This window comes from Nonomuraea sp. NPDC051941 (genome assembly GCF_044593615.1).
The window spans coordinates 1-52880 of the sequence record NZ_JBIUCF010000071.1 but is presented as its reverse complement, the minus strand read 5'-3'; the positions used below and the strand labels follow the sequence as shown (position 1 = coordinate 52880).

Genomic DNA, 52880 nt, shown 5'->3' with positions numbered 1-52880 from the left:
CCAGGCCGTCGCGATCGGGCCGGTCGTGAGGCTGAAGAGCAGGGCGAGCCCGGCCGTAAGCACCCCTCTGGTTCTCATGCGGATACCTTTCTGCGGGCAGCGAGGGGCGATGCCCGCCGGAGCCGCGAATCTTGTCCGTTAGATCTTCCGAAGCGCTCTTGCTGGGGATCAAGATTGCGAGTCCGGCATACAAAGAACATCCAAAATCGGTATAAAGGCCCTTCCAGCTTGAACGCTTCACCAACGGACGCCCTCGCACGGCGCCCAGCTCAGGAGAACGCGCGGTCATGGTGGTTGAACAGCCCGTATTCAGTGTTCTTGGGCCGCTGCAGGTCCGGGTCCCGGAAGGGCCCCTACGCATCGCGGGCAGGAAGCCCAGGCTCCTGCTCGCCTCGCTGTTGCTGGAGGCCAACGAGGTGGTCAGCTCGGAGGCGCTCGTCGAGGTGCTGTGGCCCCGGACGCAGCCGTCGTCGGCCGTGGCCAACCTGCGCACCTACGTGAGCACGCTGCGCTCGGCCGGCGTCCAGATCGAGGCCCGGCCCTCCGGTTACGTGATGCAGCTCGACACGGGGCGGCTGGACGCCCTGGAGTTCGAGGACCTGGTGGCCAGGGCGCGGGCGGCGGGGCGTACCGAGGAGGCGGCGGAGCACTTACGCCGGGCGCTGGCGTTGTGGCGCGGCACCCCGCTCGGCGACCTGCCCGCCAGCGCGCTGTGGGACGGGCGGCTGCGCGCGCTCACCCAGGCCCGGCTGGCCGCGGTCGAGGAGTTGGTGGGGCTGAAACTGGCCCGAGGCGAGCACGCCGCCGCGATCGACGACCTGCGCGACCTGATCGGCGAGCACCCCTACCGCGAGGACCTGTGGCAGCAGCTGATCCTCGCCCTGCACCACAGCGGCCGGCGGGCCGAGGCCCTGAACGCCTACGCCACGATCAGACGGCAGCTCGTGGACGAGCTGGGCATCGAGCCGGGGCAGGAATTACGCGACGTGCACGCGTCCGTGCTGGCGGGCGACGCCCCGCCCGCGCCTGTCGCGGCGGCGCCCCACCAGCTCCCCGCGGACGTGCCGGACTTCACCGGTAGGGCGCAGGACATCGCGGCCGTGACGCGCGCCCTGTCCCCCGAGGCCCACCGGCCGGACGGGCCGCCCGCGATCGCCGTGGTGACCGGACCGCCGGGGGTGGGCAAGTCCGCGCTGGCCGTGCACTGCGCCCACGCGTTACGGGCGGGCTACCCCGCCGGCCAGCTCTACCTGTGCCTGGGCGGCACCGACTCCGAACCCGCCGACCCGCTCGCCCTCCTGGCCGAGGCGCTGCGCGCGCTGGGCGTCGCGGAGCCGGCTCTGCCGCCGACCGTGCGCGAGCGGGCCTCGCTGTACCGCTCCTTGCTGTCCGAGCGCCCGATGCTGGTCCTCCTCGACGACGCCGCCGACACCGCCCAGGTACGCGCCCTGCTCCCCGGCAGCGGCAGCGCGGTGCTCGTCACGAGCCGACGGCGGATCGCCGAGCTGCCCGGCGCGCTCCAGCTCGAACTCGACGTGCTGCCGCCCGCGGAGGCCGAGCAGCTCCTGGGCCGGATCGTCGGCCCCGAGCGGGTGGCCGAGGAACGCGAGGCCGCCCGGGCGATCGTGCGCTCCTGCGGCCACTTACCGCTGGCCGTCCGCGTGGCCGGGGCCCGGCTGTCCGGACGGCCCGGCTGGTCGCTGGGCGTGCTGCGGCAGCGGCTGGAGGACGAGGCCGGCCGCCTCGACGAGTTACGCGCCGGCGACCTGGAGGTACGCGGCTCGTTCGAGCTCAGCTACCGGCGGCTGTCCGACGACGCCGCCCTGGCCTTCCGCGCGATCGGCCTGCTCGGCGAGCAGTCCGTCCCCGGCTGGGTGGCCGACGCCGTGCTCGACCGGCCCCGGGCCGACGCCGTCGTAGACACCCTGGTGGACGCGAACCTCCTGCGGCTGGCCGGCACCGACCACGTCGGCCAGCCCCGCTACCGGCTCCACGACCTGATCCGCTGCGCCGCCAAGGAGAAGGCGGGCGGTGACGAGCGGCACGCGCTGGCCCGGGTGCTCGGCGGCTGGCTGACCGCCGCCGAGCACGCCTCCCTGCGGCTGCCCACCACTCTCTTCGGGCTGACGTCCGACCTCGCGCCCCGCTGGAGCCTGGAGCGGGAGACCCTCGGCCGCCTGACCGCCCGGCCGCTGTCGTGGTTCGACGCCGAGCGGGAGTCCCTGGTCGAGGCCGTACAGCTCGCCGCCGGCGCGGGCCTGGCCCAGTCGGCGTGGGGACTGGCCGCCACCCTGGTCCCGTACTTCGACCTGCACTGCCTCCTGGACGAGTGGCAGCTGACGCACCGCCTCGCCCTCGACAGCGCCCGCGCGGCCGGCGACCGCCTCGGGGAGGCCGCCATGCTGCGCGGCCTGGCCCAGGTCTGCCTCTACCAGGACCGGTACGCCGAGGCCGAGGACATGTTCAGGCGGGCCCGCGCCATCTTCCACGAGCTGGGCGACACGCGGAGCGAGGCCATCTCGATCTGCGGGCTGGCGGCGGTCAGCCAGTTCTCCAACCGGCATCTCAAGGCGCTCGCGTCCTTTCGGCAGGCGCTGGCCATGTTCCTGGCCATCGGCGACCGCAGCGGCGAGGCGTACGCGCGGCAGGCGATCGGGCGCGTCTACCTGTCGCTGCGGGACCTGCAGCAGGCGTCCCGGTGGCTGGGGGACGCGCTGCGGCTGGCCGAGGAGCTCGGCGACGCCCACCGCGAGGGCTGCGTGTCGATGCAGCTCGGCCGCATGTACGACCTGTTCGCCCAGTCGGACCGGGCCATGCGCTACCAGGGGCACGCGCTGGGCATCTTCGAGGCGCTCGGCGACCGCCACTGCGGCGCGTACGCCATGCGGAACCTGGGCGGGCTCCAGGTGGCCAGGGGCGACCGTTCGGACGGCTCCGACCAGTTGGAGCGCTCCCTGGTGATCTTCCAGCAACTGGGGGACCGCAGCGGGGAGGCGGACACGTACCAGACGCTCGGCGAGCTGTACCGCTCGTCCGGCCGCACCGCGCTGGCCACCCATTACCTCCATCAGGCCCGTGAGCTGCGCAGGGAGCTCAGCGAGTCGTTCGCGTGAGCTGCGGCCGGAGCCATTGTCCCGTGGGCCAGGTCTCCAGGCGCCAGGCGCTGTCCCAGAACATCCACTCGTACTCGGTGGCCCGGCAGAACGCCTCGTCCATCGCCCGGCGCGTCTCGGGGTCGGCGCTCTCGGCCAGCCGGTCGGTGATGGCCTTGGCCTGCTCCACCGAGGCGGCGAAGGCGGGGTCGGAGTAGGTGCCGATCCAGGTCCGGTACGGGTGGTCGGCCGCGCCCGCCGTACGTTCGAGCAGCGCCGCGCCGACGTCCTGGTAGACCCAGAAGCACGGCAGCACGGCGGCGGCGAGCACGGGCAACGGGGCGGCCAGGGCCGTGGCCTGGAGGTAGGAGGAGTAGGCCAGGCAGGTCGGCGAGGTGGCGACGGCCGCCGTCTCGCCGGCCGTCAGCCCGAACTCCTCCAGATAGCCGGTGTGCAGGGCCCGCTCGACGACGAGCGCCGTGTGCGCGCTCTGCGCGAAGAACGCGGCGTCGGCCGGGGAGCCGGCGCGGGCCGAGGCGGTCGCGAGGACCTTGGCGTAGGCCACCAGGTAGCGCCCGTCCTGGACCAGGTAGAACGCGAATCGCTCGCGATCGAGGGTGCCGTCGCCGAGCGCGGCGTTGAACGGGTGGTCGTGGATCGCCTCGAGCAGCGTGGCCGTGCGCGCCCAGATTTTCTCACAGAAGGTCACCGATGACGTCCCTTCGCTAGTGCGAACTAGATCAGGTTCGACGGGTGTGATCTCAGCCCGGCAGCCCGGGCACCCCGCGTCACGGCCAACGCTAGCAGAAGGCCCGGCCCGGTCGTGCGGCCGGTCGTGTCAGGCGGGGATCAGCTCGTGCAGCGTGCCCGGGGTGTAGACCCGCGCCCCCTCCGGGAGGCCGGTCGGCGCCTCCAGCCCGATGTAGGTGGTGGGCCCGGCCGGCGTGCTCTTCGCGCGCAGCAGGTCGGCCAGGTAGCGGACGCGCAGGAAGTCGCGTTCGACGATGGAGCGCACCAGCAGGGAGGCGCTGACGCGGTTGCCCTCCACCTGGTTGAAGCCGGGGTGGCCCTTCAGGTAGAGGTGCAGCCACTTCACCAGCCAGCCGCCGTCGGCGCCGCGCAGGAAGACGAGCGGCAAGGCGATCCGGCCGGAGCCGCGCAGGTCCGACTTCATGCGCACGGTACGCGGCTCGAACGGCCTGCCTTCCTGCGCGGCGTCCCTGGTCATGTAGCCGAAGAACGCCTCGGCGGCCTCGTCGAACGCTTCCCCGTCGTAGATGTTCACCTGCGGGATGATGATCGGCTGGGTCGCGGCGGCGAGCCGGATGTCGATGAACTCGGACGCGCCTTCGGGCGCCTCGGTGAGGTCGCCGGAGTAGTGGGCGAAGTCGTTGGTGTAGTTCGTCCAGGAAATGTGCGTCGGGTCGTCGTAGGAGGCGTCGAGCATGAGCGCGGACAGGTCGTAGTCGGTGCGCTGCCGGGCCTCGCGCCAGTGGACGAAGAACCTGAGCAGTTCGCCGTCCACCGCCGACACCGAGCCCCGGGGCAGCAGGCCCAGCCCGGGCACGACGGCCTTGCCGGACAGCGGCAGGGCGACGTCGAGCACGTCGGGGTCGACGATCAGCTCGCCGGGGTCGGGGAGGCGGCGGGCGATCTCCTCGTCCAGGATGGCCAGCGCCCGCGCCAGGGCCTCCTCCTCCAGCGGCGAGCGGGAGTCGGGGGCCGCCCACGCCCTGCCCTGCCGGTTGACGAAGACGCGGCCCGCGACGGGGGCGAGCCGGTTCTGCAGATGCTCCCGCAGCGACAGCAGGACGCGGCCGGAGGCGCCCGAGGCGGCCCCTTCCGCGGCATCCAGCACGGCCGACGTGGACAGGCCGATCCGCAGCAGGTGGTCGAGGCGGCGCAGCAGCGCGCCGGGGGCCTGCTCCAGCAGCTTCACCGCCTCGGCGGTGCGGCCCGCCGACAGGGCGGTCTCGACCCGGCCGTCCAGGCTCGGGGCCGGGCGCGTGCCCCTGGCGGTTTCGAAGACGGCCCGGGCGCGCGGGAACTGCGGGTACTCGTGGGGGTGCAGCCGTTCGCCGAGCCGCTTCCACTCCTCCCGGTGGCGCGGCACGTCGCCGAGCCTGGCCGGGGAGGCGACCGCGTCCAGGGCTCCCAGCAGGGCGCGGCGCTCGGCCCGGCGGAACGAGCGGAACCTGGTGGGCTCGGCCAGCGCGACATCGCCGCCGGAGCAGCCGCAGGCGAGCCGGAGCACGTCGGTCACGGTGTCGACCAGCAGCGGCCGGCCCTCGGCCAGCCGGACCTCGTTGACGATCGCGCGGTTCTCGCGCACGGGGACGCGCTCGGGCTCGTCGGCGCAGAACCCGGCCAGCAGGCGCAGCGCGGCCAGGTCCTCGGCGGCCAGGGGCACCTCGGAGCCCGCCAGCGAGAAGTAGAGCTCCCGCGCCTCCGACTCCAGGCTCCCGCCCAGCTCCAGCACGGTCACCCGGTCCCCGGCCAGCGGGATCAGCTCGGCGTGCGCGGCCAGCAGGTCGGCGTAGGTATGTTGGTAACGGCCGTAGCCAGGCAGGGAGAGCAGGTTGAGCGCCGAGGTCTCGACGCGGGCGGCGGCGACCGGGTCGAGCAGGGCCTCGCGCAGCAGCCCGGCCCAGAACTCCAGGGTGTCAGGCACGTTCTTGGGGAAGTCGAGGAAGTACGCGTTGTGCCGGACGTGATCACCCACGAGCGTGCGGACGGCGGCAAGGATGCGGACGCCGAGGTCGACCACGGTCTCGCCGCGCAGCCCGGACAGCCGCTCGAGCAGCGCGGCCGAGCACGTGAAGCCGACGCTGAGCAGCGCCGCGTCGAGCTGGCGGGCGGCGGTCTCCCCCCAGCCGGACCCGGATCCGGCGGGCGCGGCGCCGATGGGCACGCGCAGCCGCCGGGCGATGACGAGGCTTTCCAGAGTGTCCACGAACGGCACCATATAGCCGGGACACGCCCGATCGCGGGGGGTTTTCCGCGCCCGTGCCGAGGGTGCGGCCGGTCAGCGGCGGGGCTGCGCGAGCTCGGCAGCCGGGCCCGCCGCGCGCTCAACGGCCGGTCAGAGGTGGGGGGCCGCTTCGCGCGTACCGCCCGGGCGCAGCACGCCCGCCAGCGCCAGCGCGACCAGGACCCCGGCACCGCCCGCCACCGCGATCGCGGGCCCGGGCGCGATCACCTCTCCGAGCGCCCCGACCAGCGCCGCCCCGGCCGCCTGCCCCGTCATCAGCCCGGACGACTGCAGCCCGAACGCCTGCCCCCGCACCTCCTCGGGCACCGACTCCACGAACCGCCGCTGCAACCCCAGCTGGTACGACAGCCCCGCGGTCGCCACCGCGGCCAGCATGGCGGCCCACGCCATCCCCGGCCCGAGCGCGAACCCCACCCAGGGCACGCCGAGCAGCACCGCCAGCGGAAACGACAGCCGCTCGCGCAGCCCCGGCGCGGCGAACCTGCCCACCGCGAACTCCCCCACCGCCATCCCGCCGGCCGCCGCCGCGAGCACCACCCCGGCCTGCCCCTGCCCGCCCAGATAGGGCACGACCATGGCCTCGGCCCCGGCCAGGAACACGCACGGCAGCCACCCCGCCAGCAGCAGCCCCCGCACCCGCCCATCGGCCAGCAGCCGCCGGTTGACCCGCAGCGTCTGGCGCACCGCGCCCGCCCGCGCCGTGCCCCGGGCGGGCCGGTACGGCAGTCCGGCCCGCAGCACCACGGCGGCCACCGCGGCCAGGCCCGCGGTCGTGGCCAGCGCCCCCGAGGGCCCGGCGACGGCCAGGAACGCGCCCCCGGCCGCCAGCCCGGCGATCTGCGCGCTCGCGGAGGCCACGTTCAGGACCGACCGCCCGAGCACGAACGCGTCGCCGGGCAGCACGTCGGGCAGCATCGCCGCCCGCGCGGCGAAGAAGACCGGCGTGAACAGCCCCGTGACCAGCACCAGCGCCAGCATCGCCCAGACCGGCAACCCCGCGTAGGCCAGCAGCAGGCACGTCACCGCCCTGACCACCTCGCCGGCCACCATCAGCGCCCGCGGCGGCAGCCGGTCGGCCAGCGAGAGCAGCAACAGCCCGCCCACGATGAACGGCAGCCAGCCGGCCATGTACGCGGCGGCCGACAGGCCGGCCGAGCCGGTCCGCTCATAGACCAGCACGGACAAAGCCAGCATCTTGATCGAGTCCCCGCCGACCAGCAGCGCGAAGCTGCCGAACAGGACCCGGAACTCCTTGACGGCGAACACCTCGCCGAACGTCGCCCCATTCACGTCCACGATGGTGCGGACCGGACCGGCGAGCTGGCGACTCTTTCGGATATAACCGAAAGGTGCCCGTAAGAATCGAGGTCACCCCGCAGGACCTGGTGGCCACCAGGTTCGCGATCTCGCCGCTGATCGAGACCATGCACGCGCAGTGGGTGCTGGCGGGCCGGCTGGAGGCGGGCGTCCACGGCCGGTGGGCCGCGCGGTGGCGGGGCACGTACCGGGAGCTCGAACGTGCCCACCCCGTGCTGCGGGCCGCGGACGCGATCAGCGGCAACCGGCGCGGCACGAACGTCGCCTTCATCGCCCCGCCGCCGACGGCGGTGGACGTGCCGTTCGAGGCGGAGCTGGCCGCCATGCGCAGGACGCCGCTGGAGCAGGCGCACGCGGAGATCGCCCGGGCGCTCGCCGGGCGGCCGGCGGCGGGCGGGGTCAGGAAGCTGCTGGCGGGACCGCGGGTGGTAGGGCGGTTCGCCGACGCGTACGAGGCGCTCTGGACGGAGATCGTCTCCCACGACTGGCCGCGCTTCCGCGCGATCCTGCAGCGCGACGTCGCCCATCGGGCGGGACGGCTGGCGGCCTACGGCTGGGCGGCGGCGCTGGAGGACCTCAGCCCGCAGGTCCACTGGCGGCCCCGGGGGCAGATCGAGGTCGAGCTGACCAGCCTCCACGGGCTGCGCCGGCTCGGCGGCAAGGGGCTGCTCTTCCTGCCGTCGGCGTTCACGACCGCCGTCGGCGCCTATCTGGAGGCCGCCTGGCCGTACGCGATGATCTACCCCGCGAGGGGCGCCGCGGCCGTGCCCGCCGCGGCCGACGCCGACCTGTCGGCCCTGATCGGCCGCAGCCGCGCCCGCATCCTCGCCGAGCTGGCCGAGCCCGCCACCACCACCCAGCTCGCGGCCCTGCTCGGGCAGAGCCTGGGCACCACGGGCGGCCATCTGGCGGCGCTGCGCAGGACGGGCCTGATCGCGGGCACCCGCGTCGGCCGCGGCGTCCTGTACGCGCGCACGCCCCTCGGCGACGCCCTGGTCAACGGCTGAGCACACCCTCGCGCAAAAGAGACAAAAGCCACTAAGCATCACCTCGTGCCATATCCAGGTAAATCCTACTGATATAGTCGCTTATGTCACGAGTCCAGTGCGAAGCCCCGGCTTGCTGGACGGCAACCCTCCCACCGCGGCGGGGTGCCCCGGGTGATGACACGGTCGTCGAGCCGAATGGTGCTGCCGGCGGCAAGCGCGGATGTCGAGTCGTGCTGCCCTGCGCCCTTGGCCGGCTGCTCGAAAAGGAAAGGGAAAGATGAAGGGCGGATTCACTCGCCTCGCGGGACTGGGCATGGTGGTCGCGCTGGCGGTCACGGCCTGCGGCGGCGTCGACACGGGCGGCTCTACCGGCGGCTCCACGGGCACCGGCGGCGCGGCGAAGCAGGAGCTCACGGTGACCGCGTTCGCGGGCGCGTGGGGAGAGCTGTTCAAGAAGTCGTTCGTGGAGCCGTTCGAACGCGACACCGGCGCCAAGGTGAATCTCGTCTACGGCGCGAACGCCGAATGGCTCACCAAGCTGCGCGCGGCCGACGGCAAGAACCCGCCGTTCGACGTCATCGCGTTCACGCCGGACGCGTCGCTGCCCGCGGCCTCCGCCGGGCTGCTCCAGCCGCTGGCCACCGACGGGCTCGCGCACTTCAAGGAGCTGGACCCGGTGCTCGCCGGCAAGTCCGCGTACGACGGCAAGCAGTACGGAGTGCCGCTGACCACCGGCTCCACCGGCCTCCTCTACCGCACCGACAAGATCAAGACGCCGCCCGCGGACTGGGCGGACATCTTCGACAAGCAGTACTGCGGCCACGTCGCCCTCCCGCCGCTCACCTACAACCCCGGCCTGGAGTTCTTCTCCGCCCTGGTCACCTCCCAGGGCGGCACGCTGTCCGACCCGGCCGCCGTGGACAAGGCGTTCGACAAGCTCGCGACGCTGAAGGGCTGCGTGTCCTCCTTCCCCGCCAACGCGGGCAACGCCGCCACCGTCATCGAGAACGGCGACGCCTGGATCATGCCCTTCTGGGACGGCCGCGCCTTCGCCATGGCCCAGGCCGGCTCCCCGATCGGCTTCACCTACCCCAAGTCCGGCCCCGTCGGCGCGCTGACCTCGTACTTCATCGCCGCGGGGACGCAGAAGAGCGACCTGGCGAACAAGTTCCTCGACCACCTGACGGCCGCGCAGAACCAGAAGCCGTTCGCCGAGGGCACCTGGTACGCCGCGGGCAACGACTCGATCTCCTACAGCGAGCCGTTCGAGCAGAAGGTGAAGCACGGTCCCGACGTCTTCAAGAAGTTCATCTGGGTGGACTACGCGGTCGCCACCCCGAAGCTGAACGAATGGCAGCAGCGGTGGAACCAGATCTTCGGCTGACCCCGGAAGAAGGCGGCGGGCACGTCGAGATCGAAGGGCTCGCCGCCGGGTACGACGGCGCGCGCGTGCTCGACCTGGACCGGCTGTCGATCCGCAAGGGCGAGTTCCTGTCGATCCTCGGGCCCAGCGGCTGCGGCAAGACGACGCTGCTCAACTGCGTCGCCGGGTTCGTCCAGCCCACGGCCGGGCGGATCGTGATCGACGGCTCCGACGTGACCCGGCGGCCCCCGTACCGGCGGGGCCTGGGCATGGTGTTCCAGAACTACGCGCTCTTCCCGCACATGACCGTGGCCGCCAACGTGGCGTACGGGCTGCGCGTGCGCCGGCTCGACCGGCGGGAGCGGGACGAGCGGGTGCGGGAGGCGCTGAGCCTGGTCGGCCTGGAGGGGTACGCCGGGCGGCGGCCCGGCCGGCTGTCCGGCGGGCAGCAGCAGCGGGTCGCCCTCGCCCGCGCCCTGGCCATCCGGCCCGCCGTGCTGCTGCTGGACGAGCCGCTGTCCAACCTGGACGCCAAGCTGCGCAGGGAGATGCGGGTGGAGCTGCGCGCCATCCAGCGGCGCATCGGCACCACCATGGTCTTCGTCACGCACGACCAGGAGGAGGCGCTCGCGCTGTCCGACCGGGTGGCCGTCATGAACGGCGGCCGGGTCGAGCAGCTCGGCACCCCCGACGAGGTCTACCGGCGGCCGGCGACCCGGTTCGTCGCGCAGTTCATCGGCGCGGCCAACGTGCTGGAGGGCACGGTGACCGGCTCGGGCGCGCTCGACTCCGGCGGGATCGTCGTCGAGTGCGGCCTCCTGTCGCTGCGGCCGGGCGGGCGCGCCGTCGTCGCCGTCCGCCCCGAACGCATCCGCCTGACCACACCGGGCCCAGTGGCCGGCCCAGTGGCCGGCGGCGTGGCCGGGACAGTGGAGTATCGGGCCTTCGCCGGGGACGCCTGGCACGTGGAGGTGCGACTGGCCGACGGGCGCACCCTGAGCGTGCAGGTCGCCGACACCGGCGCGGGCGCCGAGGACCCGCCCGGCGCCGGCACGTCCGTGCTCGCGCACTGGGATCCGGCCGACGTCATCCTCCTGGAAACGGAGGCGCCATGACACGCCGGTGGGCGGGCCTGCCGTACGTCCTGCCGCTCGTCGCCTTCCTGGCCGCGCTGTTCCTGGTCCCCCTCGTTGGGCTGCTGCGGCTCAGCTTCAGCCCCGTCGACGCCTTCAACGCGGCGCTGCCCGGATTCACCTTCGGGCAGTACGCCCGGGTGTTCACCGAGCCGTACTTCTACGGCTCCCTGCTCCGGACCCTGGCCACCGCGCTCCTGGTGGCGGTGCTGTGCGTGACGCTGGCGTACCCGGCCGCGTATTTCCTGGCCCGCCGGCGGCCCGGCGTCGTGCGGACCCTGCTGTTCGTCATCGTGATCTCGCCACTGCTGACCAGCGTGGTCGTACGCACCTACGGATGGGTCGTGCTGCTGTCCGGCAACGGGCTCGTCAACCGGACGCTCGTCGCCTCCGGGCTGCGTGACCAGCCCGCCCAGCTGCTCACCAGCTACCCGGCCGTCGTGGTCGCGGTGACGCACGTGCTGCTGCCGTTCGCGATCATCCCACTCACGACGGCGCTCGGCGGGCTGGACCGCAACCTGCACCGGGCCTCGCAGACGCTCGGAGCCGGGCCGGTCAGGACGTTCCTGCGGGTCACGGTCCCGCTCAGCCTGCCCGGCGCGGTCACCGGCGCCCTCATCGTCTTCGCGCTGGCCATGGGCATCTACATCACGCCGCTGCTGGTCGGCGGGGTGACCCAGCCGCTGACCGGCATCCGGGTCTACGACCAGGTGACGACGGTGTTCGACTACCCGGTGGCGGCGGCGCTGAGCTTCGCGCTGCTCGCGCTGACGGTCGTGTCCACGGGGCTGCTGGCGGGCGTGTTCCGGATCTGGGAGAGGCGCCTTCATGGGTGAGCGGGGTTACGACAGGATCGTGCGGCTGGTGGCCGCGGCCCTGGCGGCGCTGGTGTTCCTGTTCCTGATCGCGCCGCTGGTCGTGCTGGTGACGAGCTCGTTCAACCGGGCGGGCTCAATGGCGTTCCCGCCGTCGGGGCTGTCGCTGCGCTGGTACGCCGAGGTGCTCGGCTCGCCCGACTGGCAGGTCTCGTTCCGGTTGAGCGGCCTGTTGGTGCTCCTGGTGGTGCCGACGACCGTGGTCATCGGGACGCTGGCGGCGTACGGGCTGACGCAGGGGTCGTTCCCCGGGCGGCGGCTGCTGCAGGGGTTCGCGCTGTCGCCGCTGATGGTCCCGGAGATCATCGTCGCGCTCGGCCTGCTCTACTACTTCCACGGCGTCGGCCTCGTCAACTCGGTGACCGGGCTGTGGCCGGCGCACTCGCTGGTGGCGCTGCCGTTCGTGGTGCGGGCGGTCATGGTGAGCGCCGCGCAGCTCGACCCGGCGCTGGAGCGGGCCGCCCTGAGCCTGGGCGCCGGGCGGGTCCGGGTGTTCCTCACGGTGACGCTGCCGCTGCTGCGGCCCGGCATCCTCGCGGGCGCGATCCTCGCCGCGGTCACCTCGCTCGGCGAGGTCGCCGTCACGGCCCTGGTGGCGGGCGCGAACACCACGACGGTGCCGCTGCGCATCTTCTCGGCCGTGCAGTACCAGCTCGACCCGTCGATGGCCGCGGTGTCCACGCTGCTCATGGCGGCGAGCGTGGTGGTGATGGTGGTCGCGGACCGCTTCGCTCGCATTTCGGAGGCCCTATGACAAGCACGGTGACAAGCACGGATACGGCGAGCGCGACCGGCGCGCGGATCGGCATCGACGTCGGGGGAACGTTCACCGACCTCGTGGCCTCCGTGCCGGACCGCGGCCTCGTGGTGCACCACAAGGAGCCGAGCACGCCCGCCGACCCGTCCCTGGCGGTCGCGGACGGGCTGGCGGCCCTCCTCGCCCGCGCGGACCTGCGGCCGGACGAGATCGCGGGCCTCGTCCACGGCACCACGATCGGCCTGAACGCCGTCATCCAGCGGCGCGGCGCGCGCATCGCCCTGGTCGTGACCGAGGGCTACCGCGACATCCTGGAGATCGGCCGCAGCCGCATGCCGTCCTCCTTCGACCTGTACGCGGGCAAGGAGGAGCCCCTCGTCCCCCGCAACCTCATCGTCGAGATCTCCGCCCGGCTGGGCCCGCGTGGCGAACCCGTGGCCGAGCCGGACGCCGCCGAGCTGGACCGCGTCGCCGCGCGGCTGCGGGCAACCGGGGCCGACGCGACGGCGGTCGTGATCCTGCACGGTTACACCGACCCGGCCTTCGAGGAGGGCGTCGCGGCGGGCCTGCGCGAGCGGCTGCCCGCGTTGCCGGTGACGGCCTCGGCGACCGTGTGGCCCGAGGTACGCGAGTACGAGCGTGCCCTGGTGGCCTGCATGAACGCCTACATCCAGCCGCTCATGCGCGACTACTTCGCCCGCCTGGAGAGCCGGGTGCGCGGGCTCGGGGTGTCGGCGCCGATCTTCATCAGCGCCTCCAACGGCGGCTCGATGAGCCTGCACTCGGCCGCCGAGCGGCCCGTCGAGACCGTGCTGTCGGGCCCGGCCGCCGGGGTGGCGGCGGCCGCCCGGCTGGGGGCGGGGGCCATCGTCACCTTCGACATGGGCGGGACCAGCAGCGACATCGCCGTGTCCGTGGACGGGTCGCCCGAACTGGCCACCCACACCACGGTGGGCGGGCTGCCCCTGATCGTGCCGGTCGTGGCCGTGCACGCGATCGGGGCCGGGGGCGGGTCGGTCATCTGGGTGGACGGGCCGGGCGTGCTCAAGGTCGGGCCGGGCAGCGCGGGCGCCGACCCCGGGCCGGCGGCGTACGGCCGGGGCGGCGACCGGCCGACGGTGACGGACTGCTACCTGGCGACCGGGCTGATCGACCCGCGCACGTTCCTCGGCGGCCGGATGCCCCTCGACGCCGATGCCTCGCTCAAGGCCCTGTCGGGCATCGCCGGGGCGGATGCCGCCGGTGACGAGGTGGCCGCGTACCGGGTGGCGGCGTCGGCGTTGCGGGTGGCGACGGCGGGGATGGCGACCGAGCTGCAGAAGATCATGGCGCAGCGCGGGCTCGACCCGCGGCGGTTCGCGCTCGTGCCGTTCGGCGGCGCGGGCCCGACGCACGCCGCCATGCTCGCCGAGGAGGTCGGGATCGCGCACATCGTGGTCCCACCGACCGCCGCCACGTTCTGCGCCCTGGGCGCGGCGGGCGCCGACCTGCGCCGCGACTTCGCCCGCAGCCTGCGCCGCCCCCTGGACGCCGCGAGCGCCACCCGCCTGGCGGGCGTGCTCGCCGAACTGTCCGCCCAGGCCCGGGAGTGGCTGGCCGAGCAGGACGGCGAGGCCCGGCTGCGGGGGCGGCTGTCGTTCGCGGCCGACCTGCGCTACTCCGGCCAGGCGTACGAGCTCCGCGTCGCCCTCGACCCGGACCGCCTCGACGTCGAGGCGGTCTCCGAGGCGTTCCACGCCGAGCACGAGCGCCTGTACGGCTTCCGCGACCCGAGCGCGACCATCGAGCTCGGCACCGCCAGGCTCGGCGTGGTCGGTCCGGCGGCCGAGCTGCCGCCCGCCGCCGTCCCCCCGGGCACGGGCGCGCCCCGTCCCACGGCCAGCAGGCGGGTCCTGCTGGCCGGCGCCTGGCACGACGCCCACGTCCACCTGCGCGACTCCCTCGGCGTGGGGGACGCGTTCGACGGCCCGGCGATCGTCGAGCAGGACGACACCACCGTGGTCGTGCCGCCCGGCTGGTCGGCGGACGTGGACGAGGCCGGCAACCTGCACCTGCGCCGGACGGACGGCGCCCGCAACCCCCGTCGGAAGGCCTGAACGTGCGGCTCGACCCCGTCACCATGGAGATCGTCGGCAACCGGCTCAGCGCCATGACCGAGGAGATGTGCCTCACCCTGCAGCGCACCAGCCGCTCCCTGTACGTCAAGGAGACCGCCGACTTCTGCTGCGCCTTCGCGGGCCTGGACGGCGGCTTCGTCGCCTACCCGCGCGGCATCGGAGTCTCCGGCTTCGTCGGCCTGAACGTGCTGACCACCGTCGAGGCCGCCGGCCCGCTGGAGCCCGGCGATGTGATCATCACCAACGACCCGTACCGCTCCGGCGGCCTGGCCACCCACCTGACGGACATCCAGCTCATCGAGCCGTATTTCCACGAGGGCGAGCTGGTCGGCTACGGCTGGGCGTTCATCCACTGCTCCGACATCGGCGGCCGGGTGCCGAGCAGCCTGTCGCCGGTCAACGACGAGATCTTCCAGGAGGGCCTGCAGATCCCGCCGGTCAAGCTGGTGCGCGCCGGGGAGCCGAGCCGCGACGTGGAGGCGCTGATCTCGGCCAACAGCCGCACCCCCGAGGCGAACCTGGGCGACATCAGGGCCATGCGCGCGGCGCTGCGCACCGGCCGGGAGCGGCTGGCCGGGGTCGTCGCCCAGCACGGCCTGGCCACCGTGCTCGACGCGCAGCGCGACCTGGTCGAGTACACCGCGGGCAAGGCACGCGCCGCCCTGGCCGCGCTCGGCGACGGCACCCACCGCTTCGTGGACTACCTCGACGACGACGCCGTCTCCAGCCTGCCGGTCCGCCTGTCGGTCACCGCGACGCTGCGCGCGGGCGACCTGGACCTCGACTTCACCGGTACGGATCCGCAGGTCGCCGCGGCGTTCAACATCGCGACCCTGGGCCGGCCGCACGCCTGGATCACCACCAGGGTGCTCGCGCTCATCTGCACCCTCGACCCCGGCATCGCGCTCAACGCGGGGCTCATCGCGCCGATCACCGTCACCACGCCCGAGGGCTCGCTGGTCAACCCCGTGCACCCGGCCGCCGTGGGCGTGCGGCACGCCTCGGCCAACCGCGTCAACGACGCCGTCGGCGGCGCGCTCGGGCTGGCCGCCCCGCACGTGCTGCCGGCCGCCTCCAGCGGGCTGGTGGTGCCGGTGGTCGTCGCCGAGCAGCGCGCCGCCGGCCAGAACGTGCAGGTCCTGGAGCCGATGGTGGGCGGTACGGGGGCCCGCGACGGCGCCGACGGGGTGGACGGCCGCGACAGCGGCATCTCCAACCTGTCCAACAACCCGGTCGAGACCGTCGAGACGGAGATCGGGGTCGAGATCCTCAGGTACGGGCTGCGTACCGATTCGGGAGGCGCCGGGCGCTGGCGCGGCGGGTGCGGGCTGGAGCTGACGTTCCGGGTGCGCGGGGAGGGCTCGAAGCTGCTGGCCCGGGGGCTGGAGCGGATGTGCTTCCGCCCGTGGGGCGTGCGCGGCGGCGGCCCGGGCGCGGCCACCGAGCTGATCGTCAATCCGAGCACGGCCCGGGAGCGCAGGCACTTCAAGATCGACGTGCTGCCGCTGGAGCCCGGTGACGTCGTCACGCTGCTGACCTCGGGCGCGGGCGGCTACGGCGACCCGTACACCAGGGATCCGGAGGCGGTGCTGCGGGACGTGGAGCGGGGCGTGGTCTCCCGGGAGGCGGCGGCGCGCGCGTACGGCGTGCTGCTGGCGGAGGCGGACGGCGGCCTGGCCGTGGACGGCCCGGCCACGGCGGACGCCCGCCGCGAGCACCGCCCGGACCGGGGCGCCCACGACGGCGGGGCGGAGCGGCGGGCGTGGGAGTCGGTGTTCGACACCGCCGCCGTCGACCGCCTGGTGGCCGCCCTGTTCCGGCTCCCCGGCCCGGCCCGCACCCCGCGCAGGACGGCCCTCTACACCGCGGTCCTGGCCGGGCTGCCGGCCGGCTTCCCCAGGACAGCCCCCTCCCCCGAGCAGCGCGACGCGGCCCGCCGTACCCTCGTCCAAGAGATCACCGAACTGGAACGGATGTCGGCATGAGCGATCAGGACGCCATCGACGCGATCATGGCCGGGCTCGCGGGCCCGGCGCTCGGCGAGCTCGCCGAGCTGTATCAGGACCTGCACCGGCACCCCGAGCCCGCCTTCGAGGAGGAGCGCACGGCGGGCATCGCCGCCGGGCGGCTGCGGGCGGCCGGGTTCGAGGTCGTCACGGGCCTCGGCGGCACGGGCGTGGCGGGCGTGCTGCGCAACGGCGAGGGCCCCACGGTGGCATTACGGGCCGACATGGACGCGCTGCCGGTGCTGGAGGCCACGGGCCTGCCGTACGCGAGCACCGCCACCACGCCCGACGGGGTGCCGCTCATGCACGCCTGCGGCCACGACATGCACGTGACGTGCCTGAGCGGCGCGGCGCAGCTGCTGGCGGCCGGCCGGGACCGGTGGCGGGGCACGCTCGTGGCGCTGTTCCAGCCGGCGGAGGAGATCGCGGCCGGGGCGCGGGCCATGCTGGACGACGGGCTGTTCGACCGGATCGGCACGCCCGACGTCGTGCTCGGCCAGCACGTCTTCCCCGACCCGGCCGAGACGCTGCTCATCAGCCCCGGCGAGATCCTGGCCGCCGCCGACAGCATGGAGATCCGGCTGTACGGCCAGGGCGGGCACGGCTCGCAGCCGGAGCGGACCGTCGACCCGGTCGTCCTGGCCGCCTCGACCGTCATGCGCCTGCAGACGGTCGTCTCGCGCGAGGTCTCCCCCTTCGAGCGGGCGGTGCTGACGGTGGCCCAGATCCACGCGGGCCACAAGGAGAACATCATCCCCGACGAGGCGTCCATCACGATCAACCTGCGCTCGTTCTCCCCCGAGGTGCGCCGCACCTTGCTGGCGGCCGTGGAGCGCGTGGTCAACGCCGAGGCGGCCGCCTCCGGCGCGCCCCGCCCGCCGGAGATCCGCACGCTCAACGCCTTCCCGCTGACCGTCAACGACGGCGACGCCACGGCCCGGGTGCGCGAGGCGTTCGCCGGCCGGTTCGGCTCCGAGCGGGTGCCGGCCATGGCGCCGCTGATGGGCAGCGAGGACTTCGGCCTGTTCGGCGCCGAGGCGGGCGCGCCGTCGGTCTTCTGGGGCCTCGGCGGCGCCGACCCCGGCCTGTACGCCCGCGCCGAGCGGGAGGGCCGGCTGCGCGAGGACGTCCCCAGCAACCACTCGCCCTTCTTCGCGCCCCAGATCCTCCCCACCCTGCCCATGGGTGTCGAGGCCCTGGTCACCGCCGCCCTGGCCTGGCTGCCGGCGTAACGGACCGAGCCCCGGCACGCCGCCGTGCCGGGGCTCCTCACGCGCTGAAAGTTTCACGTGCTGAGCTGGGCGGACGTCGCCGGGCGAGCGCCTGGCTGGTGCCCGCGTCCGGCCCGATCTACGGTGGCGGTGCCTATCCGGCGCCGGCCGTCCGACGGGTGCCGGAGTGGCGCTCCTGGCGCGACCCCCACGCGAAAGGGACCCCCGATGGCACCTCGGCACCTCCTCCCGGCGCTGGCGCTCGTCGCCGCGGTCACCCTGGCCTCCCCTCCGGCGCACGCGGACACGTTCCGCACCGCGAGCTCGTCCGGCTGGGGACCCAGCTGGTCGGCCGGTCAGGCGAACGCCGAGGCCAACGCCCGCGCGGAGCTGAACCGGCAGGCCGCCCAGGAGGGCGAGGTCTGCCCGAGCGTGTCGGTCACCTCCGCCCACGTCTACACCGCGCCCGACGGCTCGGCCTACGTCTTCAACGCGACCGCGTCGGGCACCTGCGTCCCGCAGCCTCCCGGACCGTCGTACCCGGTGGCGCGCTCGGAGACCCGCCAGGGCAGCGGCGCCACCTCCGGCGCCGCCGTCCAGAACGGCGCCCAGGCCGCCCGGGCGGCGGTGCTCGCGGCCGGCGTCAACTGCGTGAACTGGACGACCACGTCGGCGCTCGTGTGGGCCGCACCCGGCAGCGTCTGGTACATCTACGACGTCACCGTCTCCGCGAACTGCACCGACTGACGCCATGTCCCGTCTCCTGACCCTGCTGGCCGGGCTCTGCCTGGCGCTCACGCTGACCCCCGTCGCCCCGGCGACGGCCGCGCCCGTGACCGTGCCGGTCGGCGCGCAGTTCACCGACACCTCGGGCAACCTGCTGCACGCCCACGGCGGCGGAGTGATCAAGGTCGGCTCGTACTACTACTGGTTCGGGGAGAACCGCAACGCCGACGGCACCTTCCGCTACGTCTCCGCCTACCGCTCGGCCGACCTGCGCACCTGGGAGTTCCGCAACCACGTGCTCACCCAGTCCAGCTCCGCCGAGCTGCAGGTCGCCAACATCGAGCGGCCCAAGGTCGTCTACAACGCCGCCACCGGCCGGTTCGTCATGTGGATGCACAAGGAGAACGGCCGCGACTACGGCGAGGCGCGGGCCGCCGTGGCCGTCTCGAACACGGTGGACGGCGCCTACACCTACCTGCGCAGCTTCCGGCCGCTCGGCCACATGTCGCGCGACATCACCACGTTCGTCGACACCGACGGCACCGGCTACATGATCTCGGCCGCGAACGAGAACTACGACCTGCACGTCTACCGGCTCAGCGCCGACTACACCGACGTGGCCGTGCTGGCGCGCATGTGGGCCGGCGACCACCGGGAGGCGCCGGCGATGTTCAAGCGCGACGGCGTGTACTTCATGCTGACCTCGGCCGCGACCGGCTGGCAGCCCAACCAGGCCCAGTACGCCACCGCCACCAGCATCACCGGCACGTGGAGCTCGTGGCAGAACACCGGCGACTCGCTGACGTTCGGCTCCCAGCCGGCCTACGTGCTGCCGGTGCAGGGCACGTCCGGCACGTCGTACCTGTACCTGGGCGACCGGTGGGCCGGCGCGTGGGGCGGGCCCGTCAACGACTCCCGGTACGTGTGGCTGCCGGTGCGGTTCCCGAGCAGCACGTCCATGAGCCTGACCTACGCGCGCCAGCTCACCGTCGACACGGCCGCCGGCACGATCGCCACGACGGGCACCGGCTACGACCGGCTGACGGTGCGCCACTCCGGCAAGTGCGCCGACGTGCGCGGCGGCTCCACCGCCAACGCGGCCGCGGTCATCCAGTACGCCTGCGGCGGCGGCACGAACCAGCAGTGGCGCATCCAGTCGATCAGCGGCGGCTACGTGCAGGTCGTGGCCCGCAACTCCGGCAAGTGCCTGGACGTCAACGGCGCCTCCACCGCCGACGGGGCGGCGCTCCAGCAGTACACGTGCGGCACCGGCGCCAATCAGCAGTGGACGTTGCAGGACGCGGGCGGCGGCTACCTGCGCCTGGTGGCCAGGCACTCGGGCAAGTGCGCCGACCTGCCCAGCTCCTCGCAGGCCGACGACGTGCAGTTCAAGCAGTATCCCTGCAACGGCGGCCAGAACCAGCAGTTCACCCGCACCTCCCTGTGAGCAGCGCCGGCGCACGAAAGCACCAAGCCACAGAAGAGCACGTCAAGCACCGGTCAATAGCACGACCCCGCCTCTTTCGGCACAATTCGTGACGTTAGAGTGACGTATTGTGAACGAATCGAAGCGTGTGGAAATCACCTGGCCCAGCCTCGGCATCACCGTGGCCGCCGAACTCGATCAGCGCAACCGCGCCCTGGCCCAGTGCCTGTGGGACGCCCTGCCCTACCGCAGCCTGCAGGGGCACGCCCTGGTCGCCGGATATCACCTCTACCACGTCGCACCGGTCCATTCGCTGCTGCACACACCAGCGGAATACAAGGTGGACCGGCGCACCGTGCCCGACGGCACCCTGTTCTGCTCGCGGCTGCAGCATCTCGGCATCAAGTACGGCGAGCTCACCGAGCCCATGACCGCCACCCCGATCGGCCAGGTCGTCCCGGAGGACCTCGACGCCCTGGTCCAGGCCGGCCGCGACGTATGGCACTCCGTCTACACCACCAAGAGGCCCGTCATCGCCGAAGTGCGCCGCGAGGGCGAGCCCAGCGGACACCAGCTTCCGCGCCTGCCCATCGGCGACCCGCAGCTCAACGAGCTGGTCAAGGACGTGCACGCCGAGACCGAGCGCATCTGGCTGGACCCGCCCCGCGAGCTGCTCGACCTGCACGCGGGCCGCATCCCGTCCGGCGCCGGCAGCTACGAGACGGTCCTGACCACGCTGCTGTTCGTCAACGGCGAGACCCGGCCGCTCGGCTACAGCTGCTACGGCGGCCTCGTCCGCGCCGCCCTCGACGGCATGCCGATGCCGTGGCTGCGCCAGATGACCCGCCAGCTCGCGCACACGCCCGCCGAGTTCCTCGGCTACTGCGGCCTCGACACCCTGTGGGGCTTCACCCAGCGTCTGCTGGACGGGCTCGACCGGCTCGACGACCACGAGGACTTCGTCTCCGTCATGGCCCACATGGCCCTCTACTGCAACTGCCTCGGCGGCTGGAACCTGCACCTGTTCCCATGGGAGGCGGGCGAGCACCTGCGCCGCGAGGAGACGCCCGCATGAGCGGTCCGCGGGTAGTGGTCGTCGGCGGCGGCGTGATCGGCCTGTCGATCGCGTTCCACCTGGCCGAGGCCGGCGTCGACACCACGCTGCTGGAGCGGGACACGCTCGGCTCCGGCGCCTCGCGCGCCACCGCCGACGTGGTCCGCTCCTACTTCGCCGGCAACCCGGTCAGCTCGGCGCTGGCCGTGCGCAGCCTCGCGGCCTACCACGCCTTCCCGACCAGGCCGGGGATCGACCTGCCGCTGCGGCAGGTCGGTTACCTGGTGCTGTTCACCGAGGCCGACCAGGTGACCGCGTTCGAGGCCGACCTGCCCGCCCAGCACGCCGCCGGCGTCGACGTGAACCTGATCGGCGCGCAGGAGGCCAGGGAGCGTAACCCGCTCATCGGGGACTTCCCGCTGGTGGCCGCCGCGTACTCGCCGCAGGCCTACATCTCCGACACCACGGCCATCGTCACCGCCTACGCGCAGGCGGCCGAGCAGGCGGGCGCGACGCTGCGTACCGGCTGCCCGGTCACCGCCATCGACACGCGGGCCGGGCTCGTGCGGACCGCCGCCGGCGAGGTCGGCGCCGACGCCATCATCTGCGCCGCCGGCGCCTGGTCGGCCTCGCTCGTCCGCGAGGCCGGCGTGGACCTGCCGCTCACCGAGCCCATCGAGCAGGAGCTGCTCACCACCGACCCGCTGCCGCCGGACACGCCGGACATCCCGGTCACCCTGCACGCCGCCACCGGCCTGCTCGTACGGCTGCGCGGCGACCGGCTGCTCATCGGCATGGGCTACCCGGGGCCCGACCGGGAGGCGTGGCGGCGGCAGGTCGCCGAACGCCTCGCGGCCACGTACCCGAGCCTGGCCGGGCTCGCGCTGCACACCGCCGTCACCGGCCTGCGCGACGCCAGCCCTGACAAGACCGCCTTCATCGGCCACCACCCGGGACCGCCGGCCTTCCTGTACGCGACCGGCTTCTCCGGGCACGGCCTGTGCAACGCGCCCGCCGCCGGGGAGCTGGTCCGCGACCTGTATCTCGACCAGGACCCCGGCTTCGACGTGACCGCGCTGGCCTTGAGCCCGCGCCGCGCGGGATGACCCAACGACAGACGGACGGGAAGACCCATGAGCCAAGAAAGCCGCCTCGATCAGGACACTCTCGACGCTCGGGAACAAGAAGCCGCAGACGGATACGACCCGGACGCCGTCCCAGGGTGCCCACATGCCCGGTTCGTCCTCGACCCGGCCACCCCGAGCCTGCACGCCGACAACGACCGGCTGCGTGCGGCCGGCCCGCTGGTGCCCGTGACGGCCGAGGGCGTGCCCGCCTGGGCCGCCACCCATTACGCCACGCTGCTGACGGTCCTGACCCATCCGAGCCTGTCCAGGGACATCCGCCACTGGGCCACCCGCGACACCTGCCCGGCCGGCACCGCCATCGACCGCATCGTCACCGACACCTCGATGCTCAACGCCGAAGGCGACGACCACCGCCGCCTGCGCACCCCCGTGGCCGGCGCGTTCACCGCGCGCCGGCTCCGGCAGCTGCGCCCCAAGATCGAGGCGCTCACCGAAAGGCTCGTCGACGCCCTCGCCGAGCTGCCGCCTGACGAGCCGGTGGACCTGCGCAGGGAGTTCGCCTACCCGCTGCCGCGCGAGGTCATCTCCGAGCTGATCGGCATCCCGGCCGAGCACCAGGACGCGCTGCACGAGCTCTCCGACGCCGTGGCCCAGGTGTCCGACACGCTCGACGACTCGCCCGACGTACGCCGGGCCCTGCACGAACTGCTCGACCAGATCATCGAGGAGCGCCGGGACACGCCCGGCGAGGACCTCATCACCGACCTGTTCAGGCTGCGCGAGAAGGACGGCGACCGGCTGTCCTCCGACGAGCTGTTCGCCACCATCGAGCTGCTGTTCATCGCCGGGCACGTGACCACCGTCAACCTCATCACCAACGCCATCGGCGCCCTGCTCAACCGGCCTGACCAGCTCGAACTGCTGCGTACCGGCCAGTGCGACTACGGCGCGGCGGTCGAGGAGACGCTGCGCTGGGACTCGCCGATCGCCTACTTCCCGATGCGGTACGCCGTACAGGACATCGAGATCGACGGCGTGCACCTGCGGACCGGCGAGCCCGTGCTGGCCTGCTTCGCCGCCACGGGGCGCGACCCCGGCCAGTTCGGCGAGAACGCCGACCGCTTCGACATCACCAACCCGCCGAGCGCCCACCTGGCCTTCGGGCACGGGCCGCACTTCTGCCTCGGCGCGCCGCTGGCCAGGATCGAGGCGGAGATCGCGCTGCAGGCGCTGTTCGAGGCGTTCCCGGAGATCGCGCCCGCCGCGCGGCCCGAGGACCTGGCCCCGCTGGACACGCTGCTGGGCAACAGCACCCGCAGCATGCCCGTCCTGCTCGGCCCGCGCGCCCGCTGAAGCGCCCCGGACGGGCGGGCCTGCCCGTCCGGGGTCAGCCCACGCTCTCCGCGTGCCGCTCGTAGTGGCGCAGGAACAGCTCCTCCAGCGTCGGCGGCCGGCTCACCAGGCTGCGCACGCCCGCCTCCGCGAGCCGGCGCAGCGCCGGGTCCAGCGCCACGCCGTCCACGCTGAACCGCACCCGCCCGTCACCGGCCCGCAGGTCGTGCACCCCGGGCAGCCCGGCCAGCCCGTCCGCCACCCCGTCCGCCGGGCCCGCCAGCTCGGCCTCGATCGACGTGCGGGTCAGGTGCCGCAGCTCCGCCAGCGTGCCCGTCTCGACCGTGCGGCCGTCCCGGATGATCGTCACCCGGTCGCACAGCGCCTCGACCTCGGACAGGACGTGGCTCGACAGCAGCACCGTACGCCGCGCCCGCTCCTCCCTGACGCACTCCCGGAACACCTCCTCCATCAGCGGGTCCAGGCCGGACGTGGGCTCGTCCAGGATCAGCAGCTCCCCCTCGGAGGCCAGCGCGGCGACCAGGGCCACCTTCTGCCGGTTGCCCTTCGAGTACGTCCGCGCCTTCTTGCGCGGATCCAGGTCGAACCGCTCCAGCAGGTCCGCCTTGCGCCGCGCGTTCAGCCCGCCCCGCAACCGGCCCAGCAGGTCGATCACCTCGCCGCCCGACAGGTACGGCCACAGCGTCACGTCGCCCGGCACGTACGCCAGGCGGCGGTGCAGCTCGCCCGCCTCCGACCACGGATCACCGCCCAGCAGCCGGGCGGTGCCCGAGTCGGCCCGCACCAAGCCCAGCAGGATCCGGATCGTCGTGCTCTTCCCCGCGCCGTTCGGCCCCAGGAAGCCGTGCACCTCGCCGGCCCGCACACCGAGATCGAGCCCGTCCAGCGCCCTGGCCGTCCCGAACGACTTCACCAGCCCCTTCACCACGATGGCGTCACTCATGGTGGTGCTCCTCCAGATTCACGTGGTCGCGCCCCGATCGAGGGCCTTCCTGGCCTCAGCGGCCTCCTCCAGGCTGAGCAGCGGGTGAGAGTAGAGGTCCACGATCACCCGCATCAGCTTGACCTGCCCCTCCGGGCTGGTCAGATCCACACCCATGCCACGCTCGACGTGCTGGCGCAGCACCGTGGCCGACAACGCCATCGCCGCGATCATCGTCGAACGGGACCGGGCGTCCACGTCGGGAGGATCGGGACGGCTCCTGTCGGCCTCGGCGATCCACCCCTCGCCGAGATCCACCATCTCGTCGAACAGCGGCGCCGCCCACCCCTCCGTCAGCGCCCGCGCCAGATAGGGCTGGTACGGGCCCATGACGGCGGCCGGGTTGAGCCCGGCGCCGTAGGGGTCGCTCGCGGCCTGCTCGCTCAGCCTGCGGATCGTCTTCATCAGCTGCTCGTCGCACGCCTCGCGCAGCGCCTGCTTCGAGCCGAAATGATGGCGCACCAGCCCCAGGGACACACCGGCGGTCTCCGCGATGTCGCGGATCGTCGCCCGCTCGAACCCGTGCTCGCCGATGTGCCGCATCGCCGCGTCCCTGATCCGCGCACGCGCCGTGAGATCCTCCGGATCCGGTACGGTCGTCATCCCGTTCCCCTGTATAGCTCGCTGTTCACCTGAAAAGCAGACTATACCCGTGTATAGCAGCCCCGCAACGCAGCCCCCGGCTACGCACAAGCGCCCGTCTCGTTCTACGCTCCAAGCACGACGATCGGAGACAACGCCGTGCCACAGCCCGACCCGGCGCCCACGCGCCTGGCCACCGCCATCCGCCCCTACGACTGGGGCTCGGTGACGGCCCTGCCACAGCTCTTCGGCACCGAGCCCACCGGCCGGCCCCAGGCCGAGCTCTGGATGGGCGCCCACCCCGGCGACCCCTCCACCGTCGGCGGCATCCCGCTCAACGAGCTCATCGCCGACGACCCCGCCGGCACCCTCGGCGAGGCCGCCGCCGCCCGCTTCGGCCCCGCCCTCCCCTACCTGCTCAAGGTCCTGGCCATCGAACGGCCGCTCTCCCTCCAGGTCCACCCCACCACCGAGCAGGCCCAGGCCGGGTTCGCCGACGAGGATGCCCGCGGCGTCCCCATCGACGACCCCGACCGCACGTACAAGGACACCTCGCACAAACCCGAGATGGTCTGCGCGATCACCCCCTTCCACGGCCTGTGCGGCTTCCGCGACCCCGCCGCCACCGCCGCCCTCCTCGACCGTCTCGCCGTGCCGGACCTGACCCCCTGGAGCGACCTGCTCAGAGCGGGCGACCTGCGCACCGTGTTCGCCCAGATGCTCGACGACGCCCACAAGCCGCTGCGCGCCCAGGTCGAGCACGCCCTGCGCGAGTCGGACGACCCCGGCCTGGCCGTCTACGGCGACCTCGCCCGCGCCTGCCCCGGCGACCCCGGCGTCACCGCCGCGCTCCTGCTCCACCACGTCAACCTGGCCCCCGGCCAGGCCCTCTACCTCGGCGCCGGGGTCCCCCACGCCTACCTCGGCGGCATCGGCGTCGAGATCATGGCCAACTCCGACAACGTGCTGCGCTGCGGGCTCACCACCAAGCACATCGACGTGCCCGAGCTCATGCGCGTCGTCGACTTCACACCGTCCGCCCCGCACCTGGTCCGGCCGGAGCAGGACACGCCCGGCGAGCACCGCTACCGGCCGCCGGTCCCCGAGTTCGCCCTCACGCGCTACGACCTCGACAGCCCCCACACGCTGCCCGGAGGTGCGCCCCAGATCGTCGTCTGCATCGACGGGGAGGCCCGCCTGGCCGGCCTGACGCTGCGGCCGGGCGAGTCGGCGTTCATCCCCGCGGCTGCCGCGTCGGTGCCGCTTGCCGGGAAGGGGACGGCGTACCGCGCCGAGCCGGGCGCCTTTACATTGTAGATTCGCTACGACGTTTCGGTCCGGCGTTGAACGTCCCGTTCCTAGGCTCGCCCGCATGAACACTGTGACCATCGAGCCGAGCATCCTGTACTTCGGGACCCCGGTCGTCCTGCTCTCCACCGAGAACCCGGACGGGACGTTCAACCTCGCCCCGATGTCCTCGGCCTGGGCGCTGGGCCAGGTGATCGTGCTGGGGCTGGGCGCCGAGGGGCAGACCGCCCGCAACCTCATGAGCCGCCCGGAGGTGGTCGTCAACCTGCCCGCTCCCCACCAGTGGGAGGCGGTCGAACGGCTGGCGCCCCTCACCGGGCGGCACCCGGTGCCGGCGACCAAGCACGCGGGCTGCCGGTACGAGCCCGGCAAGTTCGCCGCGGCCGGACTGCGGCCCGAGCCGTCCGAGACCGTACGGCCGCCGCGCGTGGCCGAGTGCCCCCTCCAGTTCGAGGCGCGGGCGGAGCGGGTGGGCCACGACGTCTCGGGGTCGTTCGTCATCGCGGAGGCCGTCGTGAGCAGGGTGCACGCGGACCCGCGCATCGTGGTGCCCGGCACCCAGCATGTGGACCCGGGCACGTGGAGCCCGCTCATCTACAACTTCCGCCACTACTTCGGCCTCGGCCCCGAGCTCGGCCACTCCTACCGCAGCCAGACGCCCCGCTAGGGCAGCCTGCGAACCTTGAGCACGCTATCCGTGCGGGCGCCGTGCCGGCCGTCCGGCTCGTCCTGGGCGCGCTCGTACTCCTCGCGGACCTGCACCTCCCACTCCCCCTCGGGCAGCCCGAGAGCGTCCAGGACCTCCTGCGCCGTCGGGAAGTGCACCTCGACGGGCGGGTTGTGCTCCCAGGACGGCCATCCCACGTGCCCGACGACCAGCAGCACCCCGCCGGGGGCGACCGCCGACGCGGCGGCGCGCAGGATCTCCTCGCGCGGCAGGTCCACGAACGAGTGCAGGAAGCAGGCGGAGACGAGGTCGAAGACGCCTTCGGGGAAGGACACGCCCAGGTCGTGGCGCTGCCAGTCGATACGGTCGGCGACGCCCGCCTCCTTGGCGTGCCCGGCGGCGCGTTCGAGCGCCACGCCGGAGACGTCGGCCGCGGTGACCCGCCACCCCCTTCCCGCGAGCCAGATCGCGTCGCCTCCCTCGCCGGACCCCAGGTCCAGCGCCGTGCCGGGCTCGAGGTCCGACACCTCGCGGACGAGCGTCACATTGGGGTTCCCGCTCCAGATCCGGGTCTTCTCGGAGTAACGGGAGTCCCAGTACTCCTCCGGGGCGACATCCATGGCGGCGACGGCGCGGCGGGTCTCCTCGGCGACCAGGTCGGCGTTGATCGCCGCCGCCGCCCGCACACCCGCCGCCGCGGCGCCGATGACCTGCTCGTTCAGGGTGGTCACGTTCCCCGCCACCCACACCCCGGGCACACTGGTGGCGCCCATCGGGTCGGCGGGCACGCGGGTGCCGATCACGTGCCCGGACATCTCCATCTCCTCCGTCTCCAGCCCCAGCGCCGCGAGCAGCCCTGCCTGGGCGGTGAGAAGGCCGGCGGTCGCCAGAGCCTGGCAGGCGACCACGCGCCCGTCGGCGAGCCGCACCCCGGACAGCCTGCCGTCCGTCACCTCCAGGCCCGCCACCTTGCCCTCGACCACGGTGACGCCCCTGGCGGCGAGCTGACGCCGCTGGTCATGGCCGAGCTCGGGCGCGGTGTGCGGGAAGAAGGTCACGTCGGCGCTCCACTGCCGCCACAGCAGCGCCTGGTGAACGGAGAGCGGCCCCGTGCCCAGGATCGCGATTGCCTGGTCGCGCACCTCCCAGCCGTGGCAGTACGGGCAGTGCAGCACGTCCTTGCCCCACCGCTCGGCCAGGCCCGGCACGTCCGGCAGCTCGTCGGTCAGGCCGGTGGTGACCAGCAGCCGGTCCGCCTCGACCGTGGCGCCGTCCGCCAGCACGACGCGGAAGCCCCCGTCATCGAGCCGCTCGGCGGTGGTGACGGTGCCGGTCACGATCTCCCCGCCGTACCCGATCACCTCCTCCCGGCCCACGGCCAGCAGTTCGAGCGGCGAGAGTCCCTCGCGCCCCAGGTACGTGTGCACGCCCTCGGCGGGCGCGTTGCGCGGCCGGCCGGCGTCGACCACCAGCACCCTGCGCCGCGCCCGGCCCAGCGTGAGCGCCCCGCTCAGTCCCGCGGCCCCGCCCCCGACCACCACGACGTCGTACTTCGTGTCCATATCGCCTCTCCTCACGGTGATTCCGATGTCCGACACTGTCCGCGCCCGGCGGCCGATTTGACAAATTTCATTGCCGAAATGGCAAAGTAGGTCGCATGGACGACCTCGACGACGTACTCCAGTCCGTGGGGCCGCGGCTGCGGTCGGTGCGCCAGGAGCGTGGCGAGACGCTGGCGCAGCTGTCCGCGAGCACCGGCATCTCCGTCAGCACCCTGTCCCGCCTGGAGTCGGGTCAGCGCAAACCGACCCTGGAGCTGCTCCTGCTGCTGGCCCGGGCGTACCAGGTGCAGCTCGACGAGCTGATCGACGCGCCGGTGACCGGTGACCCGCGCGTTCATCTGCGCCCCTTCAAACGGCACGGCACGACGTTCATCCCGCTGAGCCGCCGGCCCGGCGGGGTGCAGGCGTACAAGCAGATCTTCCCGCCGCACTGGCCGGGCTACGAGCCGGGGCCGTCGGACCAGAAGGTCCACGAGGGCTACGAGTGGATGTACGTGCTGTCGGGGCGGCTGCGGCTGCTCCTCGGGGAGCACGACGTGATCCTGACGGAGGGGGAGGTGGCGGAGTTCGACACGCGGACGCCGCACGCGTCCGCCAACCCCGGCCCGGAGCCGACCGAGATCCTCGCCCTGTTCGGCCCTCAGGGGGAGCGCATGCACGTCCGCGCCCGCCCGACCGCCCGGTGAGCACCCGGTGCTCTGGTGCATGATGATGCACGTGACCGAGTCGGTGATGCGGTGGGTGCGGCGGCACCGGCCGGACGGCAACCCGCTGCGGCGGCGCTCCGACCGCCTGGAGAGCGCCGTGCTGCTCGTGACGGTGGCCCTCGTCCTGCTCAGCGTGTGGCCCGCGGCGGCGGCGGGGCGGCAGTCGTACGAGCACGCGCTGCCGGCGCTCGGCGACGGGCGCCGGGAGGTGGTGGCGACGTTGCTGGCGGACGCGCCGGTGACGCGCCTGTCGTTCGGGGAGGCGCCCCGGAGCGAGCCGGCCCCGGCGCACTGGACGACGCCGGCCGGGCTGGCGCGTACCGGCCGGGTGATGGCGCCGCCCCTGGCCAAGGCGGGCACGGAGGTGCGGATCTGGGTCGATCCCGGCGGCCGGCGGGTCAGCGCGCCGCCGAGCCCCGGCGACCTGCGGGTCACGGCCGTGGCGACGACGCTGCTGCTGGTGCTGGTGGCGGCGGTGGTCGCGGGGCTGGGGTTCGCGGGCGTCCGGCTGCTGCTCGACCGGGGACGTTACCGCGAGTGGGAGGCCGCCTGGTCGCTGGCCGACGCGCGGTGGCGGCGCCGGCGTTCGTCGTAGCCGCCGGGCCGTCGATTCCGTCCTATACCGAAATCGCATGCCCGGTCAGGGCCCGAGTCAAGGGCCTGCCCAGGTCAAGGGCGGTATTCACCCGAATCGCGGTGATCTCCGGGCGTCTAAGGTGTAGGGGATGGGAAGCGTCACCCGGATGAACGGGGTGCGGGCGCGGGGCGTCCTGCCCGGCCAGGCGGAGCTGGAGCCGCCGCGGCCGGTGCGGGCGCCCCGCTGACGCACTCAGGCGTCGGTTCCGAAGCCGTCGAGCGTCTGGCGCTCCTCCAGGTCGCGCAGCTCCTCGAAGACCGTGATGTGCAGGCCCGCGGGCGCGTCCAGCCGGGCGTTCAGCGACTCCCAGGGCGTGACCGTGGGCGGCGCCACCTCCATCGCACCCGCCGCCACCAGCCGCTCGGTGGTGCCCCGCGCGTCGTCCACCTCGAACGCCACCCGGAGCTTCGGTGCCACCTGCCGTCCCACCTCGACCTCGTCGATCATCTTCTTCTGCGCCGGGTTCGCGATCTCCAGCGTGGCCCTGCCGGCGTCCAGGATCGCCACCCGCGCGCCGTCACCGCCGGAGAACGCGGCCTGCTCGGGAAGGCCCAGCACGTCCCGGTAGAAGGCCAGCGCGGCCTCGTAGTCCTCGGCCTCCACCACCAGCCGGAGCTGCCGTACGGGGCGGTCGTCGGTGGGTGCGCTCATGCGATCTCCTCAGCGGGAATGCGGGCGTTCATCGCCTCGTGCAACCCACCTGCCCCGTCCGTTCATCCCGCTCGCATGGTTCGAGAAACCTCTAAGTGTTTCCGGGAACCCTCGCGTCTCCGGAAGAGTCCTTCATGCAAAGGGGCCGCCTCTGGGGAGGCTGTATGGACGGGGTCTTACACACGGCTGCCATCGTGCTGCTCGCGCTGGTCGTCCTCACAGCGATCCGGACGCAATTCGCGTTGTTCCGTGCCCGTTCCGTCGCGGCGCGCGGGAGCCACCGGCTGAGCGTCTACGAGGCGGCGTTCCTCGCGGGCGGGCCGCGGCGGGTCATCAACGCGGCGCTGGTGTCGCTGGTCTCGCAGGGCGGGGTGCGGGTGTCGAGCGAAGGGCTGGTCACGCCGGTGAAGGGGTTCCGCGTGACCAAGTCGGTGCCGGTCGAGCGGGCGCTCTACCGGCACGTGCGTTCGGGCGGGGGGCCGCACACGACGGCCGAGCTGCGGCACCAGACGGTCCGCGATCACGCGATGCGGCGGCTGGCGACGCCGTTGTGGCGGCAGGGGTTCCTGATGTCGCCGGCCGTCCGGACGCGGTCGCGGCGGCGTACGAGCTGGCTGGCCGTCTTCGCCGGGCTGGCGGCGGTCGTGGCCGTGGTGAGCCTGCTCCGGCGCGCCCCGCCGGCCACGATCGTGATCGCCGGGGCGGCCGCCGTCGTCGGCGTGCTCTGCTTCTTCCTGCTGCGGCGCTCCATGGCGAACCCGGTGACCAGGGCCGGGCGGGCCGCTCTGCGGCAGGCCGAGGTCGATGACCTGGCGGACGGGTCCTGGAAGGTCTCGGACGACGCCGGGGTGGTGGCGCTGCGGGGCCTCACCGAGCTGCCGGACCGGCGGCTGGCCGACTCGCTGGCCCGCGACACGCGGGCCAGGAGCCACCGCGGGGTGCGGACGGCGTGCTGCGCACCCGGTCATTGCGGGTCGTACGGCAGCCCCGCCTACTCCTACGGCGACCCCTCGTACGAGGGCAGGTTCTTCGACTTCGGCGGCCTGTTCGACGGCGGCGGCGGGTCCCACGGCCATGACGGCGGCGGCGGAGGCTGGGGCGGCTCCGACGGTGGAGGCGGCGAGTCCGACGGCGGGGGCGGTGGCGGTGGGTGCGGCGGTGGTGGAAGCCAGTGACGCCGCCGTTCCCGGTCAGCCCCGCCCGTAGCGGTCCTCGGCCCGCCAGAAGTACCAGAACCCGAAGATCAGCGAGAACACCGCCCAGAACACGCACGACAGCCACACCGTCCGTGGCGGGACGTGGCTCCCGATCAGGATGTCGCGCATCCACTCGATGTAGGAGGCCGCCGGGTTCAGGTACATCACCGTCGCCACCCACTCCGGCAGGCGGGCGCTGTTGACGACCTTGTCATGGATGGCGAAGAACACCCCGGACGCGTACAGCCACGTCCGCATGATGAACGGCAGCAACTGGCTGAGGTCCCGCACCGTGGACCCCAGCCGGGCCAGCACCAGCCCCGCCCCGATGTTGAACGACGTCTGCAGCGCCAGCACGATCGGCACCATCAGCCAGAACCACGTGGGGAACTCCCCCGTCACCGTCACGATCACCAGCAGCACCCCCATGGAGATGGTGAGCTGCTGCAGCTCCTGGATCGTGTACGCCAGCGGCAGCGACGCCCGGGGGAAGTGCAGGGCGCGGATCAGCGACAGGTTGCCGGAGATCGACTTGGCGCCCGCGGTGACGGTCCGCTGCGTGTACGTGAACACGAACATCCCGGTGAGCAGGAACGCCGGGTAGTTGTCGATGTTCTTGCTGCCGCCGAGGATGAGGCCGAACATCACGTAGTAGATGGCCGCGTTCAGCAGCGGGGTGAGGATCTGCCAGAGCTGGCCCAGCGCGGACCCCGAGTATTTGGAGACGTTGCGCGAGGTCGCGTACGTCAGGATGAAGTGCCGCCGCTCCCACAGCTGGCGCGTGTAGACGGGCAGTCTCGGGCGCGCGATGGCGGGGCGCAGCCCGTGTCGCCTGGCGAGTTCGGCCAGTGACCCGCTCTCCGGCGGGGCGTTGTCCAGTTGGCTCATGAGCACCTCACTGCGTTGCGGTCCCCGGCCCCGGTCGTGGCGGCGCGCGCCCGTTCCCGTGCCGAGGCTAACCGATCAACCGGCGTCATCGCAGCTAGCGGGCGGTAGCCGTTTCCGTGCGGCGTGTCCGGGGCGGTGTCCTTATCGGGCGATGCAGGGACACACCCTCCCATCCAGCCCCGCGTGGGCCACGGCCCGCCCGCGCAGGAGGCCGGTCGCCATCGCGGCCGCCTCCCGGACCCCCATGGTCATCGTGGCCTGCCTCTCCTGGAACCGGGTCGTCGGGACGGACACCGTGAACGCGCCCGTCGGCGAACCCGTCTCGTCGAAGAAGGGCGCCGACACGCAGCACACGCCCTCGCTGAACTCCTCACGGTCCACCGCGTAGCCCCGCCTGCGCACCCGGGCCAGCTCGACGGTGAGGTGGTCGTGGTCGACGATCGTGCGCGGGGTGACCGCCTCGAGCTCCACTCCCTTGAACATCGCCGCCACCTGGTCCTCCGGCAGGAAGGCGAGCACCGCCTTGCAGGAGGCGCGCGCGTGCATGTGCCCGGTGTAGCCGACGTCGAGCTCGCCGACGCTCATCGCGCGCGGTCCGGAGATGTAGTGCTGCAACGTCAGCGTTCCGTGCTGCCAGCCGGAGATGTAGGACGTCTCATGCGTCCTGTCGTGCAGCCGGGCCAGGATCACCGCCAGCTCGGGCGCCGGTCCCGCCCGGCGCTGGAGGTGCCGGTTCAGCGACGCCGCCCGGTGGCCGACGTCGTACCGGCCGCCGGAAAGGCGCACCACGTAACCGCCGGCCAGCAGCGTGCGCAGGAGGTGGTAGCAGGTGCCGAGCTTGATGCCGAGCTGACGGCTGAGCACCTTCGCGGTGGCGGTGCCGTCCGCGGCGGCCACGGCCTCCAGCACGTGCAGGCCGCGTTCCAGCGTGAGCAGCACGGTCTTCCCACCGGCCTCCGGCTCGCTCATGTCCGCCTCCCTGTCAGGTCCCGCCGGGCGAGGACGCCCGCGGTCTCCATCATGGTGCGCCGGGCCCCGGCCACGTCAGCGGGGCGTGGTCGCGCCGAAGGGGGCGGCCCGATTTTCGATTATCTGAAATTCCGCAGGTGGACGCGTGATCCGGCCGGTCGCCCCCGCCTAGCGTTGTGACGCCCCAGAAACCGGCCCTCCGAGGAGAGACCCGATGATCCGCCGCTGGAATCCCCCCACGCTGGCCCCGCCGATCGGCCAGTACAGTCACCTCGCCTCGGTGCCGGCAGACCATGAGCTGGTGATGATCTCCGGCCAGGTCGGCGCCCTGCCGGACGGCACCCTCGCGGGCCCGGACGCGGAGACCCAGACGCGGCAGATCTTCGCCAACATCGAGCTGCTGCTCGACTCGCTCGGCGCGGGGCCGCAGCACCTGGTGAAGCTGTTCACCCTGGTCGCGGGCGTCGAACACGTCGCGGGCTGCCGCGCGGCGCGGGCGGAGACGTTCGCGAAGTGGTACCCGGACGGCGACTGGCCCGCTCATTCGCTCGCGGTGGTCACGGCCCTGGCCGATCCGGCGCTGACCGTCGAGATCGAGGGCGTGGCCGCCCTGCCCCGCCGATGAGCCCGGAGGACTTCCGAAGGCTCTTCCCCGCGCTGCGCTCAACGGTATGGCTGGACACGCCGGGCGTTCCTCCCGGTGCGGACCCGGTGACCGAGGCCATGCACCAGGCCGTGTCCGACTGGTCCACCGGCGAGCTCGACTGGCACGCCTGGGACGCGGCGGCGGCCCGGGCCCGCGCCCTGTTCGCCCGGCTGATCGGGGTCGAACCCGCCACGGTGTCGGCCCTCGGCTCGCTCTCCGAGGCCGCCGCCACGATCGCCGCGTCCCTGCCGCCCGGCCGGATCGTGGTGGCGGCCGAGGAGTTCCGCAGCAACCTGTTCCCGTGGCTGGCCCGGCACGACGTGGTCGCGGTCCCGGCGCGCGACGGGGAGACCCGGGTGGAGGACCTGATCGCCGCGCTGGACGACGACACCGTCCTGCTCGCCGTCAGCGAGGTGACCAGCAGGGAGGGACAGCGGCTCGACCTGCCCGCCCTGCGGGAGACGACCGACCGCGTGGGCGCGCGGCTGTTCGTCAACCTCACGCAGTCGCTGGGCGCGCTGCGCTACGACCCGGCGGCCGTGCGCCCCGACTACCTCGCCGTACACGGCTACAAGTGGTTGTTGTGCCCGCGTGGCGCGGCCTGGCTCGTCACCCGGCCCGACCGGCTCGGCGGCCTGACGCCGCTCGCGCCGAGCTGGAAGTCCACCAGCCCCCCGCACGGCTACTTCGGCGGCCCCATGCGGTTGGCGGACGATGCCGGCCGGTGCGACACCTCCCCCGCCTGGTTCTCGTGGATCGGTGCCTGCGCGGCCCTTCGCCTGTTCCGCTCGCTGGACGCCGGCCGTGTCGAGCGGCACTGCCTCGATCTCGCCCGGCAGCTCGCCGAGGAGGCGCGAGGGGCCGGCTTCCGGCGGGTGGTGAACGGCCCGCTCTCCCAGATCGTCGTGCTGCGCACCGATCATGCCGACCGCCTCTCCGCGAGGTTGCGCGAACGGGGTGTGCGGGCGACCGCGCTCGGCGACCGCGTGCGGTTCGGTTTTCACTACTTCAACAACGAGGACGACGTACGGACGACGTTGAGCGTCCTCACGGACGGGAGGATCACGCCTTGAGGTAGGCGAGCACGGCCGGCACCAGCCGTTCGGCGATCTCCGCGTTGGAACGCCCCTCGGCCATGAGCCCCGTCACCTCGCGTTCGCGCGGGCCCGCACGAATCGTCATGAACGCCGAGGGGAGGTCGTCACGAGCAAGCGGAAGTGGATCCTGCTGATCGTGGCTGTCGCCGTGGTCATCAACGTCCTGCTGACCATGTGAGTCCGCGGGCGCTTGACCGCCGTGGTCAACGGATGAGCCGGCGCAGCGGGGTCGCGGAGTCGGCGAGTGCGGTCGTACTGGTCGGTGTAGAAGTAGGGCACCTCGTCGTAGGCGGCCTGCCGGCCGAGCATGGCGCGGGCGGCCACGGCGGGCTGGTTGAGCGCGTTGGCCCAGTGCTCGATGCGGATGTGCCCGCCCAGGAGGGGGTGGTAGGCGTTGGCGACGTCGCCGGCGGCGAAGATGTCGGGATCTCCGGTGCGCAGGTCGGCTGTGGTGATGACGCCGTTGTCGACCGGCTGCCCCGCGGCGGCGGCCAGATCGGTCTCCGGGACGGCGCCGATGCCGGCCACCACGGCGTCCGCGTCGATGTGGGTGCCGTCGGCCGGCCGTACGCCGGCCTCGGCGACCGCGGCGAGGCGGGCGCCGAGCCGCAGGTCGACGCCGTGGTCACGGTGCAGGCCGGCGAAGACGGCGCCGATCTCGGGGCCGAGGACGCCGAGCAGCGGCTGCCGCTCCTGCTCCACCACGGTGACCTCGACGCCGGCGGCGCGGGCCGCGGCGGCGGTCTCGAGGCCGACCCAGCCGGCGCCGACGACGGCGATCCTGGTGGCGGCGGACAGCGTGGCACGCAGGCGGTCGGAGTCGTCGACGGTACGCAGGTACAGCACGTTGTCGCGATCGTGGCCGGAGACGGTCAGGCGGCGCGGGCGCGCCCCGCGTCGTGCACGAAGATCTTCTGTCGTTCGCCGCCGTCCTGCAGAAAGCCTTCGACAGCGGGGGCCCGTACGAGGGGTTAGCCGTGGGCTCCGGCCAGCGCGAAGAACTCCTGCCGGGAGCGCGGATCCTCGCGGAGCAGCCCCTGCAGGGCCGACGTCACCGTGCGGGACCCGCGGACCTGCACGCCGCGCATCGACATGCACAGGTGCTCGGCCTCGATCACCACGCCGACGCCCTTGGGGGCCAGGTGCTGCTGCAACCAGTCGGCCACCTGCTTGGTCAGCCGTTCCTGCACCTGCAGATCGCGGGCGAACAGCTCTATGACGCGGGCGAGCTTCGACAACCCCAGGATGCGGTCGCCGGGCAGGTAGCCCACGTGCGCCACGCCCTGGAACGGCAGCAGGTGGTGCTCGCACAGCGACTGCACCGGGATGTCGCGGGCCAGGACGAGCTCGTCGTACCCCTCCTCGTTGGGGAAGGTCGTCAGGTTGAACTCGCGCGGCGCCAGCAACTCGGCATAGGCGTGCGCGACCCGCCTCGGGGTGTCGGCCAGATGCTCGGACTCCGGGTCCCGGCCCAGCGCGATCAGCAGGTCGGTCACCGCCCGTTGCGCGGCCTCAAGATCCACATCGCCGCGTCCCCGGACCACCCGCAGGCGTCGCTGCTGGTGGTCCGGCGACGAACCACCGACCGGCTGCGCCACGGAGTCGTTCATGCCGCCCGCCCGCGATCGTCGGATGCGCAGCGCATCATGAACCCCTCCTTCTATTGACAAGTTTCGCTAACATTAGAAGGTGCCCAGTGATTTAGTCAACAAGAATGGTTTTTAGAATGAGCGAGGTCGACGAGGCATGGCCGGCACGCGTCTCCGCCGTCGCGGCGCTGGACGAGCCGACGCGGCGCCGCTTGTATGAGTTCGTGGTGCGACAGCCCGCGCCGGTGAGCCGCGACCAGGCCGCCGACGCCGTGCAGGCGCCACGCAACACGGTCTCGTTCCACCTGGACAAACTGGTGGCCGAAGGGCTGCTCGAAGCCGTCTACGAACGCCGCACCGGCCGCACCGGCCCCGGCGCCGGCCGCCCGGCCAAGCTTTACCGGCGCGCGCTCGGGCAGATCACGATCTCCCTGCCGGACCGGCGCTACGAAACCGCCGCCCACCTGCTCGCCGACGCTCTCCAGGAGGCGCAGACCTCAGGAGAGCCACCACGCGACGTGCTCGACCGGCGCGCCCGCGAGCTGGGCAGAGAGCTCGGCCGCGAGGCCCGCCCCGCCGATCCCGCACCCGACCCCCGCGCCGCGGTCGTGCCGGCCCTGGAAGCCCTCGGATTCGAGCCCCGCGCCGAGGGAGACAGCATCACCCTCGTCAACTGCCCCTTCCACAACCTGGCCCGGCAGCACACCGAACTGGTCTGCGGCATGAACCTGTGCCTCCTCACCGGCCTCCTCGAAGGCCTCGCCGCGACAGGCGTCACCGCCCGCCTGGAACCCGCCCCCGAACACTGCTGCGTCCGCCTCCACCCGACCGGCCAGACCTCCTGCTGAGACCGGATCTCGCGGCGCCGGGCAGGCGTTCAGGAGGGGGCGACGTTCACGCCCGTCACCGCGAAGCGTTCGACGGTCGCCACGTGGCCGCCGGTGGACGCCACGACGGTCAGCGTCCGCCCCGGGGGCGCCTTGAAGGAGACCCGGGCCGACCACGGCGAGCCGGTCCCGCCGGCGCCCACGCAGCACGACTCTCCCATCGGGGTGGCCGAGCCGGGCCGGCGGACCTGGACCTTGACGCTCTCGTCCACGCCCGTGATCTGACCGCCCACGGTCAGCGGGGACCGCACGGTGGCGCCGTAGCGGGGTCTGGTGAGCGAGAACGAGGTGTCGTCCGTGCCCACCACCTCCCACGGCGCGTCCTCGCCCGAGCCGAACTTCACCAGGTGCACGACGGCCGCCACCAGCGGTCGCGGGCCCTCCTCGGCCTGGTAGGCGACGTGCACCCGCGCGTGGTCGCCCTGCCGGACGGACTTGGCGACCCGGTCGATCTCGGTGAAGCGGAGGAAGTCGCGGGTGAAGGCGAGCGCGGTGCGGCGGGCGTCGAGGTGCCACGCCTCGCGGCCGTCCCTGCGGTACGCCTCCCGCCACGCCATCGCCTCGCCGGGAGTGGAGAACGGCCACAGCGGCTGGTAGCGGCCGGCGACCAGGCCCCCGCGAGGGGCCGGCGTGCCGGTGCCGGGAGGCGTGGTCGTAGGGCTGCCCGGCGGGGTGGTCTCCTCGGATGAGGCCGTCCCGGGGACCGAGCCCCGCGGGTCGCCCACGGCCCCGCAGCCGGCGGTCGCCACCGCGAGCACGATGAGCACCTGTAGGGCTGGCCCGGTGAAGCGTTTCATACGGCACCTCCTGACAGGGGCGATCATGCCCGGCCGGCCACCGAAGTATCCCAGCCCACCGCCTCTGATCAGCAGCGAAACGCCGGGGCGCCAGTATCCCGGCCCACCGCCTCTGATCTGCGGCGAAACGCCGGGGCCACTACATGCCGTGGATGCGCCGGCCCGCGATCTGGTGGGGGACGATGCGGATGTAGAGGCGGCGTTCGCCGCCCGCCCAGGGCGTGACGCCCGAGTCGGCCACCTCCTCCATCTCGTCCGCCGTCACGTGGTGGGCGGGCCCCTGAACCAGGACGCTCCACCCTTCGCGGTTGGCCTCGTCGATCTTGTCGACCTCGAACGCGATCTTGATGTCCACCCCTTCCAGCCCCGAACGCAGGTCCTGGTCCATCGGGCCGCCGGACGCGGTGCGGAAGACGATCACGCCGTGGTGCAGCTTGTAGTTGACGGGCAGCACGGTGGGCCCGCGCGAGCCGCTGAACGCCACCCGCCCGATCCCGCCCGGCGAGATCAGCCGCAGGCACTCCTCCGCGTCCAGCACCTCCATCGTCGGGTTGGCCATGGCGGGGCCGTGCCCGGGCGGGCGGTCCAGGCCGCCGCCCAGCAGCTCGTGCACCGTGGTCTGCAGCGCGTCCGCCAGGCGGTAGAGGGCCCCGGTGTCCGGCATATCGGGATTTTCCTCCAGGTATCTCAGGTAGCCGGCCGACATGGCCGCGCGCTCGGCGACCTGCTCACGGGTCAGGCCGAGGCGTTCGCGGCAGTGGATGAGGCGGCGTCCGAGATCTCCGGTGCCAGTCATGATCGTTTCTCCTCGCGTGTGGCTACGGCGCGCGGTGCCGTTCACGCGTGCCTCGTGGTGGCCGGCGTCGATGAAGAGCCGGCCTCCGCGGTAGCGGACCGGCGTCGAACGACGGCGCGCGGCGCACGGGCCCGAGCGCGCCGTTCATGGCCGTCCCACCGGAACGCGGCCGGAGACGTCCGTGTCGGCCAGATCGGCGACCACGACGTCCGCCCCGGCGGCCAGCATCGCCCGGGCACCGGTCCCCGCGGCGGCCCGCGGCCCGTCCCCCGGCACCCCGGCCCCGCTCCTGTCCACCCCGACGACCAGGCCGAACCCGCCCTTCCGCGCGGCCTCGACGCCCGGCAGCGCGTCCTCCACGATCGCCACCACCCCGGGAGCCAGCTCCAGGCGGCGCGCGGCCTCCAGGAACAGCGCGGGATCCGGCTTGCCGGGCAGCCCCAGCTCGGCGGCGTCCTCCCCGCCGACCACCACGTCGAACAGGTGCAGCAGGCCCGCCGACGACACCACCGCCCGGCAGTGCCTGCTGGCCGAGACGACGCCGGTGCGGCAGCCGCGCTGGCGCAGCTCGTGCAGCAATGCGACGGTGGAGGGGAAGGCGGCCACGCCGTGGTGCGCGATCGCCTCCACGAACAGCGCGTCCTTGGCCAGCCCCAGCCCGTGTACGGTCTCCGCCCCCGGCTCGTCCTGCGGACCGCCCTCGGGGATCGAGATGCCGCGCGAGGCCAGGAACGTGCGCACCCCGTCCAGCCGGGGCCGCCCGTCCACGAAGGCCAGGTAGTCGGCGCGCACGTCGAACGGCGCGGAGCGGCCCCGCAGGAACGCGTCGAACACGTGCTTCCACGCGGCGGCGTGCACCCGCGCCGTGTCGGTGACCACCCCGTCGGTGTCGAAGACGACCGCCCGGAGCGTGGTCAGGTCGAAGGTGGCCATATCCAGCACGCTACCCACGCTCGCGGCGCCCAGCCGTGCCGCCTGACCAGGCACGACACGCCCTCCAGTCCGGCGTCCTCACGGGCACCCCGTGGCGGCGAAGGCGAGGAACTGGGTCATCTCGCCCTGGTCGAAGTTGTCGTCCGAGCCGATCACCAGCGTGCACGACCCGTCGGCCAGGCGCGGCCCCCAGGCCAGGCTCTCGAGGTTCTGGACCGGGGGCCGGAAGGAGCCGAGGTCGTAGACCAGCCGCTTGGTCACCGGCCGATACGGTCTGCCCTGCGCAAGATCGTCCCTGGTCAGCACGTTCGTGGCGCCGCGCAGGTCGATCTCGTAGAGCTTGACCCGGTAGTTGACGCCCTGGATCCAGGACCGTTCCAGCGCGAGATAGCGGTCATCGTCGATGGCCCGGATCTCCGAGACCCCGCTGTCGGCGTCCCCGTCGGGCGGGATCGGCGCGGTGGGCAGGGGGTCCAGCGGGTAGGCGTACTGGGCGCGCGCGATGCCCATGCGGTTCCACACGGTCAGGCGCGCGGGCGCGCCACGCGCCACCGAGGGAACGGGTCCGTCCTCGTGGCGCGGGCCCTCGGTGACGGCGGTGATGCCGCTTTCCGTGACCGCCACCCCTTCGAAGCCGAAATTACGCCTGGGCCCTCTTTCGGTGTCCGTCAGCCGCAAATTCGGCGGCACCCGCAATTCTCCGGCATTACGTCCTTGAAGGTCAGTCGTGTGCACCGCGGCGGCGGAAATCGGAATGGCCTGATTGGCGCTGTCCGGCCGGTCACCCTCGTCTCCCCATATCAGCCGCCCGCTCCACCGGTCGTATCTGATCGACTCGGGGTCGGCCGAGCCCGGCTGGCCGTACGCCGCGTACGGCGTGCCGTCGGCCCTGGTCAGCATCCTGACCCCGGTCAGCCGCACGCCGACGAACTCCCCTGTGTCCCGGTCGAAGTCCAGTTGCCCCGTGTAGAAGCGGGCGGGGTTGTAGCGCCGGCGGTCGTCGGAGACGAAGTACCAGGTGCCGGTGCCGGGATCGCGGTCGATCCCCGACAGCCCGCCCACCGTGGTGTCCTCGAACTTCAGCAGGTGCGCCAGCCGCTGCTCCCCGAGGAAGCGCGTGATCCGCACGGGATCCCGCTGCGCCGCCGACGCCGGAGGGGCGGCGCTCGCCACCACCGTGAAAGCGACGGCGATGTGCATGATTCGCCGCGAACGAGCCATCTGACCCCCGTAATTCGATGCCGAACCGACGGAGAAAATGAAAGCGCGGATCAGAGGCGAAGTCCACGGACAAATAACAGCACGCCGCCCATCAAAAGGGGCAAATCACTTCAAGAAAGCCGTTCAGGCGTCCCGCAAAGAGACGGCCACGCCGTCGAGGAGGAGCCGCAGCCCGTGCGCGAACGCCTCCTCGCTCGTGGGGGCCCCGCCCTCGCGCACGCCCGCGACCGTGAGGGGGTAGTCGGCGTACGCGTCCAGGTCCCGGGCCTGGCCCCGCTCCCGGCGTTCGCGCTGGGCCTGCTCGTTGAGCACGAAGCCGAGGGTGTAGTGGCTGACGGACCCGATGGCGTGCAGGCCCTGGCCGGGCGTGAACCCCAGCCCGACCAGGGTCTTCAGCTCCTCCTCGAACCCCCGCGCCACGCTCGCTCCCGGATCGCTCCCGGTGACCAGCCGCGCCCCGTCACGGTGGCTCAGCAGCGTGCGCCGGTAGCGGTGGGCGCGCCGGGTCAGCCACTCCCGCCAGGTCTCGCCCTCGCCGGGCCCGCCCATCTCGGGGGCGAGCAGCTCGCGCGCCATCTCGTCCAGCAGTTCCTGCTTGTTGCGGAAGTGCCAGTAGAGGGCCGGGTTCTGCACGCCGAGGCGGGCGGCGAGGCGGCGTACCGACAGCCCGTCCAGGCCCACCTCGTCGAGCAGTTCCAGCGCGGCGCGCACGACCGTGTCCCGCGCCAGTCCCTTCTGTGCCATCGCGGGACACCTTAACATCGCTAAGGGCGCGTCCCGATCACTGCGGTGGCGTCCAGCTCGTGCGAGCTCGCCACCCGGGCGGCAAGCCCCGCCCGGGCGACGGCCTCGGCGGTGGCGGCGGCCTGCCGCTCGCTGGTCTCGACCAGGAGGTGGCCGCCGGGGGCGAGCCAGCGCGGCGCGCCCGCGATCACCCGCCGCACGACGTCGAGCCCGTCGCCGCCGCCGTCGAGGGCCACGAGCGGCTCGTGCAGCCGGGCCTCGGGGGGCAGCAGGTCGATGGAGGACGAGGGCACGTACGGAGGGCTCGCGATCAGGATGTCCACCCGGCCCAGCAGCGAGGCGGGCAACGGCTCGTACAGGTCGCCCTGGTAGACCTGGCCCGCGAGCGCGCCGCCCGACAGGAGGGGCACGGCGGCGAGGTTGCGGCGGGCGCACCGCACGGCGGCGGGGTCGAGGTCGGCGGCGTGCAGCTCGGCCTCCCCCAGCCCCGCGGTCAGCGCCGCCCCCGCCGCGCCACTGCCGCAGCACAGGTCGAGGAGGACCGGCGGACCCGCGACGCGGCGGGCCAGCGCGACGGCCTGGCCGATGAGGAACTCGGTGCGCGGCCTGGGCACGAACACCCCCGGCTCCACGACCATCCGCAGGCCGCAGAACTCCGCCCAGCCGAGGACGTGCTGGAGGGGTTCGCCGGCGACGCGGCGCTCCACCATCGCGGCGAGCTCCGCGGGGGTGCGGGCGGTGGAGACGAGCAGCTCGGCCTCGTCCTCGGCGAACACGCAGCCGGCGGCGCGCAGCCTGGCGACGACGGCGGGGGTGGGGACGGCTGAAGGGACAGATGACGAAAAAACCGACATGAGAGCCTTTCGGGATGCCGATGGGCGCTCCCGTGGTCACCTAATCCTGATCATGGGGAGGGAGCACCCGGCCTGCTACAGCGTTGATGGGTCTCACCTCCTAGGGACGATCTGGCCGCGAGCGTACCAGAGCTTTCTCGCGGCGCCCGAGGCGGGATCCCCGGCTCCCGATAGGGTCTGGATCACGACCCCGCGACCTCCTGGGAGAGCGTCATGAGCATCGCCCCGTACACCGTGACCGATCCCGTGGCCGAGCACGGCGAAGGGCCCGTGTGGTCAAGCCGGTGGGGCGGGCTGCGGTGGGTGGACATGCTGGCCGGCGACGTGCTGACGCTCGACCCGCAGGGCGGGGTGCGCCGCCGCCACGTGGGCAAGGTGGCCGCCGCGCTGCGGCCGCGCGCGTCGGGCGGCTACGTGGTCGCGGGCGAGCGCGAGCTGCTGCTGTCCGACGGCGACGATCTGGACGCCCCGCTGCGCTCCCTGGGCGAGGCGTGGAGCGACCCCGGGGTCCGCATGAACGACGGCGGCTGCGACCCCGACGGCCGCTTCTACATCGGCAGCATGGCCTACGACGAGACCCCGGGGGGCGGGTCGTTCTACGTGGCCGGGCCCGGCGGCGACCTGCGGGTGGTGCTGCCGGGGGTGACGATCTCGAACGGGTTCGACTTCAGCCCGGACGGCTCCCTGGCCTACTACGCCGACACCACGACCGGCCGGGTGGACGTGCTCGACTACGACCCGGAGAGCGGGCTGAGCGGGCGCCGCCCGTTCGCGGTCATCGACCCGGAGCAAGGGGCTCCCGACGGGCTGACCGTCGACGCCGAGGGCGGGGTCTGGGTGGCGCTGTGGGAGGGCGCGGCCGTGCGCCGCTACGACGCGAGCGGCCGGCTCGACGCCGTCGTCAGCCTGCCGGTACGGAGGGTCACGGCGGTGACGTTCGGCGGCGAGGGCCTCGACCGACTGTTCATCACCACCTCCGCGCTCGGCGTGGACCGGGCGGAGCAGCCGGACGCGGGCGCCGTCTTCGCCGCCGATCCCGGCGTCCAGGGGCGGCCGGTCCTCCTCACTACCTTGTGAGGTGCTAACCTAAGCCATCTAGGAAGATAACTAGATGGCTTAGGTTCAGGAGGTGGCCATGGCCCGTGCCGGGCTGACGGCGGACCGGGTGACCGAGGCGGCCGCGGAGCTGGCCGACGAGGTCGGGTTCGACAACATCACCGTGTCCGCGCTGGCACGCCGGTTCGGGGTGGCGGACGCGAGCCTGTACTCGCACGTCAAGAACCTCAAGGACCTGCGGGTCCGGGTGGCGATCCTGGCCGCCCGCGACCTGGCCGACCGGCTCGCCGACGCGACGGCGGGGCGGGCGGGCAAGGAGTCGCTGGCGGGGTTCGCCAGTGCGTGGCGCGAGTTCGCGCGGACCCGGCCCGGCCGCTACCAGGCCACCCAGATGCCCCTGGACGCGGCCGTGGTGGCCGAGTCCGCGGGGCATCTGCGGATCATGTCCATCACGTACGCGCACCTGAGCGCGTACGGGCTGCCGGAGCCGGACCTGACCGACGCCATCCGCCTGCTGCGCAGCACGTACCAGGGATTCTTCAGCCTGGAGGCGAGCGCCGGGTTCAACCACCCGCGCGACCTCCAGGACACCTGGACGAAGATCCTCGACGTGCTCGACGTCGCGCTGAGGCACTGGCCGAGCAACCCCCAAGGAAACGATCATGAATCCCCTCACTGAGAGCGACATCCGCGCGTCCTTCGTCAACTGCTCCAAGGGCGAGGCCCGCCGGCTCGGCCTCCCGCGCGACCTGTCCGAGTCCCCCTGGACCGACCTCGACTTCCTGGGCTGGCGTGACCCGGGGGCACCCGAGCGGGCGTACCTGGTGGCCGAGCGCGACGGCCGGGCGGTCGGTGTGGCGCTGCGCCTGGCGCAGGAGGTGCGCAGGAGCTTCACGAAGTCCACGCTGTGCTCGGTCTGCGTGACGCCGCACTCGGGCACCGGGGTGGCGCTGTTCACCGCGCCCAGGACCGGGGCGGCGGGCCGGCAGGGCAACACGGTCGGCGCCTACATGTGCGCGGACCTGGCCTGCTCCCTCTACGTCCGCGACAAGAAGCGGACGGAGTTGGGCACCCGCTTCGAGTCGCTCACCGTGGAGGAGCGGATCGTGCGGGCCGCCGCCAACCTGGACGGGTTCCTGGAGCGGGTGCTCGACGGCAACCTGAGGTGACGCGGCTCGGCGGCGGCCAGGCAACGGTGGCCTGAGGTGACGTGGCTTGGCGGGGGCGACGTCCAGCGCGCGTCCGTGGACGGGAAGGGCCGTCCGCGGCGCCGTCCCGGCGCTCTGTGAGGCGCCGGTGCGGGCGTCGCCCATGGCTTGGACAGCGTTTGCCCGCCCGGCGGTTCCATCGAAACGCCGAGCAACCCGCATCCGCGTCAACCCAGCAGCTCAGGCGTGTGATCCTTGAGCGTGTCCAGGAAGGCGGCCGCCAGCCGGCTCCGGTGACCGCGCCTCCTCCGTACGGCGACCACGGGCAGGCCCGCGTCCATGCTCTCCACCTCGATCGCCCGCAGGCTGCCGATGCGCAGCTCCTCCCGGACGCTGCCGGTGGGCATGAGCGCGACGCCCAGCCCGGCCTCGACCAGCCTGCGCTGCGCGGTGAGGCTGTCGATCCTGGTGATCGCGGGTTCGGCCAGCCCGGACGCGAGCAGCAGGCGTTCGAGAAGGTGGCCGAAGGAGTCGGACTGACCCCGCTCGGGCGGGAAGCCGAGCCACCGCTCCCCCTGGAACGCCCGCAGGTCGGGCAGGCGGCGGGCGGTGACCGGGTGGGAGGCGGGCACCACGACCAGGAGCTTCTCCACGCCCAGCGGGATCGACTCCAGCTTGGGGTCGGCGTCGGAGAAGTAGCGAAGGCCCAGGGACGCCTCGCCGCCGCGTACGAGCGCGCTCACCTCGCGGCTGGTCGCGGTGCGCAGCTCGACTGAGGCGTCGGGGAACTCCGCCTCGAAGGCGCGCAGCGCCCGGACGATGTGCGAGTCGGCCAGGGTGCCGACGATGGCCAGACTGAGGGCCTGCGCCTCGGCGGGCTCCCGCGACAGGTCCCGTACGGCCCGCTCGCCGTCGCGCATCGCGGCGAGGGCCGCCTCGGCGTACGGCAGCAGCGCCCGTCCCGCCTCGGTGAGCACCACTCGGCGACCGGCCCGCTCGAACAGCGCCGCGCCCAGCGAGCGCTCCAGCTCCCTGATCCGGCGGCTGATCGCGGGCTGGGACCGGTCGAGCCTCCTGGACGCCTCCGTGAACCCGCCTGACTGGGCGATGCACACGAACGCCTCAAGCTCTTCCACTGTCACGATCCATCAGTATTCCTGATGTCAAATGTCAGATCTATGCATTTGACGGATCGCAAGGGCGGCGACGACAGTGGGCTCATGACCGATCAGATGACCAGGGCCACCCGGTTCCGGGCTCTCCACGAGCGGCCGGAGCCCTTCCTGCTGCCCAACCCGTGGGACGCCGGAACGGCGCGGCTGCTGGCCGGCCTCGGCTTCGAGGCGATCGCCACCACGAGCCTCGGCGTGGCCAACATGCTCGGCCGCACCCGGGCGAGCCGGCAGGACGTCCTCGACAACTGCCGCCTCATCAGCGAGGCAACGCCGCTGCCCGTGAACGCCGACCTCGAGAACGGCTACGCCGACGAGCCCGCCGAGGCGGCCAGGATGATCGAGGACGCCTGCGCGTACGGCGCCGTCGGAGCGTCCATCGAGGACGCGACGGGTGACCCCCGGACGCCGATCTACGACTTCGGGCTCGCCGTCGAGCGGATCCACGCGGCCGTCGAGGTCGCCCGCGGCCTGCCCGTCCCGCTCGTCCTGACCGCCAGGGCCGAGAACCTCCTGTACGGCGTCGCCGATCTGGACGACACGATCAGGCGATTGCAGGCGTTCGAGGCGGCGGGCGCCGACGTCCTGTACGCGCCGGGCCTGCGCACGCTCGACCAGATGCGCGCGGTCGTCTCCTCCGTCGGCAGGCCGGTCAACGTCGTGATGGGCTTCGCCGACCCTTCGATCACGCTGGAGCAGCTCGCCGAGATCGGCGTGCGCCGGGTGAGCATCGGAGGCGCGCTCTCCCGGCTCGCCCTGCGGTCATTCCTGGACGGAGCCCGGCAGATGCGGGCGGGCCGGTTCGGGTTCGTCACCGAGATGGCCTCGATCTCCGAGCTCCACGAGGCATTCGCCCCGCCGCCCGAGTAGATCGCCGCGACCCGAGCTTCCCGAGAACCGTCGCCCGAGCAGGTCACCGATGCGCGGGCTCACCGGGAGAGCAGCCACCGCCAGCGTGGCAGCTCCAGCACCGCGGTGACCACGGCCAGCACCGACACCGCCACGGCCACGACGACGGGCCAGGCGATCCACGCCGCTGCCACCGCGGCCACGAGCTGCAGCAGGACCAGCGCGATCGTCACCGGCCCCGGCACCGCGATGATCACGTTCCGTTTGTCGCCCGGCGTCGAGAACAGCGTGGGCAGGCCGATCAGCACGACGACCGACAGCACGGCCAGCGGCACGGAGTACGGGGCGAGGGCCCACGGGGTCGCGACCCAGGCGATCAGCTCGGTGGCGAACCGGAACGCGGAGGCGACGCGGTCGTCCGGGCGCGGGGTGGAGGGCATGCGCGCAATCTACCGGGTGCGCCTCGCGTGATCCGCGGCGGCCTCCGACGTCAGCCGACCACGACCCGCACCTGGGCGAGGTCGCCGATGCGCGCGGCCGGTCTCGACCCGGTCTTCGACTTCGGGGACGTGCTCGTGGCCGCGTTCCGCCGCCTGACCGCCCAGAACCGGGTGGAGGCCCGCCATCTCATCCTCCACTCGGACGCCGGCCTCCGATCAGGGGGCCATCGTGGCCTCCATGAAGCTGATCGAGCCGGGGTCCCGGGGATCGCCGTGGATCTCCTCGCCCGCGAAGACCACGAACTGGTGCCACCAGCCGCTCAGCTGCCCGGCCGGGAACTTGGCGGCCGTCCAGGGCTTGGCGTCGGCGAAGACGTACTCGGCCCAGGGGTTGGCCGGGTTCGGCGGAGCGGCGAAGTAGGCGGAGCCGGCCTTGGGCCAGACGACGGCCTGGCCGCCCTGCCCGCGCACGGCCGCGAGGAATTCGGCCGACGGCGGGTGGCCCATCGCGTACGGGCTCCACACGACGCGCGCCTGCAGCCCCGGGCGGCGCGCCGCGGCGCGGGCCTTGGCGGTGTCCAGGAGGCGGGCCTGGCCGCGGTCGTCGAAGCGTACGGTGTCGAAGACCAGCGCCCGGGCCACACCGGCGCGGTTGCCGGGGTCGTTCAGCAGCTCCCACAGCGCGTGGCCCCCGCTGCTGTACGCGCCGACCCACGTGTCCTGGGCCACCCGCAGCGTCCCCGTGGCGGGCGCGGCCGCGCCGGGCTGGGGCGGCTGCGGCGGGGCGATCTCGCCCGCCTCCAGCAGCTGCTGGCCGGGCCCGCCGAACCCACCCCTGGTCCACAGCAGCCGGATCGCGGCCGACAGGCGCGCGGTGTTGCCCGGCCCGACGTTGCCGCCGTAGCAGTAGCCGGGGCTGCTCTTCTCCGGCACCGGCAGCAGCAGCACCCGCAGGGAGCGGGTCTCGGACACGAGCTTGGGCGCGGTCCTGTCCAGGGCGTAGTCCATGCCGCACGGCAGGAAGGAGTAGGCGTTGAGGGGGTGGTCGGCGTCGGGGCTGTGGTCGATGAGCTGGTGCCAGTCGGGCAGCCCGGTGATCTTGGCCTTGCCGGTCCTGGTGTGGCCCTGGAGCAGGTAGCGGCAGAGGTTGCGCAGGCCGGTGGTGGCGTGGGCAGGAGCGGTGAGCACGTCCGGCCAGGTGGCGGGGTAGGCGTAGGCGCTCCCGATGGGCCGCAGGAACAGGTAGCCGCCGACCGAGGTCTCGCCGGGCAGCTCGCGTACGGGCGGCAGGCTAGCGAACCACAGCATGGGCGTGGCGCGGGTGTTGAGCAGCACCCGCAGCCGCTCGGGCCGGTCGTTGCAGGTCGGCTCCAGGTACCAGGGGTTGAAGCCCTCCTCGTGGTTGTTCCGGCACACCCGGAAGTGCAGGGCCCACCACAGGTTGGTGGCATCCAGGAACTCGGTGTCGATCTCGGGGGTGTCCTTGGCCGCCATGCGCAGCAGCGGATGGCGGCCGAAGAAGGAACGCATCATGCCGCTCGGCCGCGTGCTCGGCACCTCCTGCAGCACCTCGCCGCCTCCGCCGCGCCGCCTGAGCTGTACGGCGAAGCGGTCGATCCGGTAGGCGTCCGGAACGAGCACCCCGGCCCTGGCCACGGTCAGCCGCTGGACCACGGACAGCGCCTCCTCGTCCTGGCCGCCGGCCCGCAGCCGCACGGAGAAGGTCAGCCGCAGCCCCGCCGCCGTGTCGGGGACGGTGAAGGCGGCCGACACCTCCCCCGGCGCCCCCGCCGGCGGGCACGGGTGCCCGGCCGACGGGTCGGCCCAGCGCGCCAGCTCGGCGGCGTCGAGCGCCTGCAGCTCCACCCGCACCGCGCCGCGCAGCAGGGGGTGGGCGGCCTCGCCGGGCCGCCGCCACCTGACGGTCGTCGTGAAGGCCATGTCAGAGCTGCTGCCCGGTCTTGGGGTCGTACCGGACCTCCACCGCCACCACCTGGTCGGTCGGCAGGACCTCCACCCACTGGTCGAACACCTCGTACGGCGCCGCCGGCCGGAACCCGCCCTCCAGCGGGTCGAACCCGGTCTCGAAGACCTCCTCGGTGGCCAGCGTCCTCGTGATGTCGGTGTTGGCCGCCTGGAGCTCGGCCGCGAGGAGTTCGAGGACCTGGCCCACCGTCTTGTTCTGGTAGGCGGGCGGGTCACCCGGCTGCACCGGGTACGGCAGCCCGAGCCCCGCCTCGCCCTCGACGTGCGCCTGGGCCAGCCATCTGAGCGCCTCCACCTCGTGCCCCGGCCGCACCGGCAGGACCGCCTTGGCCCAGGCCGCGTTGAGGAACTCGTTGCGCCGCTCGTCGCCGTCCTCCTGGATCAGCCAGCCGAGCGAGCTGCCCAGCGGGGCGGGCTGGGTCTCCTCGGTGACCAGGTAGTTGACCCGCCATTCCGGCACGGTGTGCAGCTGCTCGTCCAGGGCGTTGCTCGCGTCGGTGTGGGCGTACCAGGTGAGCACGGTCTGCCCGCCGAGCACGCCGGGATTCTCCATGTCCCAGGGCGGCGGCGGGACCGGATATTTGCCGACGCTGCCCTGGCTCGGCGGGGGCACGTCGATGGGCCGCCAGTAGTCGGGTGCGACGAAGTACAGCATCTCGTCCACGTCGAAGATCTGCCGGATCAGCTCGGAGCCGAGGTGGTCGTCGTCGAAGAGCCGCAACTGGCGGATCAGGTGGGCGTAGACCGTCTGGCGCTCCTCGTCGCGCAGGTCCTGCGAGGGCCGCGGGCGGATGCCGCTGACCAGCCGCAGCCGGTCGCGCACGGCGTGCCCGTACGCCTCGTGCTGGAGCGCGGCCACCCGGCGGTCGTAGGCGGTCTGGGCTGCCTGGTTGGCGACGTCCACGGCGTGCTTGGCCTCGGGCGTCGGCTCGTAGACCATGATCGCGTCGAACGGCATGAACTTGCGGCCCTCGAAGTTGGCGTACGTGAGCCGGACCTTCAGCACGTTGGCCGCGGGGTCGGGGTTGACGCCGAGGTCGGCGGCGTCGGTGGTGAACCTGACCTGCGCGCCGTGGAAGTCGAGCATGCCGATCTTCTTGAGCGTGGTCCCCGGCGGCGGGGGCGGCAGCGGGAAGTCGAAGCGGAACTCGATGATGTCGTTCGCGCCCACGTCGGGGCGGAAGATGCCGTGGTTCATGTTCTCGTTGGAGGTCTGGTAGGTGTTCTCCGCCTCGTCGTCGGCGCCCTGGTAGAGCACGAACGGCACGGCGAGGTGGTAGGTGACCTGCTGCTCCGCCGGATACGGCCTGACCTCGGGCTTGGGCACCGCGGTGAGGTCGGGGGCGGTGACGACGTGCACCAGCTCGCCGAGGCCGAGCGAGCGGCCGGGCGCGTCGAGGTAGACCTGCCAGCTCAGCCGCGCCCCGATGTGCTGCACCTGGACGCCGATCTTGCGCATCTTGCGCCGCAGCTCGTAGTTGACCAGCTCGTTCGTGGTGTTCTGCACGACGTAGCGGCGGCTGGAGGTGTCGGTGGTCTCGGTGACCGTCTTGAACGTCGTCTTGAAGTTCCGTTTGATCTCGCTGGTGGTCTTGGAGCTCTGCGTGCGGGTGTGCTTGTGCGTCTGCTCCGACGAGCGCTTGACGGTGGTCTGCATCGAGAAGCTGGCGCTGGCGTCGGCGTGGTAGACGCCGGTGTCGACGCCGCCGCTGGCGGTCACGCCGAGGTTGGTGTCGTTGGCGTTGTCCTCCTTGACGGCGTCGGCGAGGTCGTCCTGGTCGGTCAGGCTCTCCTCGACCTTGCGCGAGGTCTCCTCCGCCTGCTCGGCGGTCCGCTCGACCAGCGTGCGCCGGGTGCTGCTCTCGACCACCTCGACCATGCCGCCGGGGCTGATCCACAGGTGGCCGACGGGGCCGCCCAGGAAGGTGTCGAACTCGAAGAAGTACTCCCTGAACAGATTGACCAGCCCGACCGGCGACAGCACGCCCTGCGCGAGCGCGTCGAAGCGCTCGGCGAGCGCCGCCAGCCCTTCGTCGTCCAGCGCGCGGGCGGCCTGCCCGGCGAACGCGCCGCCGCCGAGGCGGGCCAGCCGCTCGTCGGCGAGCGCCCGGACGGCGCGCAGGGATCCGTTCTGGCCGAACCATCCGGCCAGCGGCTGGTAGACGCCGAACAGCTCGCTGGCGTACGGCAGGGTGCCGGTGAAGTCGTCGGGCGGCCGCCCGTTGAACACCGGCGCGCCGACCATGGGCGCGGTCATGACCTGCAGGGGCTGCGCCGTGGTGCCCGCCCCGGCCAGGAAGGGCACCGCGGCGAGCGACTGCCCCGGCGGCGCCTTGGCCATGAGCACCTCGTACGAGGACTCGGCCGACGGCGCGACGAACGAGATCGTCTGGGGTCCCGGCGAGGTGATCTGCCGGCCCGCGTACACGCGGCTGGAGGTGGCGTCCCGCAGCACGAAGGTGCCTTCGAGCTGCGGCACGCCCGGATATTGCTCGGGGCCGCGCACGTCCGCCCGGCGCGGCAGGCCGATGGCGATGCGCTGGCCCGGCGTGAGATCCCCCTGCCCGCCCGGCCCCGGGTTGTTCGTGTCCACCCGGTAGGACCAGATGCTGTATCCGATGCCGGCGGTGGGCCCGGGGATCGCGGCCCGGCCGGCGAAGGTGACTATCAGCACTGAACACCACTCCCTCGTACGAAGACCCTCGCTGACCAGGGTCAGGGCCGGCCGGGCGCGGCGCATGAGTATGGCCTACTCAACGTGCGCCCGCGGAAGCGGAATGTCACCTCCGGAGGGAGGGCTCGGGCTAGAAGTCCATGTCGCCGCCCGGCATGGCCGGAGCGGCGGCGTTCTTCTCGGGCTTCTCGGCGATGACGGCCTCGGTGGTGAGGAAGAGCGCCGCGATGGAAGCGGCGTTCTGCAAAGCCGAGCGCGTCACCTTGGCCGGGTCGAGGATGCCCGCCTCGAACATGTTGACGTACTCGCCGGAAGCGGCGTTCAGGCCCTCACCCGGGGTGAG

At 73.0% G+C, this 52880-nt stretch carries 48 protein-coding genes, 1 pseudogene and 2 riboswitches; of the genes and pseudogenes, 26 read left to right on the top strand and 23 right to left on the bottom strand.

What is annotated here, in order from left to right; genetic code table 11:
- Positions 1 to 287 precede the first annotated feature (287 nt).
- Positions 288 to 3113, top strand: coding sequence for a BTAD domain-containing putative transcriptional regulator (locus ACIHFD_RS61405; RefSeq protein ID WP_397374857.1), 2826 nt, complete (start codon positions 288 to 290; stop codon positions 3111 to 3113).
- Here the strand turns inward: ACIHFD_RS61405 and tenA are convergent.
- The 3 genes from tenA to ACIHFD_RS61390 form a co-directional block, all read right to left on the bottom strand.
- Entirely contained in the window at positions 3094 to 3801 is a 708-nt protein-coding gene (tenA, locus tag ACIHFD_RS61400) for a thiaminase II (RefSeq protein WP_350742943.1), read from the bottom strand. The genes ACIHFD_RS61405 and tenA overlap by 20 nt on opposite strands.
- Positions 3793 to 3888: riboswitch (TPP riboswitch) on the bottom strand. Its footprint overlaps the gene before it by 9 nt.
- Positions 3889 to 3930: 42 nt before the next feature.
- The gene (locus tag ACIHFD_RS61395) at positions 3931 to 6045 is read right to left on the bottom strand and encodes a hypothetical protein (protein ID WP_397374856.1); all 2115 of its coding nucleotides are present in this window, start codon (positions 6043 to 6045) and stop codon (positions 3931 to 3933) included.
- A gap of 129 nt (positions 6046 to 6174) precedes the next feature.
- A complete protein-coding gene (locus ACIHFD_RS61390) occupies positions 6175 to 7374 on the bottom strand; it encodes an MFS transporter (RefSeq protein WP_397374855.1) in 1200 nt (399 codons plus the stop codon).
- A gap of 59 nt (positions 7375 to 7433) precedes the next feature.
- Here ACIHFD_RS61390 and ACIHFD_RS61385 point away from each other — a divergent pair, with 59 nt between their 5' ends.
- The 13 genes from ACIHFD_RS61385 to ACIHFD_RS61325 all read left to right on the top strand — a co-directional run bounded on the left by ACIHFD_RS61385 (position 7434) and on the right by ACIHFD_RS61325 (position 23499).
- The gene (locus ACIHFD_RS61385) at positions 7434 to 8408 is read left to right on the top strand and encodes a helix-turn-helix domain-containing protein (RefSeq protein ID WP_397374854.1); all 975 of its coding nucleotides are present in this window, start codon (positions 7434 to 7436) and stop codon (positions 8406 to 8408) included.
- 84 nt (positions 8409 to 8492) lie between these two features.
- A riboswitch (SAM riboswitch) is annotated at positions 8493 to 8613 on the top strand.
- A 54-nt stretch (positions 8614 to 8667) separates the two neighbouring features.
- Complete coding sequence (locus ACIHFD_RS61380) at positions 8668 to 9774, top strand: PotD/PotF family extracellular solute-binding protein (RefSeq protein WP_397374853.1); 1107 nt, start codon at positions 8668 to 8670, stop codon at positions 9772 to 9774.
- Complete coding sequence (locus ACIHFD_RS61375) at positions 9753 to 10868, top strand: ABC transporter ATP-binding protein (RefSeq protein ID WP_397374852.1); 1116 nt, start codon at positions 9753 to 9755, stop codon at positions 10866 to 10868. Before ACIHFD_RS61380 ends, ACIHFD_RS61375 begins: the two co-directional genes overlap by 22 nt.
- Positions 10865 to 11722 carry an ABC transporter permease gene (locus ACIHFD_RS61370; protein ID WP_397374851.1) on the top strand — a complete coding sequence of 286 codons (858 nt, stop codon included), beginning with the start codon at positions 10865 to 10867 and terminating at the stop codon, positions 11720 to 11722. The genes ACIHFD_RS61375 and ACIHFD_RS61370 overlap by 4 nt, the downstream gene beginning before the upstream one ends.
- On the top strand, positions 11715 to 12515 hold the full coding sequence (locus ACIHFD_RS61365; protein ID WP_397374850.1) for an ABC transporter permease: 801 nt from the start codon (positions 11715 to 11717) through the stop codon (positions 12513 to 12515). The genes ACIHFD_RS61370 and ACIHFD_RS61365 overlap by 8 nt, the downstream gene beginning before the upstream one ends.
- An 8-nt stretch (positions 12516 to 12523) precedes the next feature.
- Positions 12524 to 14614 (top strand): hydantoinase/oxoprolinase family protein, encoded by a 2091-nt coding sequence (locus tag ACIHFD_RS61360; protein WP_397374849.1) that lies wholly within the window; start codon positions 12524 to 12526, stop codon positions 14612 to 14614.
- A 2-nt stretch (positions 14615 to 14616) separates the two neighbouring features.
- The gene (locus tag ACIHFD_RS61355; protein WP_397374848.1) at positions 14617 to 16620 is read left to right on the top strand and encodes a hydantoinase B/oxoprolinase family protein; all 2004 of its coding nucleotides are present in this window, start codon (positions 14617 to 14619) and stop codon (positions 16618 to 16620) included.
- Positions 16617 to 17873 carry an amidohydrolase gene (locus ACIHFD_RS61350; protein WP_397374847.1) on the top strand — a complete coding sequence of 419 codons (1257 nt, stop codon included), beginning with the start codon at positions 16617 to 16619 and terminating at the stop codon, positions 17871 to 17873. The genes ACIHFD_RS61355 and ACIHFD_RS61350 overlap by 4 nt, the downstream gene beginning before the upstream one ends.
- Positions 17874 to 18080: 207 nt before the next feature.
- Positions 18081 to 18599: a hypothetical protein gene (locus ACIHFD_RS61345; RefSeq protein WP_397374846.1), complete on the top strand. Its 519-nt coding sequence runs from the start codon at positions 18081 to 18083 to the stop codon at positions 18597 to 18599.
- Between the two features lie 4 nt (positions 18600 to 18603).
- Entirely contained in the window at positions 18604 to 20025 is a 1422-nt protein-coding gene (locus ACIHFD_RS61340) for an RICIN domain-containing protein (protein WP_397374845.1), read from the top strand.
- Positions 20026 to 20134: 109 nt separating this feature from the next.
- Positions 20135 to 21079, top strand: a complete 945-nt coding sequence (locus ACIHFD_RS61335; protein WP_350742956.1) for a hypothetical protein — start codon at positions 20135 to 20137, stop codon at positions 21077 to 21079.
- Positions 21076 to 22164: an NAD(P)/FAD-dependent oxidoreductase gene (locus tag ACIHFD_RS61330; RefSeq protein WP_397374844.1), complete on the top strand. Its 1089-nt coding sequence runs from the start codon at positions 21076 to 21078 to the stop codon at positions 22162 to 22164. Before ACIHFD_RS61335 ends, ACIHFD_RS61330 begins: the two co-directional genes overlap by 4 nt.
- 27 nt (positions 22165 to 22191) lie before the next feature.
- On the top strand, positions 22192 to 23499 hold the full coding sequence (locus tag ACIHFD_RS61325; protein ID WP_397374843.1) for a cytochrome P450: 1308 nt from the start codon (positions 22192 to 22194) through the stop codon (positions 23497 to 23499).
- A 34-nt stretch (positions 23500 to 23533) separates the two neighbouring features.
- Here the strand turns inward: ACIHFD_RS61325 and ACIHFD_RS61320 are convergent, their stop codons facing one another.
- Both ACIHFD_RS61320 and ACIHFD_RS61315 read right to left on the bottom strand, forming a co-directional pair.
- Positions 23534 to 24442, bottom strand: a complete 909-nt coding sequence (locus ACIHFD_RS61320; protein ID WP_397374842.1) for an ATP-binding cassette domain-containing protein — start codon at positions 24440 to 24442, stop codon at positions 23534 to 23536.
- An 18-nt stretch (positions 24443 to 24460) separates the two neighbouring features.
- The gene (locus ACIHFD_RS61315; RefSeq protein ID WP_397374841.1) at positions 24461 to 25084 is read right to left on the bottom strand and encodes a TetR/AcrR family transcriptional regulator; all 624 of its coding nucleotides are present in this window, start codon (positions 25082 to 25084) and stop codon (positions 24461 to 24463) included.
- Between the two features lie 138 nt (positions 25085 to 25222).
- On the opposite strand from ACIHFD_RS61315, the gene manA reads away from it, so the two are divergent.
- Both manA and ACIHFD_RS61305 read left to right on the top strand, forming a co-directional pair.
- Entirely contained in the window at positions 25223 to 26380 is a 1158-nt protein-coding gene (gene manA / locus ACIHFD_RS61310) for a mannose-6-phosphate isomerase, class I (protein ID WP_397374840.1), read from the top strand.
- Between the two features lie 55 nt (positions 26381 to 26435).
- The gene (locus ACIHFD_RS61305; RefSeq protein ID WP_350743043.1) at positions 26436 to 27038 is read left to right on the top strand and encodes a flavin reductase family protein; all 603 of its coding nucleotides are present in this window, start codon (positions 26436 to 26438) and stop codon (positions 27036 to 27038) included.
- On the opposite strand, the gene ACIHFD_RS61300 is transcribed toward ACIHFD_RS61305, so the two are convergent.
- Positions 27035 to 28600 (bottom strand): FAD-dependent oxidoreductase, encoded by a 1566-nt coding sequence (locus ACIHFD_RS61300; protein ID WP_397374839.1) that lies wholly within the window; start codon positions 28598 to 28600, stop codon positions 27035 to 27037. The two genes, ACIHFD_RS61305 and ACIHFD_RS61300, sit on opposite strands and share 4 nt — an antisense overlap.
- 95 nt (positions 28601 to 28695) lie before the next feature.
- On the opposite strand from ACIHFD_RS61300, the gene ACIHFD_RS61295 reads away from it, so the two are divergent.
- Positions 28696 to 29286, top strand: coding sequence for a helix-turn-helix transcriptional regulator (locus ACIHFD_RS61295; protein WP_363985407.1), 591 nt, complete (start codon positions 28696 to 28698; stop codon positions 29284 to 29286).
- A gap of 31 nt (positions 29287 to 29317) precedes the next feature.
- Positions 29318 to 29902: a hypothetical protein gene (locus tag ACIHFD_RS61290; protein ID WP_397374838.1), complete on the top strand. Its 585-nt coding sequence runs from the start codon at positions 29318 to 29320 to the stop codon at positions 29900 to 29902.
- A gap of 234 nt (positions 29903 to 30136) precedes the next feature.
- Here the strand turns inward: ACIHFD_RS61290 and ACIHFD_RS61285 are convergent, their stop codons facing one another.
- Positions 30137 to 30595, bottom strand: a complete 459-nt coding sequence (locus tag ACIHFD_RS61285) for a VOC family protein (RefSeq protein WP_397374837.1) — start codon at positions 30593 to 30595, stop codon at positions 30137 to 30139.
- Between the two features lie 164 nt (positions 30596 to 30759).
- Here ACIHFD_RS61285 and ACIHFD_RS61280 point away from each other — a divergent pair, with 164 nt between their 5' ends.
- Positions 30760 to 31770, top strand: a complete 1011-nt coding sequence (locus ACIHFD_RS61280) for a TIGR04222 domain-containing membrane protein (protein ID WP_397374836.1) — start codon at positions 30760 to 30762, stop codon at positions 31768 to 31770.
- Positions 31771 to 31785: 15 nt separating this feature from the next.
- Here the strand turns inward: ACIHFD_RS61280 and ACIHFD_RS61275 are convergent, their stop codons facing one another.
- A complete protein-coding gene (locus ACIHFD_RS61275; RefSeq protein ID WP_397374835.1) occupies positions 31786 to 32679 on the bottom strand; it encodes an ABC transporter permease in 894 nt (297 codons plus the stop codon).
- A gap of 141 nt (positions 32680 to 32820) precedes the next feature.
- Positions 32821 to 33648: an IclR family transcriptional regulator gene (locus tag ACIHFD_RS61270; protein ID WP_397374834.1), complete on the bottom strand. Its 828-nt coding sequence runs from the start codon at positions 33646 to 33648 to the stop codon at positions 32821 to 32823.
- Positions 33649 to 33862: 214 nt separating this feature from the next.
- Here ACIHFD_RS61270 and ACIHFD_RS61265 point away from each other — a divergent pair, with 214 nt between their 5' ends.
- Positions 33863 to 34273: a RidA family protein gene (locus ACIHFD_RS61265; protein ID WP_363985396.1), complete on the top strand. Its 411-nt coding sequence runs from the start codon at positions 33863 to 33865 to the stop codon at positions 34271 to 34273.
- Positions 34270 to 35367, top strand: a complete 1098-nt coding sequence (locus tag ACIHFD_RS61260) for an aminotransferase class V-fold PLP-dependent enzyme (RefSeq protein ID WP_397374833.1) — start codon at positions 34270 to 34272, stop codon at positions 35365 to 35367. The genes ACIHFD_RS61265 and ACIHFD_RS61260 overlap by 4 nt, the downstream gene beginning before the upstream one ends.
- 105 nt (positions 35368 to 35472) lie before the next feature.
- On the opposite strand, the pseudogene ACIHFD_RS61255 reads toward ACIHFD_RS61260, so the two are convergent.
- Both ACIHFD_RS61255 and folE read right to left on the bottom strand, forming a co-directional pair.
- Positions 35473 to 36273 (bottom strand): annotated as a pseudogene (locus tag ACIHFD_RS61255) (NAD(P)/FAD-dependent oxidoreductase); the annotation flags it as partial.
- A gap of 89 nt (positions 36274 to 36362) precedes the next feature.
- Positions 36363 to 37001: a GTP cyclohydrolase I FolE gene (folE, locus tag ACIHFD_RS61250; protein ID WP_397374832.1), complete on the bottom strand. Its 639-nt coding sequence runs from the start codon at positions 36999 to 37001 to the stop codon at positions 36363 to 36365.
- A 116-nt stretch (positions 37002 to 37117) separates the two neighbouring features.
- Between folE and ACIHFD_RS61245 the strand changes: the two genes are divergently transcribed.
- On the top strand, positions 37118 to 37828 hold the full coding sequence (locus ACIHFD_RS61245; protein WP_397374831.1) for a helix-turn-helix transcriptional regulator: 711 nt from the start codon (positions 37118 to 37120) through the stop codon (positions 37826 to 37828).
- 29 nt (positions 37829 to 37857) lie between these two features.
- Here the strand turns inward: ACIHFD_RS61245 and ACIHFD_RS61240 are convergent, their stop codons facing one another.
- The 6 genes from ACIHFD_RS61240 to ACIHFD_RS61215 all read right to left on the bottom strand — a co-directional run bounded on the left by ACIHFD_RS61240 (position 37858) and on the right by ACIHFD_RS61215 (position 43212).
- Positions 37858 to 38664, bottom strand: a complete 807-nt coding sequence (locus tag ACIHFD_RS61240; protein ID WP_397374830.1) for a hypothetical protein — start codon at positions 38662 to 38664, stop codon at positions 37858 to 37860.
- Positions 38665 to 38803: 139 nt separating this feature from the next.
- Entirely contained in the window at positions 38804 to 39460 is a 657-nt protein-coding gene (locus ACIHFD_RS61235; protein ID WP_397374829.1) for a helix-turn-helix domain-containing protein, read from the bottom strand.
- 144 nt (positions 39461 to 39604) lie between these two features.
- On the bottom strand, positions 39605 to 40393 hold the full coding sequence (locus ACIHFD_RS61230) for an HAD family hydrolase (RefSeq protein ID WP_397374828.1): 789 nt from the start codon (positions 40391 to 40393) through the stop codon (positions 39605 to 39607).
- Positions 40394 to 40471: 78 nt separating this feature from the next.
- Entirely contained in the window at positions 40472 to 41593 is a 1122-nt protein-coding gene (locus ACIHFD_RS61225) for an esterase-like activity of phytase family protein (RefSeq protein WP_397374827.1), read from the bottom strand.
- A gap of 144 nt (positions 41594 to 41737) precedes the next feature.
- Positions 41738 to 42358, bottom strand: coding sequence for a TetR/AcrR family transcriptional regulator C-terminal domain-containing protein (locus tag ACIHFD_RS61220; RefSeq protein ID WP_350743077.1), 621 nt, complete (start codon positions 42356 to 42358; stop codon positions 41738 to 41740).
- Between the two features lie 20 nt (positions 42359 to 42378).
- Positions 42379 to 43212: a putative protein N(5)-glutamine methyltransferase gene (locus ACIHFD_RS61215; protein ID WP_397374826.1), complete on the bottom strand. Its 834-nt coding sequence runs from the start codon at positions 43210 to 43212 to the stop codon at positions 42379 to 42381.
- 213 nt (positions 43213 to 43425) lie between these two features.
- Here ACIHFD_RS61215 and ACIHFD_RS61210 point away from each other — a divergent pair, with 213 nt between their 5' ends.
- The 3 genes from ACIHFD_RS61210 to ACIHFD_RS61200 are packed head-to-tail and all read left to right on the top strand — an operon-like array spanning position 43426 to position 45437.
- Complete coding sequence (locus ACIHFD_RS61210; protein WP_397374825.1) at positions 43426 to 44289, top strand: SMP-30/gluconolactonase/LRE family protein; 864 nt, start codon at positions 43426 to 43428, stop codon at positions 44287 to 44289.
- 58 nt (positions 44290 to 44347) lie between these two features.
- Positions 44348 to 44947 carry a TetR/AcrR family transcriptional regulator gene (locus ACIHFD_RS61205; RefSeq protein ID WP_397374824.1) on the top strand — a complete coding sequence of 200 codons (600 nt, stop codon included), beginning with the start codon at positions 44348 to 44350 and terminating at the stop codon, positions 44945 to 44947.
- Positions 44931 to 45437 (top strand): FBP domain-containing protein, encoded by a 507-nt coding sequence (locus ACIHFD_RS61200; RefSeq protein WP_397374823.1) that lies wholly within the window; start codon positions 44931 to 44933, stop codon positions 45435 to 45437. Before ACIHFD_RS61205 ends, ACIHFD_RS61200 begins: the two co-directional genes overlap by 17 nt.
- A 206-nt stretch (positions 45438 to 45643) precedes the next feature.
- On the opposite strand, the gene ACIHFD_RS61195 is transcribed toward ACIHFD_RS61200, so the two are convergent.
- Positions 45644 to 46558 carry a LysR family transcriptional regulator gene (locus ACIHFD_RS61195; RefSeq protein WP_350743086.1) on the bottom strand — a complete coding sequence of 305 codons (915 nt, stop codon included), beginning with the start codon at positions 46556 to 46558 and terminating at the stop codon, positions 45644 to 45646.
- A 78-nt stretch (positions 46559 to 46636) separates the two neighbouring features.
- Here ACIHFD_RS61195 and ACIHFD_RS61190 point away from each other — a divergent pair, with 78 nt between their 5' ends.
- Positions 46637 to 47458: an oxaloacetate decarboxylase gene (locus ACIHFD_RS61190; RefSeq protein WP_397374822.1), complete on the top strand. Its 822-nt coding sequence runs from the start codon at positions 46637 to 46639 to the stop codon at positions 47456 to 47458.
- A gap of 59 nt (positions 47459 to 47517) precedes the next feature.
- Here ACIHFD_RS61190 and ACIHFD_RS61185 read toward each other — a convergent pair whose 3' ends face one another.
- The 5 genes from ACIHFD_RS61185 to ACIHFD_RS61165 form a co-directional block, all read right to left on the bottom strand.
- Positions 47518 to 47877, bottom strand: coding sequence for a hypothetical protein (locus ACIHFD_RS61185; protein WP_397374821.1), 360 nt, complete (start codon positions 47875 to 47877; stop codon positions 47518 to 47520).
- A gap of 50 nt (positions 47878 to 47927) precedes the next feature.
- Positions 47928 to 48068 carry a hypothetical protein gene (locus tag ACIHFD_RS61180; protein ID WP_397374820.1) on the bottom strand — a complete coding sequence of 47 codons (141 nt, stop codon included), beginning with the start codon at positions 48066 to 48068 and terminating at the stop codon, positions 47928 to 47930.
- A 25-nt stretch (positions 48069 to 48093) separates the two neighbouring features.
- Positions 48094 to 49818 (bottom strand): hypothetical protein, encoded by a 1725-nt coding sequence (locus ACIHFD_RS61175; protein WP_397374819.1) that lies wholly within the window; start codon positions 49816 to 49818, stop codon positions 48094 to 48096.
- Position 49819: 1 nt separating this feature from the next.
- A complete protein-coding gene (locus ACIHFD_RS61170; RefSeq protein WP_397374818.1) occupies positions 49820 to 52537 on the bottom strand; it encodes a hypothetical protein in 2718 nt (905 codons plus the stop codon).
- A 130-nt stretch (positions 52538 to 52667) separates the two neighbouring features.
- A partial coding sequence (locus tag ACIHFD_RS61165; protein WP_397374817.1) for a TCP-1/cpn60 chaperonin family protein occupies positions 52668 to 52880 on the bottom strand: 213 nt, incomplete at its 5' end.

What these genes read in the sequence shown, in the direction of transcription:
- ACIHFD_RS61405 (WP_397374857.1), top strand. Translation starts at nt 288, where the DNA reads ATGGTGGTTGAACAGCCCGTATTCAGTGTTCTTGGGCCGCTGCAGGTC.
- ACIHFD_RS61380 (WP_397374853.1), top strand. Translation starts at nt 8,668, where the DNA reads ATGAAGGGCGGATTCACTCGCCTCGCGGGACTGGGCATGGTGGTCGCG.
- ACIHFD_RS61370 (WP_397374851.1), top strand. Translation starts at nt 10,865, where the DNA reads ATGACACGCCGGTGGGCGGGCCTGCCGTACGTCCTGCCGCTCGTCGCC.
- ACIHFD_RS61365 (WP_397374850.1), top strand. Translation starts at nt 11,715, where the DNA reads ATGGGTGAGCGGGGTTACGACAGGATCGTGCGGCTGGTGGCCGCGGCC.
- ACIHFD_RS61350 (WP_397374847.1), top strand. Translation starts at nt 16,617, where the DNA reads ATGAGCGATCAGGACGCCATCGACGCGATCATGGCCGGGCTCGCGGGC.
- ACIHFD_RS61345 (WP_397374846.1), top strand. Translation starts at nt 18,081, where the DNA reads ATGGCACCTCGGCACCTCCTCCCGGCGCTGGCGCTCGTCGCCGCGGTC.
- ACIHFD_RS61340 (WP_397374845.1), top strand. Translation starts at nt 18,604, where the DNA reads ATGTCCCGTCTCCTGACCCTGCTGGCCGGGCTCTGCCTGGCGCTCACG.
- ACIHFD_RS61330 (WP_397374844.1), top strand. Translation starts at nt 21,076, where the DNA reads ATGAGCGGTCCGCGGGTAGTGGTCGTCGGCGGCGGCGTGATCGGCCTG.
- ACIHFD_RS61325 (WP_397374843.1), top strand. Translation starts at nt 22,192, where the DNA reads ATGAGCCAAGAAAGCCGCCTCGATCAGGACACTCTCGACGCTCGGGAA.
- ACIHFD_RS61320 (WP_397374842.1), bottom strand. Translation starts at nt 24,442, where the DNA reads ATGAGTGACGCCATCGTGGTGAAGGGGCTGGTGAAGTCGTTCGGGACG.
- ACIHFD_RS61315 (WP_397374841.1), bottom strand. Translation starts at nt 25,084, where the DNA reads ATGACGACCGTACCGGATCCGGAGGATCTCACGGCGCGTGCGCGGATC.
- ACIHFD_RS61305 (WP_350743043.1), top strand. Translation starts at nt 26,436, where the DNA reads ATGAACACTGTGACCATCGAGCCGAGCATCCTGTACTTCGGGACCCCG.
- ACIHFD_RS61300 (WP_397374839.1), bottom strand. Translation starts at nt 28,600, where the DNA reads ATGGACACGAAGTACGACGTCGTGGTGGTCGGGGGCGGGGCCGCGGGA.
- ACIHFD_RS61295 (WP_363985407.1), top strand. Translation starts at nt 28,696, where the DNA reads ATGGACGACCTCGACGACGTACTCCAGTCCGTGGGGCCGCGGCTGCGG.
- ACIHFD_RS61285 (WP_397374837.1), bottom strand. Translation starts at nt 30,595, where the DNA reads ATGAGCGCACCCACCGACGACCGCCCCGTACGGCAGCTCCGGCTGGTG.
- ACIHFD_RS61280 (WP_397374836.1), top strand. Translation starts at nt 30,760, where the DNA reads ATGGACGGGGTCTTACACACGGCTGCCATCGTGCTGCTCGCGCTGGTC.
- ACIHFD_RS61275 (WP_397374835.1), bottom strand. Translation starts at nt 32,679, where the DNA reads ATGAGCCAACTGGACAACGCCCCGCCGGAGAGCGGGTCACTGGCCGAA.
- ACIHFD_RS61270 (WP_397374834.1), bottom strand. Translation starts at nt 33,648, where the DNA reads ATGAGCGAGCCGGAGGCCGGTGGGAAGACCGTGCTGCTCACGCTGGAA.
- ACIHFD_RS61265 (WP_363985396.1), top strand. Translation starts at nt 33,863, where the DNA reads ATGATCCGCCGCTGGAATCCCCCCACGCTGGCCCCGCCGATCGGCCAG.
- ACIHFD_RS61260 (WP_397374833.1), top strand. Translation starts at nt 34,270, where the DNA reads ATGAGCCCGGAGGACTTCCGAAGGCTCTTCCCCGCGCTGCGCTCAACG.
- folE (WP_397374832.1), bottom strand. Translation starts at nt 37,001, where the DNA reads ATGAACGACTCCGTGGCGCAGCCGGTCGGTGGTTCGTCGCCGGACCAC.
- ACIHFD_RS61245 (WP_397374831.1), top strand. Translation starts at nt 37,118, where the DNA reads ATGAGCGAGGTCGACGAGGCATGGCCGGCACGCGTCTCCGCCGTCGCG.
- ACIHFD_RS61240 (WP_397374830.1), bottom strand. Translation starts at nt 38,664, where the DNA reads ATGAAACGCTTCACCGGGCCAGCCCTACAGGTGCTCATCGTGCTCGCG.
- ACIHFD_RS61235 (WP_397374829.1), bottom strand. Translation starts at nt 39,460, where the DNA reads ATGACTGGCACCGGAGATCTCGGACGCCGCCTCATCCACTGCCGCGAA.
- ACIHFD_RS61230 (WP_397374828.1), bottom strand. Translation starts at nt 40,393, where the DNA reads ATGGCCACCTTCGACCTGACCACGCTCCGGGCGGTCGTCTTCGACACC.
- ACIHFD_RS61225 (WP_397374827.1), bottom strand. Translation starts at nt 41,593, where the DNA reads ATGCACATCGCCGTCGCTTTCACGGTGGTGGCGAGCGCCGCCCCTCCG.
- ACIHFD_RS61220 (WP_350743077.1), bottom strand. Translation starts at nt 42,358, where the DNA reads ATGGCACAGAAGGGACTGGCGCGGGACACGGTCGTGCGCGCCGCGCTG.
- ACIHFD_RS61215 (WP_397374826.1), bottom strand. Translation starts at nt 43,212, where the DNA reads ATGTCGGTTTTTTCGTCATCTGTCCCTTCAGCCGTCCCCACCCCCGCC.
- ACIHFD_RS61210 (WP_397374825.1), top strand. Translation starts at nt 43,426, where the DNA reads ATGAGCATCGCCCCGTACACCGTGACCGATCCCGTGGCCGAGCACGGC.
- ACIHFD_RS61205 (WP_397374824.1), top strand. Translation starts at nt 44,348, where the DNA reads ATGGCCCGTGCCGGGCTGACGGCGGACCGGGTGACCGAGGCGGCCGCG.
- ACIHFD_RS61200 (WP_397374823.1), top strand. Translation starts at nt 44,931, where the DNA reads ATGAATCCCCTCACTGAGAGCGACATCCGCGCGTCCTTCGTCAACTGC.
- ACIHFD_RS61190 (WP_397374822.1), top strand. Translation starts at nt 46,637, where the DNA reads ATGACCGATCAGATGACCAGGGCCACCCGGTTCCGGGCTCTCCACGAG.
- ACIHFD_RS61185 (WP_397374821.1), bottom strand. Translation starts at nt 47,877, where the DNA reads ATGCCCTCCACCCCGCGCCCGGACGACCGCGTCGCCTCCGCGTTCCGG.
- ACIHFD_RS61180 (WP_397374820.1), bottom strand. Translation starts at nt 48,068, where the DNA reads ATGAGATGGCGGGCCTCCACCCGGTTCTGGGCGGTCAGGCGGCGGAAC.
- ACIHFD_RS61175 (WP_397374819.1), bottom strand. Translation starts at nt 49,818, where the DNA reads ATGGCCTTCACGACGACCGTCAGGTGGCGGCGGCCCGGCGAGGCCGCC.